We start from the raw sequence: 55,454 nt of genomic DNA, 5'->3' as shown, positions 1-55,454 counted from the left end.
CCGACATGTTGTCGAACTCCTGGCGCCTCTGGCGCTTGGACTTGCGGCCACGCGCGGGACGGCCGCCGGGGCGCCCGAAGGCTCCCGCGGTGCCACCGCCACGGCCACGACCGCCGCCACCGGGACGACCGCCGAAGCCGCCGCCACCGCCGCCGGGACCACCGGTGCCGGTGCGCTGGCCGGTGCCGCCGCCACCCGGGCGACCGGCGAAACCGCCGCCACCGCCACCGGGACGACCGCCACCGCCGCCACCACCGGGACGGCCACCGCCGCCACCGCCGGGACGACCGCCACCGCCACCGCCGCCACCGCCGGGACGGCCACCGCCGCCACCACCGGGACCGGCAGGACGACCCTGCGGCATCATCATCGGGTTGGGACGCGGGCCACCCGGACGGGGACCACCGGCGCCGGGACCCGGACGCGGGCCGCCGGGGGGCGGGCCCGGACGCGGGCCGGCCGCGCCGGTCCTGCCCTCGCCACCGCCACGACCCTGCGGCGGACGCGGCATCGCGCCGTCGCGCGGCGGACCGTCACGACGCTCACGCTGGCCGGGACCGCCACCGCCCTCGCGGTTGCCGCCCGGACGCGGCGGACGGGACTGACCCATGCCGCTGGCGTTGGAAGAGAACGGGTTGTTACCAGGACGCGGACCACGCGGGCCGGGCTTGGGACCCGGTCCGGGGCGAGCGCCACCGCCGCCACCGGGGCGCGGCGCCTGCTGGGAGCCGCCACCGGCACCCGGACCGCCCGAACGAGGCGCCGGGCCGGGCTTGGGGCCGGGACGGGGCGCGGGCCCAGGCCGCGGGCCCGGGGTCGGACGAGCGGACGCACCGCTCTCGGGACGGGTTGGCGCCCCGCTCTCGGGACGAGCGGGCGCACTCTCGGAACGAGCGGGCGCGCCGCTCTCGAAACGCGCCTGCGGAGCCCCTGAAGTCTCACCGCGCGCGGCCTCAGGCTGCTGCTGCGGCTGGTGAGGCATCGGCACCGGCGGGCGCGGCTGACCGCCACCCGCGGGGCCTGGACGCGGACCGGGCTTGGGACCCGGACGCGGTGGGGCGGGGACCGACGCCTGTCCGGCGCCGTTACCGGCCTGGCTGTCCGCCGGCCGGGGAGCAGCCCTTGGCGGCTGCGGCTTGTTGGACGGCTGACCGCCGCCTCTCGAGGGGCCACCCTTGGATGCCCCCAACGCTTCGGTGAGCCTGCGGACCACCGGCGCTTCGATGGTCGAGGACGCCGAACGGACGAACTCTCCCATCTCTTGGAGCTTGGCCATGACGACCTTGCTCTCTACGCCGAACTCCTTAGCGAGCTCGTATACCCGGACCTTCGCCACTGCACTCCCTTACTCGGCCCGGGAGGCTGGCTGTGCCGTCCGGACCGTCGCTACCTTGACGTCTTCATCGCCGCGTGCTCATCAGGCGCTCATAGCAATCTGACTCCGCCCATCAACTCGGCGTCCTACATGACATTTCGTGGTTCTCCCTCCAGGTGCGCCCGCACGGGCGACACGTCAAGCGGCCCCGGCACGCGGAACGCGCGCGGAAACGCTCGGCGCCGCTCGGCAAGCTCCAGACAGCTTATGGACGGGTGCAGCGATGCACCTCGGCCAGGAAGCCGTCCTCGCAGGTCAAGGACCACGTGGTCCTCGACCCTCACCAGGCGGAGCAGCTCGGACTTAGCCGTGCGAACCCTGCAGCCCACACAGGTGCGCTGTGGGACCGCTTGGCCACCATATTCCAGCTTACCGTGTTGACGCATCTACGGAACCGGCGGCGTCCTCGGCTTGTGTATCGGGCCGGATGTCGATCCGCCATCCTGTGAGTCTCGCGGCGAGCCGGGCATTCTGCCCCTCTTTCCCGATGGCCAGCGAGAGCTGGTAATCGGGCACGGTCACCCGGGCCACACGCCCGTCGAGATCGAGAACCTCGACATGGGAAACGCGGGCGGGCGACAGGGCATTCCCCACGAAGTCGCCGGGATCCTCCGACCAGTCGATGATGTCGATCTTCTCGCCGTGCAGCTCGGTCATCACGTTGCGCACGCGCGAGCCCATCGGCCCGATGCAGGCGCCCTTGGCGTTGACGCCGGGCTTGCGCGACCGGACCGCGATCTTCGTACGGTGGCCGGCCTCGCGCGCCACCGCCGCGATCTCCACGGTGCCGTCGGCGATCTCCGGCACCTCGAGCGCGAACAGCTTCTTCACCAGCCCGGGATGCGTGCGCGACAGGGTGACCGAGGGGCCCTTGTGGCCCTTCTTCACCTGCACCACGTAGGCGCGGATGCGCTCACCGTGCACGTATTCCTCGCCGGGGACCTGCTCGGCGTGCGGCAGCACGGCCTCGATCTTGCCGAGGTCGACCAGCACCACGCGCGGGTCCTTGCCCTGCTGGATGACGCCGGAGACCAGCTCGCCCTCGCGGCTGGCGAACTCACCGAAGTTGATCTCGTCCTCGGCGTCGCGCAGCTGCTGCAGGATGACCTGCTTGGCAGTGGTGGCGGCGATCCTGCTGAAGTTGTTAGGCGTGTCGTCGAACTCCCTGACGACCTCGCCCTCCTCGTCCAGCTCGGCCGCCCAGATCATGACGTGACCGCTGCTGCGGTCGAGCTCGGCCCGCGCCTTGGAGGCGGCGCCGTCGGTGCGGAAGTAAGCGATCAGCAGAGCGTCCTCGATCGCCTTGACGACCAGGTCGAAGGAGATGTCCTTCTCCCGCTCCAGGCTGCGCAGGACGCTCATGTCGATGTCCACGACGGCTCCCCCTTAGCCTTCGTCGCCGTCGACGTCGTCGTCGAATCGGCGGAATTCCACCTGTACCCGTCCCCGGGTCAGGTCTTCGTAATCAAGCCTGTGTGCCGCGCCCGCGACGTCGAGCTCGACGCCGCCCTCATCGGCGGCCATGATGCGGCCCTCCACCACGGTGCCGTCCCTCAGCTCCGCCTTCACCAGCCGCTTGGCCGCACGGCGCCAGTGGCGCGGCTCGGTGAGGGGACGGTCGACGCCTGGCGAGGAGACCTCGAGCGTGTAGGCACCCTGGCCCATCGAGTCGTCGTCGTCCAGGGCCGCGGAGACGGCCTGGCTCACGTCGGCCACGTCGTCGAGGCTCACGCCGCCGTCACGGTCGACGATCACGCGCAGCAGCCGTCTTTTGCCTGCCTGGGTGACCGTGATGTCCTCCAGGTCGAGGCCCTCCGCGCTGACCACGGGCTCCAGGAGCTTCATCAGGTGGTCGCGGGGTGATGCGCTGCCCATATCGACCTCCCCTATTGTCATGTCTCAGCCGGGCGGACCTCGCCACTGGCTCCCCGCCGCCTGGCCGCTCAGCCAGCGACGACAGTTGACACCCTATCCGTATGAGGGCACGGAAAGAGCGCCACTCGTCACGGTCGAATGGCGGAGCGTCGCCGGACGGTGATCCGGGGCACTGGCCGTACGATGCTACCGAGGCCCCCGACAAGGGCCGGCACCAACTGGAGGTTCGAGTCCGTGCGCCCGCGTCAGCTCTCCCGGCGAGCCCTGCTGGCGGGCGGGGCGGCCGCTCTGACCGCCTGCAGCGCGTCGGACCCGCCGCAGCCGTCCGCCCCGGCTCCCGACTCCCCGGAAACCGTCCTGCTGAAGGATCTCATCGCCGAGAAGGAACGTACGGTCGCGCTCTATTCGTCCCTGATCTCGGGCGGGGCCGGCAAGCTCGTGCCGTTCCGGGATCGGCACCAGGCCCATCTGAACGAGCTGCGCAAGCACGTGAAGGCCGGCACGGCGCCGCCGTCACCGTCCGCCGGCGCCACGGCGACCGCCAAGGCTTCGCTGGCGCGGCTGCGCACCCTGGAGCGCAAGGCCGCCGCCGAGCGGACGCGCCAGCTCGACGGCGTCTCGCCCGGGGTGGCCCAGCTCATCGCCAGCATCGGCGCCTGCGAGGCCGCCCACGCCGTCGCCCTGCCGAGGTCGCTGTGAACACCGTCCCAGCCGCCGTCCCGCCGAGGTCGTTGTGAACGCCGTCCGAGCCGTCGCCCTGCCGAGGTCGCTGTGAGTGTTGTGAGGACCGCCCGCGACAGGACCGCCGGGACCCCCGGCGACGTCGAGAAGCTGCGCAAGGCGCTGGCGGCGGAGCACGCCGCGCTGTTCGCGTACGGGCTGCTCGGGGCGCGGACGTCGGGATCGCTGCGCGACAAGGTCAGCGCGGCCTTCGACGCGCACCGGGCCAGGCGCGACCAGCTGCGCGCGTACATCACGACGCGCGGCGGCAAGCCGGCCGAGCCGGACGCCTCCTACATGCTGCCGTTCTTCCCCTCCGACGCCACGCTGGCCGCCAAGCTGGCCGTGCACCTGGAGACCGGCGTCACGGCCGCCTACCTGGAGCTGGCCGCCGCCGAGGAGGCGGCGCTGCGCCGCTACGCCGCGCTGGCCATGCAGGAGGCGGTGGCCCGCTCCTACTCCTTCCGGCCCGCCCAGCCGGCCGCCTTCCCCGGCATGCCGGTGGCGGCGGCCCCGTCGGTCTCGCCCTCAGCGGTACAGGGCGGAGGGTAGGTCGGGCCCGAGGCGCCCGACGTGCCCGAAGCGCCTGACGTGCCCGGCACCCGAGGCAGGGGTCTCGTCACCGTCACCCAGGGGTCGGGGCCGGCCCTCCCGGTCGCCTGACACCGCGCGCCACGCACGGCGCCCGGAGGGCCGTACGTGGCGCTGACGATGGGGAGAAGCAGGGTCAGCCGTTGACGGCCGCCAGGATGCGCTCGGCGGCCTCGGCGAGAGGGATCTCCGACTTCTCGCCGGACACCCGGTCCCGCAGCTCCACCACGCCCTGCGACAGCCCGCGCCCGACGACCACGATCGTCGGCAGGCCCAGCAGCTCCGCGTCCTTGAACTTCACGCCGGGCGAGACCTGCGGCCGGTCGTCCACCAGGACCCGCAGCCCGCGCGACTCCAGCTCCGCCCCGAGCTGCAGGGCGGCCTCCACCTGGTTCTCCTTGCCCGTGCCGACGATGTGCACGTCGGCGGGCGCGACCTCGCGCGGCCACACCAGCCCGAGCTCGTCGTAGGCCTGCTCGGCGATGACCGCGACCGCGCGGGAGACGCCGATGCCGTAGGAGCCCATGGTGATGCGGATGGGCTTGCCGTCGGGGCCGAGGGCGTCGAGGCCGGCGGCGTCGGCGTATTTGCGGCCGAGCTGGAAGATGTGGCCGATCTCGATGCCCCGGTCGATGGACAGCGCGGAGCCGCAGCGGGGGCAGGGGTCGCCGGCGCGCACCTCGGCGGCCTCGATCGTGCCGTCGGGGGTGAAGTCGCGGCCCGCGACCACGTTGGCGGCGTGCTTGCCGGCCTCGTTGGCGCCGGTCACCCACGACGTGCCCGTGACGACCCGGGGGTCCACGAGGTAGCGGATGCCGAGCTCGCGCAGGATCTGCGGGCCGATGTAGCCGCGTACGAGGCCGGGGTGCTTGGCGAAGTCGGCGGCCTCGAAGATGGCGGGCTCGCCGGGTGACAGCGCCGCCTCCAGGCGCTTGAAGTCGACCTCGCGGTCGCCGGGCACGCCGATGACCAGCGTCTCGGTCTTGTCGGAGCCGGGCGTGGCGACCTTGACGACGACGTTCTTGAGCGTGTCGGCGGCGGTGACGGACAGCCCGTGGTGCTCGTTGACGTAGGACACCAGCGTCTCGATGGTCGGGGTGTCGGGGGTGTCCATGACCCGCAGCGGCTCGGCGTCGTCCACGGGACGGGCGGCGGGCGCGGTGGTGACGACGGCCTCGGCGTTGGCGGCGTAGCCGCACGAGCGGCAGGCCACGAACGTGTCCTCGCCGGTGGGAGTGGGCGCCAGGAACTCCTCGGAGGCCGAGCCGCCCATCGCGCCGGACTGGGCGAAGACGATCTTGTATTCGATGCCGAGGCGGTCGAAGGTCCTGATGTACGTCTCGCGGTGCTGCTCGTAGGAGCGCTTGAGCCCGTCGTCGTCGAGGTCGAAGGAGTAGGAGTCCTTCATCAGGAACTCGCGGCCGCGCAGGATGCCGGCCCGGGGCCGCGCCTCGTCACGATATTTCGTCTGAATCTGGTAAAGGGTGACCGGATAGTCCTTGTAGGAGGCGTATTCGCCCTTGACCATGTCGGTGAAGAGCTCCTCGTGCGTGGGGCCGAGGAGGTAGTCGGCGCCCTTGCGGTCCTGGAGCCGGAACAGCGTGTCGCCGTATTCGGTCCAGCGGCCGGTCGCCTCGTAGTATTCGCGGGGCAGCAGGGCGGGGAAGAGCACTTCCTGGCCGCCCATGCGGTTCATCTCCTCGCGGACGATCCGGGCGACGTTTTCCAGCACCATCTTGCCGAGGGGCAGCCAGGAGTAGATGCCGGGGGCCACGCGGCGGACGTAGCCCGCGCGGACCAGGAGCTTGTGGCTCGGGACTTCCGCGTCTGCCGGGTCGTCCCGCAGGGTGCGAAGAAACAACGACGACATGCGCAGCAACACGGCCACTCCTTGTTCGAACCTGGATGTGAAGGACTACAGGCTATCGAGTCGGAGGAGCGCCGCGCTCGTGCTTATCAGGCACGATCAGGTGCGACCGGCGCGGGATCAGACGGCCAGCGGGATCCACCCGGACACGAAGGCGGCCAGGCCGGCCGTGAACAGGCCCGCCAGCACGGCCGACATCACCAGCGCGCGCACCCGCCCACGGGCGTTCCTGCGCAGCACGAGGACCAGCCCGATGGCCAGCAGGCCGACGGCCAGCGCGGGCACCGGCCAGAACGACCGGTCGCTGTCGATGAACCCCGGCGTCGCCCGGTCGACCACGTCGGCGATCAGCGCCGCGCCGACCGCGCCCGCCGCCACGTCGCCCCAGCGGTCTTCCCTGCGGGTGGTGTACGCGAGCAGGCCCAGGCCGACGAGCAGGACGATGGTCCAGTTGAGCCCGGCGGCGCTGCCGCCGACGATGTCGAAGGCGTCGTGGCCGCTCAGCGCGCCCGCTCCCATGGCCGCCACCAGCGTGGACACCGCCGCCAGGAACGTCGTCACGAGCGCCCACCCGAACCCCGACGCGCTGGCGCCCACCACCAGCGAAAGGGCGAGATAGGCGTAGGGGTCGTAGAACTGGCCGATCCATCCGGGGCCGTTCCCGGCGATGAACATGCCGAGCAGGCCGACGGCCAGTCCTCCTGCGAAGGCCGCCAGCAAGTGGTGTTCGATGGCGCGCTGCCGCCGGTCGTACTCGGCGAAGTCGGCGTAGTCAATGGTGGTGTTGTTCATCTCTATTCCCTGGTCAACCCCTCCCCCGGAGATGCCTGGGGATGACCACATCCAGATTATGTATTCATCCAAAAAAGGCAAATTTCGGTCATCCGCTAGCCAAAACAAGCAGCCGCTTGGTTAGCTGGACGGGTGGCACTTGCCGATGACCTCCGCGCCGTCGTCCGCGACTACCTCGCCGCCCGCCCAGGCGCGTCCTGGCGGGAGTTCGCGCGGGACGTGGGGATCGCGGGGCTGCTCGTCCCGGAGGAGTACGGGGGCGCGGGCTGCGGCCCGGCCGAGATGGCCGCCGTGGCCGAGGAGCTGGGGCGGGTCCTGTCGCCGCACCCGTTCCTGCAGTCGGCGGTGATGGCCGTCGAGGCGGCTCGGTGCTGCGGGGCGGAGCAGGTGCTCGCGGCGCTGGCCGGAGGCACGGCGAGCGCGACCGTGGTGCTGCCGGGGGACGGCGACCTCTCTCTGGAGGGGGATCGTCTCACGGGGGTCGTGCCGTACGCGCTGGAGGGGGAGCTGGTGCTCCTCTACACCGGCGGGCTGCTGGTGGAGGCGGTGCCGTCCGGGCGGGAGCCGTACCGGACGATGGACGAGAGCCGGCCGCTGCAGCGGCTCACCTTCCGCGACACCCCGGTACGGCGGCTGGGCGACGGGGGGTCGTGGGCCCGCGTCCGCGACCTCGGGATCGCCGCGCTGGCCGCCGAGCAGGTGGGCGGGGCGCAGCGGTGCCTGGAGATGGCGGTCGAGCACGCGGGGCGGCGGCACCAGTTCGGGCGGCCGATCGGGTCGTTCCAGGCGATCAAGCACAAGCTGGCCGACCTGCTCCTCCTCGTGGAGTCCGCCAGGTCGGCGGCCGGGGCGGCGGCCGGTGACGGGGTTTCGGCCGCCGTCGCGGGGTCGTACTGCACGGAGGCGTACCTGGTGGCGGCGGGGGAGAACATCCAGGTGCACGGGGGGATCGGCATCACGTGGGAGCATCCCGCGCACCGCTACCTCAAGCGGGCCACCTCCGACGCGCAGCTCTTCTGCCCGCCCCAGGCCCACCGCGCCCGCCTCGCCGATCACGTCTTCGGGACGAGCTGAGGGCCGGGCGGGGACGGGCGGAGTCAGCCGCCGAGGAGCTCTTCCCAGGGGTGGCGGGCGTTGGTGCGGCGGGTGGTGTCGAGGGCCTCGGCCAGGCGCCAGAAGCCGGGCCGGGCGCGTACGGTGGCGCGCCCCATCGGGTCGATAGCGCGCAGCTCGAACAGGACGCCCATCACGTCGAGCACGGCCGAGCCGTCGCCGCCCGGCCCCGCCCGAGTGACGAGCGAGCCGTCGAGGCCGGGGTCGCGCACCTGCTCGACGAGCAGGGAGGCCACCTCCGAGGCGTACGGCCCGTCGCGCCACTCGATGTGCCAGCTGTGGTCGGACCCGCGCCACCAGGTCAGGTCGCGGCACGACTCGATGAAGTCGGCCTCGGTCGCGAGCGCGGCCATCACCCTGCCGAACGCCTCATATCTGCGGGCGCTGGTGAGCGAGAGATCGTTGCCTTGGTCCGGGAACGTGCCGCCCTTCGGCCGCCGCAGCGCGTGCTTTCGCTTCACGAGCATCCACTCTGATCGCCGCCGCGCCCTTCCCGCAAGTCTTTGCCGCTGATACGCTCTACCAAGCGAGCGCTTGGTTTCCTACTTCGCCGGAGGCGCGATGACGTCCCTACGGATCAGCCTGGGGTATGAGCTGGAGGTCCGCGGTCGCACTCGCGCCGTCGAGCAGCAGGCGTTCCAGAACGTGATCGACCAGGTCGTGCTGGGCGACCGGCTGGGCTTCGAGGCCGCCTGGTTCGTGGAGCACCACTTCACCAGGGGCTTCTCCCACTCCTCCGCTCCCGACCTGGTCCTGGCCGCCATCTCGCAGCGCACCGAGCGCATCCATCTGGGGCTCGGGGTGGTGCTGCTGCCCTTCCAGTCGCCCATCCGCACGGCCGAGCGCGTCGCCACGCTGGACGTGCTGAGCGGCGGCCGGGTGGAGTTCGGCACGGGGCGGGGGGCCTCACCCCTGGAGTACCAGGCGTTCCAGCGGCCGTTCGAGAAGTCGCGGCAGATCTGGGAGGACTCGCTGGAGGCCACGCTGGCCATCTGGCGGGCCGACGGGGAGCCGGTCAGCCGGTCGAACGAGTTCTTCGAGATCCCCGACGTTGCCGTCTACCCGCGCCCGGTCCAGCAGCCCCATCCTCCGGTGTGGGTGGCCTCGACCTCGCTGGACGGCTATCTGGCGGCCGCCCGGCACGGGTACAACCTGCTCGGCATGACGATGCTGAAGGGCATCGACGACGTTGCCGCCGACATCGCGAAATATCGAGAGTGTCTGGCCGAGCATGGCTTCGACCCGGCCGAACGCCGCGTCGCCCTCATGATCCCCTGGTTCGTCGCCCCCACCCGCGACGAGGCCACCGCCACGGCCGCCGACCCCGTCCTGTGGTACATCCGCCGCCAGGTCAACCTCGTCACCCCGCCCGACTACTACGACGCCCGCCACGCCACCCACCGGGTGCTGGGGCAGCTCGCGGCCGGGATGCCGCCGGAGGAGTCCATGGCCACGCTGCGCGAGCACCTGATGGTGGTCGTGGACGACGTGGCGGGCTCGCGCAAGGCCCTGGCCAGGATCGCCGACGCCGGCGCCACGGATCTGATCATCCAGGCGCAGGTGGGCGGGCTGGCGCACGAGCGGGTGTGCGACGCGATGAAGCTCTTCATGACCGAGGTCGTGCGGTGATGGCGGGAGTCGCCAGGCGGTCCGGTCGGTGCACGGTTCTGGACGAGGTGGTGGTCTGATGGCGCGCTGGCTGACTCGGGACGATCTCGGGGGTGCCGCGGGCTCCGCCGCCGGGCTGCTGCTCGTCTCCCCCGACGTGTCGAGCGTCTTCCCGCTGTCACCTGACGACCGGGCGGCCGCGACCGGGCTGACCGGGGCGGCGCTGCGCGAGGCGGGGGTCGGTACGGACGACCGGGTCGTGGTGGCCCTGGCCGAGCCGGCCGGCGCCCTGTGGGCCGCGGCGGCGGCGGACGTGGCCGGGGCGGCCGCCTGCGTGGGCCCGCGCGGCCGGATGCGCCTGCACCACGCGCTGTCCGCGCTGAAGGCCACCACGCTGGTCGCCACCCCGACGGGCGCGATGGACTTCCTGGCCCGCCTGCACCTGGAGTTCCTGCTGGACCCGCTGGACCTCGGGCTCAGGAACATCGTCCTGACCGGCGAGATCGCCTCCAGGCGGACGCTGGGGCACCTGGCGGGCGAGTTCGGGGCCCGGGTCACGGAGGTGCTGGCCAGCCCGTTCGGCGGGGGCGCCCTGGCGTGGCGCACGGCGGAGGAGGAGCCGCTGAAGCCGCTCGTGGACGGCGTCCTGGGGCTGGCGGCGCTGGCCGAGGACGGCACGGCGGACCCGGCGGCCGGGCTCGCCGAGCTGGTCATCACCCCGTACGGGCACTCGACGCTCGGCGACGCGGTGCTCAGGACCGGGCTGGTGGCCAGGACGGCCGGCCCCGACATCCCGGCGCCCGCCCACACCGTCGGCGAGCACGTGCTGGTCAGGGGCGTGTGGCTGGCGCTGCCGCGCATCGGGAAGGCGCTGTCGAAGATCGACGGCGTGGCGGGGTGGGAGCTGGCCGTCAGCCGGCAGGGGACGCTGGACACGGCGGCGCTCACGGTGACGTTCGGCAGGGAGAGCCTGGTCGGCAACCCCATGTGGAAGGCGCGGATCGAGCAGGCCATACGCGCGCTGACCCCCGTCTCGATCAACGTGGAGATCGCCCAGAAGGTCTCCGAGACCCCTTCGCCCGGCACCGTGAACGACCTGCGCGGCCACCACCTCGGAAGGGACCGGGCGCTCATCACCTAGACCACCAGGGGGCAGCCCATGGGATCCATGCCGGACTGGGGGACGCTCCCCCGCATGCTGCGCGACCAGGCCGAACGGTATCCCGACGCCACGGTGGTCGCCGACGCCTCGGGCGCGCGCCTGAGCCTGTCGCAGCTGCGGGACGCGGCGTCCGGGATCGCCCGCGGCCTCATGGCGCTCGGCGTCGCCCCGGGCGACCGGGTGGCCATGTGGGGGGTGAACTCGGCGTACTGGGTGGCGCACGCGTTCGGGATCTGGGACGCGGGCGCGGTGATCGTGCCGCTGTCGTCGCGGTTCAAGGGCATCGAGGCCGCCCAGCTCATCCGGAAGACCGGCGCGGAGGTGCTGATCACCGGCGCGGGCCCGTCGGACGCCCCGCTGGCGGGCCTGCTGCCGCCGCTGCCCGGCCTGCGTCACGTCGTCGTGCCCGAGGACTCCGGGTTACCCGGCCTCGGCGCGCTGGTCTCCCGCAAGGAGGCCGAGGAGCGGGCGCTCGCCGTCCGCCCCGGGGATCTGTGCGAGATCATGTCCACCTCGGGCACCACCGGCGCGCCCAAGGGCGTCATGATCGACCACTCCCAGGTCCTGCGCGGCTACTGGGACTGGTCGGAGATCGTCACGCTGGACGAGCACGACCGCTACCCGGTGATCGCCCCGTTCAGCCACGGGTTCGGGCTGAACGCCGGGCTCGTCGCGTGCGTGCTGCGCCGGGCCACGATGTTGCCGATCCCGATCTTCGCGCCGGACGCCCTGATGTCGCTGATCTCCTCGGAGCGGATCACGGTGCTGGCCGGGCCGCCCACGCTGTTCCACCGCATCCTGGACGAGCTGGACCGGGGCTCCTCGGACGTGTCGTCGCTGCGGGTGGCCATCTGCGGGGCGGCGGCCGTGCCGGGCAGCCTGATCGAACGGCTGGTCGAGCGGGTGGGGCTGGAGCGCATGATCAACGCGTACGGGCTGATGGAGGGCACGGTCGTCTCCATGACCAGGGCGGGTGACCCCGTCGAGGTGATCGCCCGCACCACCGGCAGGCCCGTGCCCGGCATCGAGGTGCGGGTCGTGGACGACGACGGGAAGGAGGTCGCGCCCGGCGAGCGCGGCGAGATCCTGCAGCGCGGCTACGGCGTGATGCGCGGCTACTGGGACGAGCCCGCCAGGACGGCCGAGGTGATCGACGCCGACGGCTGGCTGCACACGGGCGACGTCGGCGTGCTGGACGAGGCCGGCAACCTCGCCATCGTGGACCGCAAGAAGGAGCTGTACATCGTCAACGGGTTCAACGTCTCCCCCGCCGAGGTCGAGTCGCTGCTGCTGCGCGAGGGATCGCTGGCGCAGGCCGCGGTCGTGGGCGTGCCGGATCCGGCGTCGGGCGAGGCCGGGCTGGCCTACGTCGTCCCGCGCCCGGGCGTCACGGCCGACCCCGGGGCCCTGCTCACGTGGGCGCGGGCCAACATGTCCAACTACAAGGTGCCCAAGCGGATCGTCGTGCTGGACGCCCTCCCGACGAACGTCAACGGAAAGGTGGACAAGCAGGCGTTGCGCCGGGCTCCGGGGACGGCTCAAGGCGAGTAGCGTGGAAGTGCGCCCTTCGCCCCAGGAGCTGCCATGTTGCGCCTGCTGGCTGGTGAGGCCGCACGTAGGTTCGGGGAGCGCGCGGCCGTGGTCACCGGCTCCACACAGCTGTCCTTCGCCGACCTGGACCGGCTCTCCGATCAGGTCGCCGCCGGGCTGGCCCATCGCGGGATCCGCGTCGGCGACGTCGTGGTCCTCGCCCTGCCCGACGGGCCCGAGTTCGTGATCTGCTACGTGGCGGGCGCCAAGATCGGCGCGGTCACCGCGGGCGTCGGGATCGAGCGCGCCGAGCTGCTGACCATGCTGGATCCCGCCCTGGTCATCACCGCTCCCCGCGTGCCGCCGCCGCCGGCCGGGCTCGACGTGGTGACGCTGCCCGCCGATCCGGGCGGGCGCGGGCGGGGTTACGACCCCGTACGGCTCGGCGGCCTGCGCCGGGCCGAGCCGCCACCGCCGCCGTTCCCGCCGGACCCGGCGCGGCCGGTCGTCATCACGTTCACCTCGGGCACGACGGGGCCGCCCAAGGGCGTCGTGTTCGGCAACCGCCAGCTGGAGGCGATCCGGGCCCACGGTGCCGGCGTCCGGTGGGGTACGGGGGACGCGCGGCTGGTGCCGTACCCGCTGGGCCGGCTGGGGTTCGCCACCCGGCTGCCGGTGTTCCTGCAGACCGGCAGGACCTGCCACGTCGTGCCCGAATGGAGCCCCGACGCCGCCCTGCGGGAGATGCGCGGCCACGGGATCCGGGTGCTGCAGGGCAGCCCGTACCAGCTGGCCGAGGTCCTGGCCTGCGGCGGGGACCTGCCGGCCCTGGCGCTCATCCTGTCCAGCGGCGCCCCCGCCGGTCCGGAGCTGATCAGGGCGTTGCGCCTCAGGTACGGCGTGCCCGTCTGCAACCGCTACATCTGCACCGAAGCCGGGCTGGGGCTCGGCACCCGGCCCGACGACCCCCCGGAGGACGCGGAGGTGACTGTGGGCAGGCCGCGCGGTGGTGTCGACGTGTCCATCAGGGACAGGGAGGGCCGCGTCCTGCCCGTGGAGGAGCGGGGCGAGGTGCTGCTCCGCTCGGAAGCGGTGATGAGCGGCTACGTTGGCAGGAGCCCCGATCACGCGGTATTCGCCAGGGACGGGTTCATCCGCACCGGCGACCGGGGATACATCGATCACACTGGCCGGTTGCATCTGGTGGGACGCGTGCCCTGTGTAACACAATCACCGGCATAGGGAGGCAGCGTGACGTTGCACGTGGCGGTCATCGGTTCGGGCCCTGCCGGGATCTATACGGCCGAGGCACTGGTCAAGCAGTCGGCCGAGCCTGTCGAGGTCGACGTTCTCGAACGCCTGCCCACCCCGTACGGACTCGTCAGATACGGCGTGGCGCCCGACCACACCTCCATCAAGTCGATCGCGAACTACCTGCGCAGGGTGCTGGAGCTGCCCCAGGTGCGCTTCCTCGGCGGCGTCACGCTCGGGTCGCACCTGTCGGTCCAGGACCTGCTCGGCGTCTACGACGCGGTGGTCTACTGCACGGGCGCGATGGTCGACAGGAAGCTCGGCATCCCCGGCGAGGACCTGCCCGGCAGCGTGGCGGCGACCGACTTCGTCAACTGGTACTGCGGGCATCCCGACGTCGATCCCGACCGGTTCACGCTCGACAGCTCCGAGGTCGCGGTGATCGGGGTCGGGAACGTGGCCGTGGACGTCGTGCGCGTGCTGGCCAAGACCTCCGAGGAGCTGCGCGCCACGGACGTGCCGCACGAGGTGCTCGAACGCCTCGGCGAGAGCGAGGTGAAGGCCATCCACATGGTCGGCCGCCGCGGGCCCGAGCACGCCAAGTTCACCCTGAAGGAGCTGCGCGAGCTGGGCGACCTGGCCAACGCCGACGTCTGCGTGCGGCCCGAGGAGGCCGTCGTCGCCACCGGCGTCGACTTCCCGCGCCAGGTCCAGGGCAACATCAAGGTCCTGCAGGCGTGGGCCGCCCGCGAGCCGGTGGGCCGCCCGCGCCGTCTCGACGTGCGCTTCTGGATGCGGCCCGTGGAGATCCTCGGCACCGAGCGGGTCGAGGGGCTCAAGCTCGAGCGCACCCGGCTGTCGGAGGAGGGGCGCGTGGTCGGGACGGGCGAGTTCGAGACGCTGCCCGTGGGCATGGTGCTGCGCTCGGTGGGCTACCAGAGCGTGCCGCTGCCCGGGGTGCCGTTCTCGGAGGAGACCATGACCGTGCCGAACGAGGCCGGTCGGGTGCGCGATCGCGAATACGTGGCAGGCTGGCTCAAACGCGGGCCGACCGGGGTGATCGGCACCAACAAGTCCTGCGCGGCCGACACGGTCCGCACGCTGCTGGCCGACCTGGAGGGCGGGGAGCGGGTGCCCGGCGGAGGCATCGACGCGCTGCTGGCCTCCCGTGAGGTGACGCCGGTGACGTACGAGGAGTGGCTGGGCATCGAGGCGGCGGAGGGCGAGCTCGCCCGCACGCTGGGCCGGGGCGAACGCGTCAAGCTCGTCGGTCTGGAGGCCATGCTCCGTGCCTGCCGTCCCTGAGGGCTTCGCGGAGGCGTACCGGCTGCAGCAGGCCCGCTACCCCGCGGCCGAGCCCGGCCCGCAGCCCGTCCACACCGTCTACGTCCCCGCCGACCGCTTCTCCGCGCGCACGGTCGCCGAATGGGGCGACCAGGCGCTGTCCCTGGTCAAGGCGCACCTGCCGAGCCCCGGCGAGCTGGCCGAGGTCTTCGGCGTGCCCGGGGCCCTGGGCGCGGCCGTGCACGAGAGGGTGGTGCGCAAGCTCTCCACCGAGCCCGTCGAGGACCTGCGCGTCGACTTCGAGGACGGCTACGGCGTGCGGCCGGGACCGGTCGAGGACGAGCACGTGGAGCGGGCCGTCGAGGCGATCGCCTCGATGCACGCGGCCGGGACGCTGCCGCGGCGGTGGGGCCCCAGGGTGAAGTCGTTCGCCGACGGGGACCCGGAGCGGTCGGTGCGGACGCTGGAGGGGTTCGTCACCGGGGTGGCGGCGCGGGCCGGGGAACTGCCCGCCGGGTTCACGGTGACCTTTCCCAAGGTGTTGATGGAGGCGTACCTCGGGCAGTTCGCGGCCGTGCTGGAGCGGCTGGAGGCGGGGCTCGGGACGCGGCTGCGCTTCGAGATGCAGGTGGAGGCGCCGCAGACGCTGCCGTTCCTGCGCGGTGACCTGAACGAGTCGCTGGGCGGGCGGCTGGCGGCGGCGCACTTCGGGGTCTTCGACTACACCGCCGCGATCGGGCTGCCGCCGCACGAGCAGCGGCTCGACCATCCCGCCTGCGACCACGCGCGGCACGTGATGCAGACGGCGCTCGCGGGGACGGGGGTGGAGCTGTCGGACGGGTCGCTGGCGGCCTCGCCCGCCTCCGACCGTACGACGGACGTGCACGCGTTGTGGCGGCGGCACGCCGAGCTGGTCAGGCACTCGCTGGGGCACGGCTTCCACCAGGGCTGGGACATGCACCCGTCGCACCTGGTGAGCCGGTTCGCCACCGTCTACGCCTTCCACCTGGCCCGCTACGACTCCTACCGGGAGCGGGTGCGGGCCTGGGAGGAGCGGCGCTCGGCCGGGGACGGGGTCATGGACGAGCCCGCCACGATCCGCACGCTGGCCGCCGCCCTGCGCCGCGCGGACGCGGCCCTGCCCTGACCGCGCCGGCCGCCCTGATCGTTCAGTCGCGCTCGACCAGCGCCCGCCACTGGCGGACGAGGCGCCACTCGACCGGGTCCGACCAGCTCGCCCGTACGGCGGAGCCGACGTGGAAGGCGCGGATGCCGTAGTCGAGCAGGGCCGGCACGTGGGCCGGCTTCAGGCCGCCGCCGGCCAGCACGATCGAGCCGTCGCCGGCGTCGGCCCGCGCCTTCAGCGTCGGCAGGCCCTTCCCCACCCCGGTGGGCGAGCCCGAGGTGAGCACGGTGGCCAGGTTGGGCAGCAGCCGCACGGCCCGCCAGGCCGCCTGGACGTCGGCGGCGTGGTCGACGGCCCGGTGGAAGGTCCACGGGAGGGGCGAGACGGCGTGGATGAGCGCCTCGGTGGCCGACAGGTCGACCGCTCCCGCGCCGTCCAGGAAGCCGAACACGAATCCCGCCGCACCGGCCTGCGCCAGCGCCTTGGCGTCGCGCCTGAGGCGGTCCAGCACGTCGGGGTCGGCGACGAAGTTGGCGTCGCAGCGGAGCATCACCATCTGGGGGAGGGGGCATTCCGCGGCGATCGCGGCAACCGTCTCCGGGGAGGGGGTCAGCCCGTCGGCCGCCATGTCGGCGACGACCTCCAGCCGGTCGGCGCCGCCCTGTTCGGCGGCCACGGCGTCGCGCACGTTGAGCGCGATCACCTCGAGCAGGGATCCGGTCATGGAGGAGAGGTTATATGGTGCTTTGCCGCTTTGGGCCAGAAAGTGCCGCCTGACCTCGGGCGAAGCACGTGGCGGCCCGCGATCCTTTTGCCGGTCGAGGCCCTGGCGTGCCAGCATCGGCCGATGCACGCGTCCCGATGTGAGTTGCTGCGCTGGCAGTTCGATTTCACCTGGTCCCTTTTCGACCACCACCTGGAGCGGCTGGAGCCGGAGGACTTCCTGTGGGAGCCCGCCGCGCGCTGCTGGACGGTGCGCCCGGACGCCGCGGGGGCCTGGATGCCGGACTGGGCGGACGTCGAGCCCGATCCCGTCCCCGTCCCCACGATCGCCTGGGTGAGCTGGCACATCGGCTGGTGGTGGAGCGTGACCATCGATCACGCGCGGGGGCGGGCGCCGCGAGAGCGGTCCGAGATCGCGTGGCCGGGCGACGGGAAGAGGGCCATCGCGTGGTTGCGCGGCCTCCGTGCGGACTGGCTGGCGGTGCTGGACGGTCTCACCGACCCGGACCTGGACGCCCCCGCCCCGTTCCCGTGGCCGGAGGGCTCCGAGCACACCGTCGCCCACATGGTCGCCTGGGTGAACGGGGAGCTGATGAAGAACGTCTCCGAGATCGGCCAGTTGCGCCTGCTGCGCACCGCGTCCTCGCAGTGATGTGCGGGAAGGCGGACGCGCCCGCGGGAACCGGCCCGCGGGCGCGTTCGAGATCGGCCGGTCAGTAGCGCGGGCTGATGTTGAGGTTGATCGAGGTCAGCAGGACGTGTGCCGTGGTGTGGCGGAGCAGGTTCCCCGGGGTCGCGGGCAGTTGCAGCGTGGCCTGCGCGTGCCTGGCCGCGGCGCCCACGGTCGCGGTCCCCAGCTGGGTGGCGGTCAGCGACTCGATCCGGGTCGAGGCGTTGACGCGCCGGTCACCCAGGTTCAGGTAGACCGCCAGCAGTTCGGCCCGCAGCAGGGAAGGGGGCGTCACCGGCAGCAGGAGCACCCTGCGCACCTCGGCCGCCGACAGCACCCCGTCGGGGGCGGAGCCGTCGGCGCCGTCGAAGCGGGTGTCGGTGGCCTGCACCCGGGCCAGCAGCTCGGCCGACCACTGGCCGCTGTGGACCACCCACAGCGCGGGTGGCCGGGGATCGCGGCTGGGCGGCTGCTCCGTGACCGTGGTGGTGGCCGTGGCGGTGGCGGCGGGGTAGGCGCAGCCGCCCGCTCCGCCGTACTCGGCCGCGGCCTGTACGGTGACGGCGGTCCCGCCGACGGTCAGCAGGCTGGTGCGCACCGTGAACCGCGCGGTGCCGGACGCGCCCGGCGCGACCGTACCCACCTCGTGCCGCAGCGTGCGCGGCGACACCTCGGCGGGCGCCTCCAGCGTCAGGACCACGCCCGTGGCCGGGGCGGAGCCGGTGTTGCGGTAGGCGACGGTGTACGTGAGCGCCTCGCCCGCGCCCGCGGAGCTGGTCCCCTCGACCTCCACGGCCAGGCCGGGCACGTGGGCGGTGGTGGTGGCCGTGGCGGTGTTGTCGCCCAGCATCCACTCGGGCTCGGCCCTGCCGGAGCCGTCGCGGCCGGTGACCGTCACCCGGTTGGTCAGCACCTGCCCGTCGGTGACGGTGCACGGCACGGTGGAGGTGACGCGCTGCTCCGAGCTCTGCCCGGCGGGCAGGTCGGGCAGGGCACGGGTGACGTCCGGGCCCGTGGGCGGGTTGTCGGTGATCGAGACGGCCGTCGCGGTGCCCGGCCCGGCGTTCCGCGCGGTGATCGTGTACGTGAGCTCGTCCCCGGGCACCGCGTCCCTCTTGTCCACGGTCTTGGTCACGCCGAGATCGGCCGCGGCCAGCCCCCTCAGGTCCACGGCGTCGATCTCGTCGAGGGCTGGCCCGTGCACGCCGTCGGAGAAGTAGGGGCTGTTGGTGAAGTTGTAGACCAGCCGGTCCCAGTCGGGGTTGCTGACCAGCATCTGCCCGGGCGAGGGCTGGGCGCACCCGCCGAAGTTGGTCAGGAGGTTGAGGTCGACCGCGACCGACGACTCCAGCTTGGGCGTGCCGTCGGGCAGGGTGTCCATCTTCCAGTTGAGGCGATCGTTGGCGGGGCCGTGGAACCAGAGGCCCGCGCCGTTGCCGCCCCAGATGATGCGCCGCGAGCCCGCGCCGGGCACGCCGGGCAGGCTGGTCTCGTCCAGCGCCGCCTCGTTGAGCGTCTGGACGTTGCCGAGCCGCTGGAAGTCCAGCGGGCGGGCGGGGTCGAGGTGCTGGCCGGCGGGCAGCGTCGCCACCGTGGCGAACTGCAGCGGGTAGTTCATGACGCTCAGGTAGTTGGGCTTGCAGTTGACGTGGTCCGCGGTCCCGTTGTCCCGGCGCCCGCCGTGCCCGAGCCCGAAGGTGTGTCCCAGCTCGTGCAGGAGCGTGGCCTGCTCGGCCTTGTCCCGGCCGCCGTACCTGTTCAGGTCCTCCGCCGCGGCGAGCCGGCCGAGCGAGACCACGAAGTCGTTGCCGCCGCGGTCGTCCATCTCGGCCCGGCCGGAGGTGGTGTTGGGCACCGTGGTGCCGTTCGGCCCCGGCACCGTCGCCGGGCCCAGGCCGTTGATGAAGATGCCGTAGCGGAAGTGGAGGCGCTTGAACAGCAGGATCTGGTCGCACAGCGGGCCGGCGCGGTCGGCGGGGGTGCCGAAGTGCCCGTCCTCGCCCCCGTTCGTACAGGTCCGATCGGGTCTGCCCAGTTTGAGATCGTCGAAGTCGTCGGCGGGCCCGGGGAACCGGTCGTCCTCGAACCACAGCGACTCGCCGAACGGCAGCTCCTCGTCGGCGATCAGGTGCAGCGCCAGCCCTTGTGCCCCGGTCGCCGGGTTGGTGACCTGCGCGTTGTTGAAGACGCCCTCGACCGCGGCCAGCACGCCGTCGCGGGGCTTGAGGCCGGCCATCCAGTCGATCTCGACGAACAGGTCACGCCGCCGCGGATCCGCCCACTGCTCCAGGTGCAGGTCGATGACGCCGTCGTCGTTGAAGTCCAGGCCGCGGTGCTCGGCGTAGTCGGTGAAGCTGTCACCGTCGCTGTCCTGGAAGCTGTACGGCTGGATGTTGTAGCAGACCTGCACGGGATGCCCGTCCCCGCCGCCCGTCGTGCACCCCGTCGGGTCGGTGAGGTCACCGGAGAGCGATCCGTCGACCAGGTCGAGCGTGAAGCGGGCCGCCGTGTCGCCGCTCCTGCGCGAGGCGTCGGCCACGTCGTCGCCGTTGGGGTCGGAGGGCGGATCGTCCTCCAGGATGCGGACGGCGAGCTCCACCGACGGCAGGGAGGTGGACACCGGGGCCGTCAGCGTCCAGCCCTCCGGGACGAACACCTGGGCCGTGTTCTCCACGATGGGAGTGGTCTTCGACGCCGAGCCGATGAACAGCTCCGCGAAGAAGTCGGGCTTGCCCATGCCCGTGCTCTCGATCCCGGTGGCGTCGCAGGCCGAGGCGCACTCGACCGACATGATGCGCAGGGTCACCTCCTGCGTGGCCGGGGCGCCGGCCCGCGCCTCGGCCGCCGGCGCTCCGCCGTACCCGCTCGGTAAGGCCGCCAGGCCCGCCGCCGCCAGCACGGCGGCGACCAGTGCCCTGCCCCATCGCGCCCAGTTGCCCATCTCCCGCTCCCCTGTGTCGGTGCTGTCCGGGCCTACAGGGTGCGGGGCGGGTGGGCGCGGCACATGAGTAGGGCGTACTCAGTTGCTCCGCGGCCCCGGTTCGTAGTGAGTGTGCAGGGACTCTCCGGCGTCAGCTTTCCGGAAGGCAGCACACCGCTCATCACGGCTTTTGGCAATCGTCAGCAAGCCGGTACGGGAGCGCGCGACATGGGACGGCCCGGCCGCCGGAACCGGGGCCGGGCCGTCGGAAGGGGGGTGATCAGGCGCTGATGAGCTCGGCGAGGGTCAGGTCACGGAAGACCGTGATCGGCACGTCCTCCGAGCGGCGCTGGAAGAGCGCCCCGGACGACCGGTGGGGCAGGTCCACCGTACGGACGTGGCGGAAGCCGCGAGTCCGGTAGTAGTCCTGCAGCCGGGGATTGTCCTTGGCGCAGTCCAGGCGCAGCCAGGGCAGACCCGCCGCGTAGGCCGACGCGCAGGCCCAGTCCAGGAGGGCGTCCCCGAGACCGCTGCCCGACCAGGGACGGGCGACGGCCAGCTTGTGGATGTAGAGCGCCGCCCCCGGGTCGTCGGCCGGAGTCCAGAACTCCGGGTCCGCGTGATCGTCGAGGGCTATGGTCGCCACCGGCGGGGCCGATTCGTCGGGGTCGAGATATCTGAGCTCGTCGTCCAGCAGGTACAGCACCCGCTCGTCGATGAGCGGCTCGATCCGCTCGGGACCGAAACCTCCGCGGGGCCATTGCCGCACTCCCTGCGCATAGAGCCACTCGGCGGTGTCGGCGAGCAGCGTGAGTACGCCGGGAAGGTCCGCTGGTTCCGCTCTACGGAGTGAGAGCGGATGAAGGAGGGTGTTTGTGTGCATAATACAACCCTTCGTTGCATGGGGTGTCCGCCATGCTGCATAGCGTGATGACGCAATGTCGCATAGGGGCGAATCGGGGCCTCAACCCGATATATATGGATAAATGGCGATTTAGGGGAGTATGCACGACTCCCCCAGGCCAGCGAGGCGGCTATTTCTCGCTGCGCCCGGCCGGCGGGATCACCCCTTCACCCCGAGCTCGTCAGCGGCGATCGAGCTCGTACCTGATCAGATGTTTGTCGGCTGGCAACACCGACACGGCGACACGGACTGGCATGTCGGCCCCGTCGTAACCCACTCGGACATAGACCATTACTGGCGTGCCGAGCTCGAGCTGGAGGCGCTCGGCCTCCTCCTGGTTGGGCATGCGGGCCCAGATGTCGTCCACGACGCGCACCTGGGCATGGCCCAACTCCTCCAGCACCCGGTTCGCCCCTCGCGCGATGTCACCGGGCCTGGCGATCTCGGAATCCGCGACCATGTCACGGGGAAAGTAGGAATCGTTGGTGTTGTACGGCTGGCCGTCCACGAAACGCAGACGGCGTCTCACCACCGCCAACTCCCCATCCGCCAACTCCAGCCTGCTGGCGATCTCCTCGACGGGAGACACCGTCAGCACCTCGATGTACTGGCTTGGCGCGCGGCCTTCCTGCGCCACGGCATAGGCGAAGGCTTCCCGCAGTTCCCCTCTGGGTTGCGGCTCGAGTTCCCGCTGCGGATAGATCAGCAGGGGTCTACGGTCTCTGACCACCGTTCCGCGCCGTGGCGTGCGCGTGACGAGTCCCTCGTTGACGAGTTCCCCAAGGGCCAGTCGTACGGTGTTTCTGCTCACCCCATGGTCTTCCATGAGCTGCGCCTCGGTCGGCAGCTGTGCCCCGGGGCCGAGGACACCCGAGTAGATGGCTCGTCGCAACTCCGAAGCCACCTGCTGATACAGCACCGACCTTGCCACTTTCACCCCTTTTGTTCCAACAATTTAGACGATCTGGTTCTAGCAGGCCACAACCCCTTGACCGAACCGCCTCGACCGGCCCATCATCCATTCGTTGGTACAAATCCATCTAAAGGCCGGTGAGGGGGTGAAGGCCAGTGTTGCCGGTCCGCACGGGTACGCCATACCTGCCCTGGCATGACCCATGTGAAGCAACACGTTTACTGCGTTACGTGTTGCACCACCAGGGGTCAACCCACACCTGTCAGAGCGATGGCAACGGCTTGTCCGTGCTATCGGTGTTGACTGAGCTGACCGTGCGGTGCGAAGACGGATCCTTTGTCTGGAACAAGGAGGGTGGCGCCCCCGTCACGCATCGCTTCGATGACCCGGTCGGTGCAGCTCGACGCATCACCACACGTTGCCGGCAGCAGGGACCTTCACGCTCCCCCATCGACTCCGTGTGTGAGCCAACGGTCTAGGACTCCATCCCTCGCCGGAGTCCTGGCGCCGTCACACACGGGGCAGGAAGCGCGTCCTGGCGGGTCCCCCACGCCCGCCAGGGCGCGCTTTCCTCCGAGGGACCGACCACGATCTACGCCTCCATCTCCCGATGGGGGCTTTGTTGTTTCTCCCGGCGGCGCACGGGCCGCCCGCCCCCGGATCCCGGGGCGGCTGACCCGGGTTCCGGAGCGCGACGGCCAGGGGCCGGGGCGGCAGGCAGGCAGGATCGTGTCGCGTGACCGTGTGGTCACGTTCGCCACCGAGTCCGTTTCGATCACGTCTGCCACCAAGTCCGAGCCGTCCACGCTGACGACGCCTACTGCCTCATCATCAACCCTCGGAGCCCAACGTGGGGGCAGCTTTCGGGATGGTGGGACTGGTGGGATTTTCCGGTACCAATCCAATTTCTGGAGCAAGGTCAACTTGCGGGAGGATTTTCGCCGTCCTGGAGGGAGCCGCTGGTTTCGGGCATCCAGTCGACAAGAGTCAACCCGTCTCTGACCTCGGTGTACGAGACGCGCACCCGTTCCCCGTAGACCGGATCCCGCTCCCCGCGCCAGTTGCCGTACACCAGACACCCCGGCACCGCCGCCAAACGGACCATTACCACTAGGTATGGATCGCGTGCCCCCGGGACGAACGGTTGGTGGCTGACGATCCAGCTCTCCACCGTCCCCTCGGGCGCCGCCTCGCGCCAACGCCACACCTCCGTACGGCACTCCGGGCAGAACGCCCGCGGCGGGAACCGCAGCCTGCCGCAGGTGCCGCACTCCTGCACCGCGAACTCCCGCCGGGCGACCCGCTCCCACCACGGCCGGGAGTCGCGGTCGGGCTCGGGACGGTACGCGGCCATCACGGCCTCCTCAGGATCAGGGCCGAAGTGGCGGGCAGGATGTAGCCGGGCTGGGCGGTCGACAGCGCCACCTCGGCCCCCGGCGCCTGGCGATCCCCCGCGTCGCCCCTGAGCTGGGACACCGCCTCGGCTATGTGGTTGATGCCGTGGACGTAACCCTCGGACAGGAAGCCCCCGTGCGTGTTGACCGGGAGCGCGCCGTCCAGGGAGGTGGCGCCCGAGGCCACGTACGGGCCGCCCTCCCCCTTGGCGCAGAAGCCGTAGTCCTCCAGCTGGACGATCACCGAGTACGTGAAGCAGTCGTAGAGCTCGGCCACGTCGATGTCGCCCGGCCCGAGCCCGGCCTGCGCGTACAGGCGCGGGGCCAGGGCGGCGGCCGCGGTCACCGTGGGATCGGTGGCCGGCCCCGACAGGTGGGAGCTGCCCCCGCCCCAGGCCGCGGCGGAGATGAGGACGGGCGGGCGGCGCAGCGAGCGGGCGCGCTCGGCCGTGGTGACGACGACGGCGCACGCCCCGTCGGTCTCCAGGCAGCAGTCCAGGAGGCGGAACGGCTCGGCGATCCACCGGCTGGCCAGGTAGTCGTCGAGCGTGATGGGGGCGCGCATGAGGGCGCGCGGGTTCTTGGCCGCGTTGGCGCGCTGGGTGACCGCCAGGTGGCCGAAGTGCTCCGCCTTGGTGCCGTACCGGAGCATGTGGGCGCGGGCGTACATGGCGTACTGCTGGGGCGGCGCCACGTACCCGTACGGGGCCTGGTACTGCACCTCGGGGCTGACCGGCACGCCCCGGCCCGTCCCGCCCATGCGGAACTCGGAGCGGGCGTTGATGGCCCGGTAGCAGACGACGGTCTCGGCCATCCCGGCCGCCACCGCCAGCGCGGCCTGGCCGACGACCGCATGGGAGACGCTGCCGCCGCCGAACTGGTCCAGGTGCCAGGCGAGGTCCGTCAGCCCCAGCGCCGGGCCGACCAGGGTGGGCGGGGCGGAGTCGCCCACCCGGTGCGTGGCCAGGCCGTCCACGTCGTCCGCCGTCAGGCCCGCGTCCTCAAGGGCGGCGAGCACGGCGCGGCAGGCCAGCGTCAGGGTGCTGACCCCGGAGTCCTTGGTGAAGGGGGTGTAGCCGACCCCGGCGATGGCGGTGCGGTCACGGAAATCAAGCAAGCGCTTGGGCACACTCGTCACGGTAGGCAGCCTCTTTCGCCCCTGTCAATGCAGGTCCGGAGGCTCGACTTGACAGCTTTTTCCGGTTGCGCCTACCGTCCAAGCAAGCGCTTGGTAAGATAGGCGCAGTCGGTGGACTAGGAGGCGGACCATGAGCACACACGCTGCCCGGCTCATAGCGCCGGACGGCTGTCGCGGCCTTCCGACGCCCCCACAGCGCAGGATTCGCAACGGAGCCGCCATGCCGACGGGCCCATCCCAGCACAGCCCGAACGGCCACCTCGACAGCCGCCGCTTCCGGCAGGTGCTCGGCAGGTTCGCCACCGGGGTGGTGGCGATCACGGCCGTGGACCCGGCGACCGGTCAGCCGTGCGGCCTGGCGGCCAACTCCTTCACCTCCGTCTCGCTCAACCCGCCCCTGGTCGCGTTCTGCGTGGCGCACACGAGCACGAGCTGGCCCCGGGTGCGCGGCGCCAAGGTCATCACCGTGAACGTGCTGGCCGAGAACCAGCAGGCCGTCTGCGCGCAGATGGCGAGCAAGGGCGGCGACAAGTTCGCCGGCCTGGAGTGGACCGGCTCACCCGGCGGCAACCCGGTGCTCGAAGGCGCGCTGGCCTGGCTCGACTGCGCGGTCGAGGCCGAGCACCTGGCCGGCGACCACATGATCGTGGTGGCCCGGGTGCTGCAGCTGGACACGCACGCGGACGGCGGGCCGCTGGTCTTCTTCCGCGGCGGCTACGGGGGATTCTTTGAGCCTTCGTGAGGAGGCGCGGACCTGGCTGGAGGCGAACCTCACCGGAGAGTTCGCCCACGCCAGGGGGCTCGGCGGTCCCGGTCGCGAGCACGAGGGTTACGAGCTGCGGCTGGCGTGGGAGCGCCACCTCGGCAAGAGCGGCTGGACGTGCCTGGCCTGGCCCGAGCGGTACGGCGGCCGCGCCGCCTCCCTGGAGGACCAGGTCGCCTTCCACGAGGAGTACGCCAGGGCCGACGCCCCCGCCCGGGTGGGCCACATCGGCGAGGGCCTGATCGGCCCGACCATCCTCGAATTCGGCACCGACGAGCAGAAGGACCGCTTCCTGCCCCCGATCCAGCGCGGGGAGGAGCTGTGGTGCCAGGGCTACTCCGAGCCCGAGGCCGGATCCGACCTGGCGAACGTCCAGACGCGGGCCCGGCTCGAAGACGGCGAGTGGGTGGTCACCGGCCAGAAGGTGTGGACCTCGCTGGCCCACGTGGCCGACTGGTGCTTCGTCCTGTGCCGTACGGAGGAGGGCTCCGTACGGCATCGCGGGCTGTCGTACCTGCTGGTCCCCATGGGCGGGCCCGGCGTCGAGGTCCGGCCGATCGTGCAGCTCACCGGGACCTCGGAGTTCAACGAGGTGTTCTTCGACGGGGCGCGGACGGCGGCGGGCAACATCCTCGGCGCGCCCGGCGACGGCTGGCGGGTCGCCATGGCCACGCTGGGCTACGAGCGCGGGGCGTCCACGCTGGGGCAGCAGATCGGGTTCAGGCGGGAGCTGGCCGCCGTCATCGAGACGGCGAAGCGGACGGGCGCGGCCGGCGACCCCGTGCTGCGCGACCGGATCGTGCGGGCCTGGCTGGAGCTGGAGATCATGCGGCTCAACGCCCTCAGGATGTTGCGCCCCGATCCGGGTCCCGAGGTGTCGATCGCGAAGCTGTACTGGTCGGAGTGGCACCGCAGGCTGGGCGAGCTGGCGCAGGCCGTACAGGGCCGGGCCGGGCTCGTGCACGAGCCCGGCGGGCTCAACGACCTGCAGCGGCTCTACCTGTTCAGCCGGGCCGACACGATCTATGCCGGTTCGAGCGAGATCCAGCGCAACATCATCGCGGAGCGCACCCTGGGACTCCCCCGCTGATTGGAGCAGCCCATGTCACCGCCCTACCCGAAGGCGCACGGCCTGCTCGACGGCAAGGTCACCCTGGTCACGGCGGCCGCCGGCGCGGGCATCGGCTACGCCACGGCCAAGCGCTGCGCCGAGGAGGGGGCGACCATCGTCGTCTCGGACCGGCACGAGCGCCGCCTGGCCGCCGCCGCCGACGCGCTGACCGAGCTCACGGGCGTCAAGCCGCTCGCCGTCCCGTGCGACGTGACGTCGGAGCCGCAGGTGCTGGCGCTGTTCGACGCGGTGGTGGAGGCGCACGGCCGGCTGGACGTGGTGGTCAACAACGCCGGCCTCGGCGGTACGGCCCCGCTCGCCGAGATGTCCGACGAGCAGTGGTTCGCGGTCATCGACGTCACCCTCAACGGCACCATGCGCTGCACCAGGGCCGCGCTCCAGCACATGATCGCCCAGGGCTCCGGCGTCATCGTCAACAACGCCTCCGTGATCGGCTGGCGGGCCCAGCGCGGGCAGGCGCACTACGCGGCGGCCAAGGCGGGCGTGATGGCGCTGACCAGGTGCGTCGCGCTGGAGGCGGCCGAGCACGGCGTACGCGTGAACGCGGTGGCGCCCTCGCTGGCCCTGCATCCGTTCCTGGCGAAGGTGACCAGCGAGGAGGTGCTGGCCGAGCTGGCGGCCAAGGAGGCGTTCGGGCGGTCCGCGGAGCCGTGGGAGGTGGCGAACGTGATCGTCTTCCTGGCCAGCGACTACTCCTCCTACATGACCGGCGAAGTGGTGTCGGTTTCCTCGCAGCACCCCTGACGATATCTTGCGAGACAAGATATCGTGGAAGGGTGAATATAACGGAGCCCATGTTCCTGGCGTTGACCGCGCTGGTGGACGAGCCGCGGCACGGTTACGGGATCGTCCAGGAGGTCGATCGGCTGTCCGAGGGGCGCGTGCAGCTCAAGATCGGCACGCTCTACGGCGTGCTCGACCGGCTCTCGGCCGCCGGGCTGGTGGTGCTCGACCGCGAGGAGGCGCAGCAGGGGCGGCTGCGGCGCTACTACCGGCTGACCGACGAGGGCGCCCGCGCGCTCCAGGAGGAGGCCACCCGGATGGCCGCCGCCGCCAGTGCCGCCACCGCACGCCTGCGCGCCAGAGCCGCCGGCGGCGCCGCCGCATCCCTCCTCGCGAGCATCGCCGCGTCCCTCCTTGCGAGGATCGCCGCGTCGCTTCGCCCCGGGGGTGCCGCGTGAGCCTGCTGGAGCTGCGTTACCGGTCCGTGCTGCGGCTGCTGCCCGCCTCCTACCGCGCCGGGCGCGAGGAGGAGATGGTGGACGCGTTCCTGGAGTCGGCGGGCGACCCGCCGGACGAGGCGAACGCGCGCCCCCGCTGGGGCGAGATCGCCAGCGTGCTGGCCCTGTCCGTGCGGGTGCGGCTCGGCGGCGCGGGCGCGCCCGCCCGTTTCGTGGCCTGGGGTGAGACCGTCCGGCTCGTCGCGCTGTTCGGGCTGGCCTACCAGAGCACGGGCTCCGTCTTCGTGGCGGCCGACCTGATCCGCGCGCTCGTGTTCGGCCCCGAGCTCGTCCTGATGGGCGCGCCCGGCTCGGCCGACCGGCTGCTGTCGATCGGCGTCGCCGCGGCGGCCGTCTGCTGGGCCGTCGCGTTCGTGGCGATCATGCGAGGGCACGTCCTCCTGGCGAAGGTCACGGCCCTGCTCGGCGCCGCGCCGACGGTGGCCTACTTCGTGATCCCGGCGTTCCTGGCCGGGCCCCGGCCGCCGGCGGAGGCGGCCAACCTGGTGTTCGTGGCGGTGCCGGTGATCGCGTTGCTGCTGGGCTTCCACAGCGACGTCACGCCGTGGCGGCGGCCGTGGCCGCTCGCCCTCACGCCGCCGGCCGCCGGCCTGGCGCTGCTGGGCACCGCGTGGCTGGTGGTCCGGCTGCGGCCGCAGGACGCCGAGTGGCTCTACCTGTGGCTGGACCTGGGCACGACGGTGCCGGTGTGGGCGGTGGCCTCGGTGGTCGTGCTGGCCCGGCGGCGCTCCCCGTCCTGGGCGCTCGCGCTGGCGGTCGCGGGGCTGCTGGTGCTGGCGGCCCGGCTGCCGATGCTCGTCAACCTCCCCGAGGGTCCCCAGTGGACGACGGCCGGCGCGCAGTGCGTGCTGCTCGGCGCCCTGTCCCTGGTGCTCGTCGGCGCGGGGTTGCGCGGCCTGCCGCGGGCTCGCGCGGCCTGACCGGACCCCGTCAGGGAAAGATCGGGGTATGCGGTCGGAGGATCCGGATCTAGTGTCCGGAGCATGGGCACACGCTCCTCCTTCCTGCTCGATGTCCTCATGACGGAGTTCGGCGAATCGATCAAGCGAGACCCCGCCGCTTTCAGGCGGAAGTTCCGGAAGATGGCGGCCTCGCCGTTCGCCTTCTACCGGGGCAGCGCCTGCCTGTTCTACGCGGACATGACCGCCGGCTTCGCCGACCAGTCCTACCTCGACGGGCCGACCAGCAGGGTGTGGATCCACGGCGACCTGCACGCGGAGAACTTCGGCACGTACATGAACGCCTCCGGCGTCCTGGTCTTCAACGTCAACGACTTCGACGAGGCGTACGTGGGGCCGTACGTCTGGGATCTCAAGCGGTTCGCCGGCAGCGTGGCCCTGCTCGGATACGCCAAGGCGCTGTCCGATGACTCCATCAGCATGCTCGTGACCGACTTCGCCGGCGCGTACCTGGTCGAGCTGGCCGCCATCGCCGCGGGCGGGGACGACGCCATCGGCGCGCTCACCCTCGACACCACCAGCGGCGTGCTGCACCGGGTGCTCCAGCGCGCCCGACTCAGCACCCGCGTGGCGCTGCTGGACGTGGAGACCGTGGTCGACGACTACGACCGGCGCTTCGCGCTCATGGAGGGGCGCGAGCCCGTGGACGCGGCGACCAGGCGGGCCGTGCTGGCGGCGTTCGAGGGTTACCTGGCCACGCTGCCCGTGACGGTCAACCCCGTCGAGCACGTGATCAAGGACGTGGCGCTGCGCAAGGGCGTGGGCATCGGGTCGGCCGGGCTGCCCTCCTACAACCTGCTGCTCGAAGGGCGCTCGCAGGCCCTGGAGAACGACGTCATCCTGTACATGAAGCAGGCCGCGGTGCCGGCGGTGGCCCGGCACATCACCGACGAGAAGGTGGCCTCCTACTTCCTGCACCAGGGGCACCGCACGGCCGAGTCGCAGCGGGCGCTGCAGGCCTACGCCGATCCCTGGCTGGGCTACACCGCGCTCGACGGGGTGGGGCAGCTGGTGGCCGAGGTGTCGCCGTACTCGGCCGACCTGGACTGGGACGACGTCAACGAGCCGGACGAGCTGCGCTCGATCGTGCAGGACCTGGGGCGGGCGGTGGCGCGCATGCACTCGGTCGCCGACGACGAGTCCAGCCACGACCTCGTGGACTTCTCGACGGAGGAGGCGATCGTGGCGGTGATCGGCAACGACAGGTCCGGATTTATCGGGATGCTGGTGGATTTTGCCCACCGTTATGGGGCACAGGCCCGGGAAGACCATCGAAGGTTCGTCGATCTGTTCCGCAACGGCCGTCTCCCGGGCGTGTGATCTCCCTGCGACCGCCGCGCGGGCGGTAGGCAGGAGGCACGTTGTGCGACATCTGATCGGGCTGCTGCTGGGAACGGAGGAGGACTGGCCGTCGGCGTACGAGACCCTGCTGCGCCGGCTGGGGCCGATCGAGGGGGTGGGCTCGTTCGACGTCGAGCGGCTCACGATCGAGCCGTTCGACCTGCGGGCCAAGCCGCGTCACGAGCTGGTGATCGACCGGCTGGCGTACTGGTACTACCACCCGCGCGAGTGGCTCAAGAAGATCTCCATGATGGACGACGTCTACCTGCTCAATAGCCCGTTCACGTTCCAGTCGATGGAGAAGCACACCGCGTACTGCGCGATGATGCGGCTCGGGCTCAAGGTGCCGGAGACGGTGCTGGTGCCGTACAAGAACCCGCTCGACAACGCCCGGTACGCCTACACCGCCGCCCGCTACAACGAGCCCTTCGACCTGGACGAGGTCGCCGAGGGCATCGGCTACCCGCTGTTCATGAAGCCGTACGACGGCGGGGCCTGGCGGGGCGTGTCCCTGGTGCGCGACCGGGAGGAGTTGCACCGGGCCTACGACGAGAGCGGCGAGATGCTCATGCACCTCCAGCAGGCCGTCCAGGGCTACGACGCGTTCGCCAGGTCGTTGTCCATCGGGGCGGAGACGATGGTGATGCGGTTCCGGCCCGAGGAGCCGATGCACGCCCGCTACGTCGTGGACCACGAGTTCCTGTCGCCGTCCGTCGGGGACGAGGTCGTCACGATCGGGCGGCTGGTGAACGCGTTCTTCCGGTGGGAGTTCAACTCCTGCGAGACGCTGGTCAAGGGCACGGACGTGCATCCCATCGACTACGCCAACGCCTGCCCGGACGTGGCGCTGACCAGCCTGCACTACTACTTCCCCTGGGCGATCAAGACGCTGGTGAAGTGGAGCGTGTTCTGCGTGGCCACCCGGCGGCGGCCCCGGATCGACCTGGAGACGCACGACTACTTCTCCGTCGAGGGGAGCTACGAGGAGCGGCTGGCGCGATACCGGCGGCTGGCGGACGACTACTTCGAGACCGAGCGCTACCACGACTTCTGCGCGCGGCACCTGGGGCGCCTCGACGAGCTGACGCTGGAGTGGGTGGCCGGGCCGGAGTTCGACCGGCTGCTGGTGGAGACGGTGCTCGCGACGTACCAACCGCATGAGCGGGAGATGTTCGTCGAGCACTTCAGGGGGCTGCTGCGGCTCTGGGTCAAGGACGAGGGCTTCTAGGAGTTCTGGCAACCGACCGTTCGGTATGGCATGCTCCCAGAACATGACTCTGTTCTCAGTGGAAGGCAAGACCGTCGTCGTGACCGGCGGTTCGCGGGGCATCGGGCGCATGATCGCCGCCGGGTTCATGGAGGCCGGAGCGACCGTCTACATCTCCGCCCGCAAGGCGGCCGAGGTCGAGAAGACCGCCGCCGAGCTGGGCTGCTTCGCCGTGCCGGCCGACCTGTCCACGCCCGAGGGGCTGGAGCGGCTGGTGTCGGCGGTGGACGGGCCGCTGCACGTGCTGGTGAACAACGCGGGGGCGACCTGGGGCGCGCCCCTGGAGGAGTATCCGGAGTCGGCCTTCGACAAGCTCTGGAACATCAACGTCAAAGGTGTCTTCTACCTGACCCAGAGGTTCCTGCCCCGGCTCAGGGAGGCGGCGAGCGCGGACGACCCGGCCCGGGTGATCAACGTGGGCTCGATCGACGGCATCAAGGTGCCCGCGCTGGAGAGCTACGCCTACTCCTCGACGAAGTCCGCCGTGCACATGCTGACCCGGCACCTGGCCAAGCAGCTGGCGAAGGAGCACATCACGGTCAACGCCATCGCCCCCGGGCCCTTCGACTCGAAGATGATGGCGTTCGCGCTCGACGACCCCGCCACCCGCGAGGCCATCGCCTCGAACGTCCCGCTGGGCCGCATCGGACGGCCCGAGGACATGGCGGGCGCGGCGATCTTCCTGTCGTCGCGGGCGGGGGCGTACCTCACCGGCACGGTCATCCCGGTGGACGGCGGGATCTCCTGTTGATCAGAGCAGCTCGGTCAGCGCCTTGGCGAAACTCGCCGCCGCGGACGGCTCGTGGCCCAGGAAGAGGTAGGGCTCGGTCAGCTCCAGCTCGATGACGGCGGGTGTGCCGTCGGAAAGCCGGACCAGGTCGACCCTGGCATAGAGAAGGACATGGGGTACGGCGGTGAGCACCTTCTCGGCGAGTTCGACCTGGTCCGGGGCTGGTGTGCGGAGCTGGGCCCGCGCGTTGTCGTCGATCGTCATCCCGGGGACGAGCATGGGGTTGCGGCGGACGGCGTGGCTGAGACGGCCGTTGAAGTACAGCAGCGAGGTCTCGCCCTCCGACTCGACCATGTCGAGGTACGGCTGCACCATCGGCGTGTGCCCCTTGGCCTCCAGCGCCGCGGCCAGCCTCGCCGCCTCGGCGCGGTCGGCGGTCCTGGTAGTGTCGCGGGCCCCGCCGGAGACGGTGGGCTTGACGACGTATTCGGGCCAGTCCGGCAGGTCCTGCGACGACCAGTGCGTGGGGACGGTCGGCACGCCGAGGTCCCGCAGGTAGGTCTTGTCGGTGTTGGACTCCAGCACGGCGTACGGGTTCAGCAGCCTCGTGACCGACTCCACGCCCCGTGCCCACGCGAGGAACTCCTCCCGCCTGAGGATGTAGTCCCAGACGGAGCGGACCACCACGGCGTCGTACGATCTCCAGTCGACCGCCGGGTCGTCCCAGCGCTCGACGCGCCCCTCGATGCCGGCCTCCCGCCAGGCGGCCAGCACCAGGTCACGCTCGTCGTCGCCATGAGGTTCCGCAAAAGTGGCATAAGCACAGATAGTCACCCACGGATGCTATTACGCCGCGAGCCGGGCCATATCGGACCCGGCTCGCGCACGATCCGGGGCGCGCCGCGTTCTGGCGCCGCGCGGCGCGGCCCGCCCGATCAGTCGTGCACGTCGTCGACGACCACGTCACTGCCGTTGCTGGCGGTCACCGTGTTGCCGTTGACGTTGTTGACCCCGGTCGCGCCATGGCCGCTCACGTTGGCGTTGACGACGTTGCCGAAGTTGTTGCCCGACTGCGAGGAGTCGTTGTTCGAGCTGGAGTTGCCCGCGTTGGTGTCGGCGTACGCGGGGGCCGACACCAGGGTCACACCGGCTGCGGCGGCGACGATGGCGCCGGTCACACAGAGCTTCTTGATCATGTCGAGGTCCTTTCGGAGTGCTGTTCTTCCGGACGTCAGCCGGTCAGTGGAAGATGTACGTCACCGTGATCCCGCCGTTGGTGGCGGTCGACGCGATGCCGTTGACGTTGTTGACGTTGGTGGAGTGTCCGTCGCCGCGGTTGCCGGCGAGGACGTCACCGAAGTTGTTTCCTGACTGGGACGAATCGCTGTTGCTGCTCCGGTTGGCGGACCAGTCGTCACCAGTCCACGGGCCGGCCCAGTCGTCGTCAGCGTGAGCGGGGACTGCAAGTAGTGCGCCGCCGGCGATCGCTGCCAGTACGACCGCGGCTGCGCACACCCTTCTGATCACGTCTGCTCCTTCGCCAGTGGGAAGCCCTTCAGGACGGCGGCTCGCCAGGGCCCTCGAGCGCACCACCACCCCTTTTTGACCTTCGCTGACCTCAGGGGATCAAGGTCAGCCCCACCATATAACTCTCCGTTGCTTTACGGTAGCTCTCAGTGATCAGAATATTGTTCGGAGCGGACGCTGACATGAGGTGTCAGTGACCCGGGCCTAACGTCCCTGGCATGATCTACGAGTTGCGGCGCTACACGATGCGCCCGGGACGGCGGGACACCCTGATCTCGCTGTTCGAGCGGGAGTTCATCGAGGCGCAGGAGGCCACGGGCATGCGCGTCACCGGCTCCTTCCGGGAGGCCGGCGAGCCCGACACGTTCCCCTGGCTGCGGGCCTTTCCCGACATGCCCTCCCGGCGGGCGTCACTGGAGGCCTTCTACGGCGGGCCGGTGTGGCTCACTCACCGTGACGAGGCCAACGCCACGATGATCGACTCCGACGACGTGCTGCTGCTGCACCCCGTGGGGCCGGAGCCGCCCTCCTGGGAGCGGCCGCCGGTGGGCGCCGGGGAGCCGCCGCCGTCCCTGTACGTCGCCACGATCTACCACGTCGAGGACGGCTTCGCCGGCTTCTTCGCGCGGGAGGTCGCGCCGGCGCTGGCCGAGGCCGGGGTGCCGCCGGTCGCCTGCCTGGAGACCGAGCACGCGGAGAACACCTATCCGCGGTTGCCCGTACGGACCGGGGAGAACGTGTTCGTGTGGTTCGCCCGGTTCGACACGCCGGAGGAGGAGCGGGAGGTGGAGCTGCCGATGCTGAAGTCCCGCCTCACCGCCGCCCCGGTCCGGCTCCGCCTGCGCCCCACCGCCCGCTCCGCCATGCGCTGAGGGACCCGATCGCCGACGCCCTCCGGCCGCCACCCTCCGACCACTGCCATCTGGCCGCCGCACTCCGACCGCCGCACCCCGACCCGCAACCCTCTGACCGCCGCTCTCCGGACGCGACCGTCCGGTCGCTGCCGTCACCCGGGGGGCGCGCCGTAGACCGGCTCCGGGGGTGGGGCGGTGGCCAGGAGGGTGGTGACGGCCTCGCCGACGGCCGCCGGGTCCCAGCGGGCGCCGCGGTCCACGCGCGGGCCGTGGTGCCAGCCGGTGGCCACGGAGATCGCGCCGCCCTCCACCTCGAACACCCGCCCCGTCACGTGGGCCGACTCCTCGGACCCGAGCCAGACGACGAGGGGGGCCACGTTCGCGGGGTCCATGGGGTCGAAGCCGGACTCCGGCCTGGCCATGACCGTGGTGAACACCTCCTCCGTCATGCGGGTGCGGGCGGCGGGGGCGATGGCGTTCACCGTGACGCCGTACCTGGCCAGTTCGGCGGCGGCCACCTGGGTCAGCGCGGCGATGCCCGCCTTGGCCGCCGCGTAGTTCCCCTGGCCGACGCTGCCCATCAGGCCCGCGCCGGACGAGGTGTTGATCACCCGTCCGCTGACCCGGTCGCCGGCCTTGGCCCGCTCCCGCCAGTACGCCGCCGCGTGCCGCAGCGGGAGGAAGTGGCCTTTGAGGTGGACGCGTACGACGTCGTCCCACTCCTGCTCGGTCATCGAGACCAGCATCCGGTCCCGTACGAAGCCCGCGTTGTTGACCAGCACGTCCAGCCGGCCGAACGCGCTCACGGCGGTCTTGACCAGCCGCGCGGCCCCGTCCCAGTCGGCCACGTCGTCGCTGCTGGCCACCGCCTGCCCGCCGAGCCGGTCGATCTCCTCGGCCACGGCCAGCGCGGGCCCGGCCGAGAGGCCCTCGCCGCCGGGGCCGGTGCCGAGGTCGTTCACCACCACGCGGGCGCCCTGCCGGGCGAACTCCAGGGCGTGCTCCCTGCCGATGCCGCGACCGGCACCCGTCACGACCACCACGCGGCCGGCACAGATTCCCACACAGACCTCCCGGAAGGATCAAGCAGAGATATCAGGAAATGTCGCCGGAAACTAGGTGTCGCCAGGCGGGGATCTCGCCGCCGCCGTCCACCCGTACCTCCGCGCCGGTCACGTAGCCGGGCGCGGCCAGCCACAGGCACGCCTGCGCCACGTCGGCGGGCGTGGCCATCCGGCCGGCCGGAATGGCCCTGCCGTCCAGATCCGCCCGGCCGCCGTAGTGGTCGGCGGCGTCCCGCGTGGCGGCCGGGCTCGCGCCGGAGGCGTCCTGGGTGGCGGCCAGGCCCACCACAACCGTGTTGACCCGTACCAGGGGCGCCCACTCGGCGGCCAGGCAGCGGGCCAGGTGGTGCAGGCCGGCCTTGGCGGCGCCGTAGGCGGCGGTGCCGGGCGAGGGACGGGCGCCGCTCGCGCTGCCGATCATCACGACCGCCCCGCCGACGGCGGCGAGCAGCGGGTACGCACGCTGCGAGACCAGCAGCGGCGCCGTCAGGTTGAGCTCGATGACGCGGGCGTGCAGCCGCGGCGAGGTGCCCTCCAGGGGCGCGGGCGGCGAACCGCCGGCGTTGTTGACCACCACGTCGAGCCGGTCGAACCCGGAGATCAGCCGGTCGACGTCCTCGGGAACCCGCACGTCGGCCTGCACGAACCGGTCCGGGACGGACTCGGGCCGGGTACGGGCGCAGACGGTGACCTCGGCGCCCGCCGCGCGGAAGGCGGCGGCGATCCCGGCGCCGATTCCCCTGGTGCCGCCGGTCACCAGGACGGCCTTGCCCGCGTAGTCGAAAGTCACGGTCACGGGTGCTACCGTACCAAGCAAGCGTTAGGTGGAGCGAGGAGGGTAATGGGGATCTCGCTGCTGGACGGGCCCGTCGCCGAGGTCGTCGTGGACGTGCCGCCGGTGAACGCGTTGGCCGTGCGGGACTGGGAGGAGCTGGCGCGGGCCGTGCGCGCGGCCGGGGACGACCCCGGGACCAGGGTGGTCGTGCTGCGGGCCGAGGGGCGCGGGTTCAACGCCGGCGTGGACATCAAGGAGATGCGCGACACCGAGGGTTTCACGGCACTGGTCGGGGCCAACCGGGCGTGTTACGCGGCGTTCGCGGCCGTGTACGAGTGCGCGGTGCCCGTCGTCGCGGCCGTGCACGGGCACTGCCTGGGCGGCGGGGTCGGCCTGGCCGGGAACGCGGACGTGGTGGTGGCCAGCGAGGAGGCGTACTTCGGGCTGCCCGAGGTGGACCGGGGCGCGCTGGGCGCGGCCACGCACCTGGCCCGGCTGGTGCCCCAGCATCTGCTGCGGGCCATGGTCTACACGTGCCGGAACGTCACGGCGGCGGAGCTGCACGCGTTCGGGTCGGTGCTGGAGGTGGTGCCGCGCGACAAGCTGCGGGACGCGGCGCTGGAGGTGGCCGGGCAGATCGCGGCGAAAGACCCGTACGTGATCCGGCGCGCCAAGGAGGCGCTCAACGGCATCGACCCGGTGGACGTCAACCGCAGCTACCGCTTCGAGCAGGGCTTCACCTTCGAGCTGAACCTCCTGGGCATCGGCGACCGGCACCGGGAGCGGTTCACGTGACGGCTCCGGCGAGCGTTCCGGCGGGCGGCCCTGCGGGCGTTCCGGCGAGCAAGGTGATGACGGCCGAGCAGGTGGCCGCCTCCGTGGAGAGCGGGATGACGATCGGCATCGGCGGGTGGGGCTCGCGCCGCAAGCCCATGGCCCTCGTCCGGGCCCTCCTCCGCTCCCCCGCCCGCGATCTCACCGTCGTCTCGTACGGCGGCCCGGACGTGGGCATGTTGTGCGCGGCCGGGAAGGTGCGCAGGGTCGTGGCCCCGTTCGTGACGCTGGACTCCATCCCCCTGGAGCCGCACTTCAGGAAGGCCCGGCAGGCCGGGGAGATCGAGTTCACGGAGTACGACGAGGGCATGTTCATGTTCGGGCTGCTGGCGGGCGCGCACCGGCTGCCGTTCCTGCCGACGCGGGCGGGGACGGGGTCGGACGTCATGCGGGTCAACCCGGAGCTGCGGACGGTGCGGTCGCCGTACGGGGACGGGGAGGAGCTGGTGGCGGTGCCGGCGCTGACCACCGACGTGGCGCTCGTCCACCTGAACCGGGCCGACGCCCGGGGGAACGCGCAGTACCTGGGCCCCGACCCGTACTTCGACGACCTCTACGCGAAGGCGGCCGGGCGGTGCTACGTGTCGTGCGAGCGGATCGTGGACACGGCCGACCTGCTGAAGGAGGGGCCGGTGCAGTCGTTGCTGATCAGCCGGTCGATGGTGGCCGGCGTGGTGGAGGCGCCGGGCGGGGCCGGGTTCACCTCGTGCGAGCCGGACTACGGGCGCGACGAGGCGGCGCAGCGGCGGTACGTGGAGACCCCCTGGGAGGAGTTCCGTGAGCAGGGCTGACGTTTGCGTGGTGGCGTGCGCGGAGGCGTTCAGGGGCGACGGGGAGATCCTCGCGGCCGGGATCGGCGGGGCGATCACGGTGCTGGCGGCGCGGCTGGCGCGGCTGACGTTCGAGCCGGAGCTGCTCACGCACGACGGCACCTGCCTGCTCACCGGCGACGTGCCCGGCCTTGGGGAGGCGCCGGAGGTGGTGGAGGGCTGGCTGCCGTTCCGCGAGCACCTGTGGCTGGTGCTGAACGGCCGCCGGCACGTCATGCTCGGGGCCAGCCAGATCGACCGGTACGGCAACACGAACATCTCCTGCGTCGGCGACTGGGCGCGGCCCAAGGCGCAGCTGCTGGGGGTGCGCGGGGCGCCGGGGAACACGCGGTGCGACCCGACGAGCTACTGGATCCCCCGGCACTCGACCCGGGTGTTCGTGCCCGAGGTGGACATGGTCAGCGGGCTCGGCACGGACCGGGGGGCGTACGAGCTGCGGCGGGTGGTGACGGATCTGGCCGTGCTGGACTTCGGCTCGCCTGATGGGGGCATGCGGCTGGTGTCCGTGCATCCGGGGGTGAGCGTGGACGACGTGGTGGCGGCCACAGGGTTCGAGCTGAGCGACGTTTCCGGAAATGTCGCCCAGACACGGGAGCCGACCGCCGAGGAGCTCCGCGTCCTCGACCGGCTCGACCCCGGCCGCCTGCGCGACCGCGAGGTTGCGGCGTGAGGACCGCGCTGACCGCGCTGGTGGGCTGCCGGCATCCCATCGTGCAGACCGGCATGGGATACGTCGCGGGCGCCCGGCTGGCGGCGGCCACCTCGGCGGCCGGCGGCCTGGGCGTGATCGGCGCGGCCACCATGTCGGTGCCCGAGATGACGGCGGCGATCCGGCGGGTCAAGGAGCGCACGGACGCGCCCTTCGGGGTGAACATCCGCGCCGACGCCGACGACGCGGCCGAGCGGATCGAGGTGATGGTCAGGGAGGGCGTGCGGGTGGCGTCGTTCGCGATGGCGCCGCGCCGGGAGCTGATCGCCCGGCTCAAGGACGCGGGCGTGCTGACCGTCCCGTCGGTGGGTGCGCGCCGGCACGCGGAGAAGGTGGCGGGCTGGGGCGCGGACGCGGTGATCGTGCAGGGCGGAGAGGGCGGCGGGCACACCGGCCCCGTGTCCACCACGCTGCTGCTGCCGCAGGTGGTGGACGCGGTGGACATCCCGGTGATCGCGGCCGGGGGGTTCTTCGACGGGCGCGGGCTGGTGGCGGCGCTGGCGTACGGGGCCTGCGGGATCGCCATGGGCACCCGTTTCCTGCTGACCAGCGACTCGCCGGTGCCCGACGAGGTGAAGAAGTTCTACCTGGCGGCGAGCGAGACGGTGGTGACGCCCAACGTGGACGGGGTGCCGCACCGGGTGCTGAGCACGCCGTTCGTGGCCTCGCTCGAACGGTCGCGGCTGGTCAGGGCCGTGGTGAACGGGGCCAGGTTCAAGCGGCTGTCGGGGTTGTCGTGGCGGTCGATGGTCCGCGAGGGGCGGCGCATGCGGCGGGGACGCGAGCTGACCTGGGCGCAGGTGCTCCAGGCGGCGAACACGCCGGTGCTGCTGCGGGCGGCCATGGTGGAGGGGCGGGTGGACCTGGGGGTGATGGCCTCCGGGCAGGTGGTGGGCGTGATCGACGACCTGCCGTCCTGCCGGGAGCTGATCGAGCGTGTGATCGCGGAGGCGGACTCGGCCCTGGCCCGCCTGCCCGGCCGATCACCGAGTTGACCTCAAGTCCGATTGAGGTAGCAGGCTGGTCGCGACACCGATGAGGGGAGACCAGCATGCGAGCAGTACAGGTGACGCGGTTCGGCGGGCCGGAGGTCCTGGTGGCCGCGGAGGTGCCGGATCCGGTCGCCGGGCCGGGGCAGGTCGTCGTGGGCGTCGAGGTGGCCGAGATCAACTTCGTGGAGACGCAGCTGCGGCGCGGGATCACCCCCGGGCCGCCGCTGCCGGAGCCGCCCTACGTGCCCGGCGGCGGCGTGGCCGGGCGGGTGGTCGCGGTGGGCGAGGACGTGGATCCGGACTGGAAGGGACGGCGGGTGACGGTCTCCACGGCCTCCGGTCGCGGCGGCAACGCGGAGCTGGCCGTGGCCGAGGCGGGCGGGCTCGTCGAGGTGCCGGACGGGCTGGGGTTGCCGGAGGCGGCGGCCCTGCTGCACGACGGCGGCACGGCGGTGGGGCTGGTCGACCGGGCCGGGATCCGCGCGGGCGACTGGGTGCTGGTCGAGGCCGCCGCCGGCGGGCTGGGCAGCCTGCTGGTGCAGCTCGCGCTGGGCGCCGGGGCGCGGGTGGTCGCCGCCGTGGGGAGCGGGCCGAAGGCGGAGCTGGCGCGGGAGCTGGGGGCCGAGGTGGTGGTCGACTACACCCGCGACGGCTGGACGGACCTCGTACGGCGCGGGACCGGCGGGCGGGGGCCCGACGTGGTCTTCGACGGGGTCGGCGGGCCGATCGGGCGGGCGGCGTTCGAGGTCACCGCGCGGGGCGGCACCTTCTCCGTCCACGGGGCCTCCAGCGGTTCGGCCACGACGATCGATCCGGCCGAGGCCGCGGGCCGGGGCGTGACGGTGATCGGGCTCGACCAGCTGTTCGGCCTGTCGGAGCCGGACGGGGCGCGGCTGCGTACGGAGCGGGCGCTGGCGGCCGCCACGGCGGGGCGCATCAGGCCGGTCATCGGGCGCACGTTCCCCCTGGAGCGGGCGGCCGACGCCCACGCGGCCATGGAGGCCCGGGCGGTGCCCGGCAAGACGCTGCTGACGCTCTGACGTAACAGCTAGAGAACGGTGATGCCGCGGGCGGCGAGGATGGCGTTGGCCTGCGTCTGGTTGATGATGGCGCCCGCGAACGCGCGCAGCTTGGCGTCGTCCGGCTCGCCCAGGTCCGCCCCGCGCAGGTCCGCCTTGTGGAACTTCGTCTGCAGCAGCCGCGTGCCGATGAGGCGGCAGTCGCTGAGCGTGGCCTCGGTGAAGTCGCAGCCCGACAGGTCCGCGTCGTCGAAGCGGACGCCCTCGATGACCTCCTTGCGCAGCGAGCAACCCCCCAGGTTGGCCAGGGTCAGGTTGGAGCGGGTCACCCTGAAGCCGGTGCCCCGGGAGCCGGTCAGGACGGCGCCGATCATGCGGCAGCCCGTGAACGAGGCGTCCGTCAGCAGTGCCCCGGCGAACTGGGCCGACGACAGGTCCACGTCGGTGAAGGTCGCGTCGATGAGGTCGGCGTCGTTGAACCTGGTCCGCATCCCGCCGCCGCCCGCGAACACCGCGCCGTCGAGGTCGGCCCTGCGGAAGTCGGTCTGGTCCAGCACGCAGGACTCGAAGCGGGCCCCCGCCAGCGAGGCGCCCCACAGGTCGGTCTCCGTCAGGTCGCACTCGCGCAAGACGTGCTCCTCGCCGGGCGGGAGCCGGTCGGCCAGCGCTTTGCGGGAGAGGTCCTCGCCGTCGAAGTTCACGGTCTCAGAGACTACCGGTCAGCAACTCCGCCGCCGCCTGGCCGCAGACCCTGGCCGAGCCGTACGTGGCGACGTGCAGGGCGCCCAGGTCCGAGCGGGCGGGCAGGCCCATCTCCACCACCACGGCGTCCGGCCGGGCGCTGAGCAGGTGCCGCAGGGCCTCCGACTGCCAGGCGTGGCGGTGGACGTCCCTGACCACCACGACCAGCGGGTGACCGGCGGCTCCGCCGATCAGGCGCTCCAGCTCGGAGCCCGTGGCCTGCCCGGCCGTCAGGCGGGTGACCACGGTTCCGGGGCGCAGGCGGCTCAGGGGCTCGCCGACGCCCCACGGGGTGTTCCTGTCGATGGCCAGGTTCATCTCGGGGGCCAGCTCCACCACGTGCGGCGCGGCCTCCAGCGGCAGCACGGGCGTGGCGGAGCGGCGGGTGACGCGGATCGCCCGGCGGGCCGCGGCCAGGCCGATGCCGCCGTCCGCGGGAGCCGGGCTGCCCGAGGAGGCGGCCCACGCGGCCAGCTCGCGGACCCTGCGAGCGGCGTCGGCCAGCCGTTCCTCGGGCAGCAGCCCCTCGGTCACCGCCGCCGCGATCGCGTCGCGGATCCCGGCCGCGGTGGCCTCGTCGGCCCGCTCGCCGCCGACGCAGATCGCGTCGGCGCCGGCGGCGATGGCGCGGGCGGAGGCGCCCCCGATCCCGTGGGCCTCCGACACCGCGGCCATCTCGATGCCGTCAGTGATGATCATTCCGTCGAACCCGAGCTCCTCCCGGAGCAGCCCGGTGAGCACCTTGGGGCTGAGCGTGGCGGGCCGCTCGGCGTCGTACGAGGGCACGAGGAGGTGCCCGGTCATGACCGCCTTGACCCCCTCCGCGATCGCCTCCCGGAAAGGGAGCAACGCGTCCTCGATCCCGCTCTCGGCGACGACCGGCACCCCGTGGTGGGAGTCCACCGAGGTGTCCCCGTGCCCGGGGAAGTGCTTGGCGCAGGCGGCCACCCCGGCCGACTGCAGCCCCCGGACGAACGCCCTGGTATGCCGGGCGACCAGCTCCGGCTCGGCGCCGAAGGCCCGCAGGCCGATGACCGGGTTGTCCGGGTTGGAGTTCACGTCGGCCGAAGGCGCGAAGTCGATCGTGATGCCCGCCCTGGCCAGGTCCCCGCCGAGGTCGGCGGCCAGCGACTCGGTGAGGTCCACGTCGTCCACGACGCCGAGCGCGTACCCGCCAGGGCGACTGCTGCCGGTGGCCACCTCCAGCCTGGTGACCTCGCCCGACTCCTCGTCGGTGCCGACGAGCACCGCGGGGTTCTCGGCGCGCAGCGCGGCGGTCAGCCGGGCCACCTGGGCCGGGCCGGCGATGTTGCGCGAGAACAGCACCACGCCCGCCAGCCCCTCGCCGAGCCGGCGTCGGATCCAGTCGGGGGGCGTCTGTCCCGGGAAACCGGGGAAAAGGACGGCGTCGGCGAGGCGAAGCAGGTCACCGCTCAGGGGCATGCCCCGAAATCTAATAGGAAAGTTTCCTATTTGCTAGAGGTATTTTCTGACGTCAGCCCGCTCCCCTTGGTGACGAACTCCGCCACCGTACGCACCGGAGCCCCCGGATTGTCCACGAAGTCCACCGCGCGGAACGCCACCCGCAGCTCCTCGCCACTCACCGTGCACGACAGGTAACCGCGGTGGTCGTCGAAGAACTTCAGATGCGGGTTGGCGGCCAGCACGGCGGGACCGTCGGTGGCCGGGGGCATGCTGGTGATCGACGTGCCCACGAACTCGGCCCCGACGACGGCCGAGCCCGGGTCCAGGAAGTCGGCCTTCAGCTCCCCGGCCCAGGCGTTGTGCACGTCACCGCTGAAGACGGCCAGGCCGGGCGCGTTCGCCGCCAGGATGCGCGAGCGCTGCGCCTGGTGACCGTCCCAGGAGTCGCCGCGCAGGTTCGGGGCCGGGCCGGGCACGAAGCGGCGGGCGAAGAACAGCGGCTGCACCAGCAGGCGCCACCTGACCGGGCTGGTGACCAGCCGCGAGAGCAGCCACTGCTCCTGCGCGGCGCCGAGCATGGTCGTGGCGTCGCGGTGCTGGCGCACGTCGAGCACCATGAAGTCGGCCACCGTCCCGTACGTCCGCCTGCGATACATCTGCAGGTTCCCGCCCTGCGGCCGCACCCGGATCGGCAGGTTCTCGTAGTACGCCTGGTAGGCCGCGTCCCGGCGCCTCAGGAACGCCGCCGACCCGTCCCCCCTGCCCCGGTAGTTGTCGAGCACCTCGTGGTCGTCCCAGGTCGGCACCCACGGCGCGGCGGCATGCGCGGCCTGCAGGTCGGGGTCGGTCTTGTAGCGGGCGTAGCGCTGGCGGTATTCGTGCAGCCGGCTCGTCTCACCGGGCAGCGGCCCGAGCGGTCGCACGACGCGGGCCGACTGGCGGGACTCGTAGATGTAGTCGCCGACGTGGAAGACGACGTCCGGCCGCTCGGCCGCCAGGTGCCGGTAGGCGGTGTAGAAGCCGTGCTCGTAGCGCTGGCAGCCGGCCACCGCGAACCGCACCGGCCGGGCCGACTCCGGGTCGTCGGCCGTCCTGGTGCGCCCCACGGGGCTCTGCCCGCCGCTCGTCCTGAACCGGTAGAAGTAGTCGGTGCCCGCCTTGAGCCCGGACACCCTGACGTGCACGCTGTGCGCCCAGGCCGGCAACGCCTGGGCGGTCCCCTGACGCAGGCCCTGCGTGAAGCGCTCGTCCTCGGCCAGCTGCCAGCTCACCTCGACCGCCCGCGGCGCCATGCCACCCGGCCGGGCGGGGTCGGCGCTCAGGGGGTTGACCGCCAGCCGGGTCCAGAGCACCACACCGTCGGGCAGCGGCTCGCCGGAGGCGACGCCGAGGGTGAACGGATTCGCCATACCCTCATGGTGCCGCCTGGGCGGGGGGAGCGAGGCGCTCGATGACGGTGACGTTCGCCTGTCCTCCGCCCTCGCACATGGTCAGCAGGCCGTACCTGCCTTCGGTGCGCTCCAGCTCGTGCAGGAGCTTGACCGCGAGGACGGCGCCGGTCGCGCCGAGCGGGTGGCCGAGGGCGATGGCGCCGCCGTTCGGGTTGACCTTGGCGGGGTCCGCGCCGGTCTCCTTGGTCCAGGCCAGCACCACCGAGGCGAACGCCTCGTTGATCTCGATCGCGTCGAAGTCCTCGATGGACATGCCGGTCATGCCGAGCGCGTGCACGGTGGCGGGAATCGGGGCGGAGAGCATCATGATCGGGTCGTCGCCGCGCGCCGACAGGTGGTGCACGCGGGCGCGCGGGGTGAGGCCGTGCTCGCGTACGGCGCGGGGCGAGGCGACGAGCAGGGCGGCGGCGCCGTCGGAGATCTGGGAGGCCAGGGCGGCGGTCAGCCGGCCCCCATCGGTGAGGGGCTTGAGTGCGGCCATCTTCTCGCGGGTGGTGTCCCGGCGGGGACCCTCGTCCGTGGTGGCGCCCTCGTAGGGGGCGATCTCGCGGCGGAAATGTCCGGCGTCGATGGCGTGCAGCGCCCTTCGGTGCGACTCGTACGCGTACCGCTCCATCTCCTCCCGCGAGAGGTCCCACCGGGCGGCGATCATCTCGGCGCCGGCGAACTGCGAGACCTCCTGCGTGCCGTACCGCTCGGCCCAGCCCTTGGAGCCCCCGAAGGGGGTCTCGTGCCCGAGCGGGCGGCCCGCGAGCATCGCGGAGGAGATGGGGATCATGCTCATGTTCTGCACTCCCCCGGCCACCACCAGGTCGTTCGTGCCGGACAGCACGGCCTGGGCGGCGAAGTGCAGCGCCTGCTGGGACGAGCCGCACTGGCGGTCGATCGTGACGCCCGGCACCTCCTCGGGCAGCCCGGCCGCCAGCCAGCAGGTGCGGGCGATGTCCCCGGCCTGCGGGCCGATCGTGTCCACGCAGCCGAACATCACGTCCTCGACGGCCGACGGGTCGGCATCGGCCCGGTACATCAGCTCCTTGAGCACGTGCGCGCCGAGGTCGGCGGGGTGGGCTCCGGCCAGGCCGCCGTTCCTGCGCCCCACGGGGGTGCGGACGGCGCCGACGATGTACGCCTCACTCATTACCGCATCGTAGCAAGCGCTTGGTCTAGCCGCTAATGCCGTATGAGCTGGCACAGTTAGGTGAACAAGCGATTGTCTGAGGGCTCATAATGGGGACGTGACCACGCGAAAGAACTCCGGCAGCACCACCACCCCGGCGAAGCGCCAGCGCGCCACCTCATCGGGGTCGGCGTCCGAGCGCCGTGACCACCTCGTCAAGCTCGCCGCGGAGCTCTTCGCGCGCAAGGGCTTCCAGGCCACGACAGTACGCGAGATCGCCGACGAGGCCGGCATCCTCTCAGGAAGTCTCTACCACCACTTCGACTCCAAGGAGACGATCGTCGACGAGGTGCTGTCCACCTTCCTCGACGACCTCATCGCCCGCTACCGCGCGGCCCTCGACACCAGCGCCGACGCCCGCACCGTGCTGTCGGAGATGGTCCGCATCGGCTTCGGCACGCTGGAGCCCCACCGCGCCGCCATCACGGTGATGCAGAACGACTGGAACTACCTGCGCCAGTTCGAGCGGTTCAACTACCTGGTCAAGGCCGAGGACGAGGTCGAGCAGATCTGGGTGTCGCAGATCAAGGCGGGGCAGGCCGCCGGGCTGTTCAGGTCCGACGTCGATCCGAAACTGACCTACCGGATGATCCGCGACACGATCTGGGTCGCGGTGCGCTGGTTCCGGCCCGGCGGCAGGCTCAACACGGCCGGGCTGGCCGAGCACTACATCACCGTGCTCTTCGACGGACTCGCCACGGGCGAGCGCACCACCCAAAAGGGATGAGCCTCGGCAAGGCGGTGCGCCTGGCTCTGCAGGAGGCGGCCGAGCCCGGCAAGGCCGAGGCGATGCGCGCCTACATGAAGTCCACGATGCCGTTCCTGGGTGTCCAGGCGGTGCCCAGGCGGGCGGCGCTGCGGAAGGTGTTCGCCGAGCACCGGCTCGACACCGCGCCCGAATGGCGGCGCGCGGTGCTGACGCTGTGGCGGGAGGCCGAATACCGCGAGGAGCGGTACGCGGCCATCGAGCTGTCCGGCTACCACTTCTACCGGGAGTTCCAGACCCTCTACACCGTGCCGATGTACGAGGAGATGATCGTCTCCGGGGCCTGGTGGGACCTGGTGGACGAGCTGGCCACGCACCGGGTCGGCGCGCTGCTGGCCACGTTTCCGGACTCGATGCGGCCGCTCATGCTGGAGTGGGCGCACGACGGGGACCTGTGGAAGCGGCGGACGGCAATTCTGTGCCAGAACCGGTTCAAGGGGCGTACGGATACGGCGTTGCTGTATGCGTGCATCGAGCCGAGCCTGTCGGACAACGACTTCTTCGCCCGTAAGGCTATTGGGTGGGCGTTACGTGAATACGCCAAGACGAATCCGGGCGAGGTGCTGCGCTATGTCAAGGCCAAGGGGATCTCGGGGCTGAGCCGGCGCGAGGCGCTGAAGAACGTCCCGGTCACCACCTGATCGCCCTGCGGGCTCTCGCGGCGGGCGGTCCGGGGGTGCGGGTGATCCTCAGCGGGTCCACAAAGCGTCCTGGACGGCCTGGACCAGGGCCATCAGCTCCGGGGTGACGTGCTCTCCCGACCAGGCCAGGGCGTAGGTGATGCGGAGCTCGCCCGCGTCCAGCGGCACGAACCGGACGTCGTCCCGGCGGATGCTGCGCACCAGGAGCTGCGGGATGGGCAGCAGGCCGGCACCGGCGGCCACCAGGTCGAGCGCCGCGGCGAAGTCGTCGTCGGCCACCAGGCGGGGGCGGCCCGGCAGACCCGGCCACGGGCGGTTGGCCGGGGTGAGCAGCACCTGGCCGCCCAGCTCGTCCGCAGTCACCCGGGGCCTGGACTCCAGCCGGTGCCCGACCGGGACGGCCAGGTGGTCGACGGTGACGTGGAACCTGGCCGCCGTGACGAACTGGGCGGGCGCGGGCGTGGCCAGGATCGCCGCCGACACCTCGCCGTCCGCCAGCGCCCGCACCGCGGCCCCGCGCCCGGCCGCCCGCAGCTCCACGCCGACGGACGGGGTGCGGCCCGCCAGCCGCCTGACGATGCGCGCCGCCAGCGTGCCGACGATCGGTGGATAAGCGAGGTGAATGGTCGGCCTGGCCAGCCGGGCCGCTTCGGCGGTGAACGACCGGGCCGACTCGATCACCTGCTCCGCGTACGCCAGCAGCGCCTTGCCCTCCCCCGTGAGCCGCACCTCCCGGGCGGTCCGCTCGAACAGCCTGATCCCGGCGGCGCGTTCGAGGCGGGTGATGGCCTGGCTCATGGCGGGCTGGGACATCCCCAGGTCGGCGGCGGCGGCCGAGAAGCTGAGCCGTTCGGCGACCCTGGTGAAGCAGTGGATCTCCCGGAGCATAAGCAGCATCAATACATGATGCATGACTTCCCGGGTAGTCGGCACGATTCGAGCGACCTGATCGATATCGAGGGAGCCGAAGAAGATGTCCTCATTCCCCAAGTCCACCGTGCTCGGATACCCGCGGATCGGGCCGCGGAGGGAGCTGAAGCGGGCGCTGGAGTCGTACTGGGACGGGCGGTCGACCCGGGCGGAGCTCGACCAGGTGGGCGCCGAGCTGCGGGCCCGGACCTGGCGGCGGCTGGCCGAGCTCGGGCTGGAGGGGCTGCCGTCGAACACGTTCTCGCTGTATGACCAGGTGCTGGACACCGCGGTGCTGCTCGGGGCGGTGCCGTCGCGCTATCGGGACGCCGGCGACCCCTACTTCGCGATGGCCCGGGGCACCGAAGGGCTGGCGCCGTTGCGGATGACGAAGTGGTTCGACACGAACTACCACTACATCGTGCCCGAGATCGGGCCGGAGACCGTGTTCAAGCTGGACGCGAGCAAGCCGCTGGGCGAGGTGCGGGAGGCTCGGGCCCTGGGGTACGAGACGCGGCCGGTCGTGGTGGGGCCGGTGACGTTCCTGCTGCTGGGGTCGGCGCTGGAGCGGCTGGACGAGGTGCTGGGCTGCTACGAGGAGCTGCTGTCCGCGCTGGCCGCCGAAGGGGTGGCCTGGGTGCAGCTCGACGAGCCGGCGCTGGTGGGCGACCGGACGCCGGAGGAGCTGGCCGCCGTGCGGAGCGCGTACGAGCGGCTGGGGGCGCTGAGCGCGCGGCCCGCTCTCTTCGTGGCCTCGTACTTCGGCGACCTCGGGGAGTCGCTGCCGGCGCTGGCCGGGACGCCGGTGGAGGCCCTCGGCCTCGACCTGGTCCGGGGCGCCGTGCCCGGCACCGACCTGACCGGGAAGACGGTGGTCGCGGGGGTCGTGTCGGGGCGGGACGTGTGGCGGACCTCTCCTGAGCGTGCGCTGGCCGCCCTGGGTGCCGTACGGGCCGCGCACGTCGTCGTGAGCACCTCGTGCTCGCTGCAGCACGTGCCCTACACCGTCGCGGACGAGCCCGATCTCGATCCGGAGCTGAAGGGGCGGCTGGCGTTCGCGGAGGAGAAGGTGGCCGAGGTGGTGGCGCTGGCGGGCGCCGACTTCCGGGGAACGGCGCCGGCCGGGCCGTCCGTGGCGTTGCCGGGGCCGGTGGTGCGGGAGGAGCGCGGCCCGTACGCGGTCCGGGCCGCCGCGCAGGCCGAGCACCTGCGGCTGCCCGCGCTGCCGATCACCACGATCGGCTCGTTCCCGCAGACCGGCGAGCTGCGCGCGGCCCGCGCCGCGGTGGCGGCCGGCACGCTGCCGCAGGCGGACTACGAGCGGCAGGTCGAGGCCGAGATCGAGCGGGCGATCCGGGTGCAGGAGCGCCTCGGGCTCGACGTCCTCGTGCACGGGGAGCCGGAGCGCAACGACATGGTGCAGTACTTCGCGGAGCACCTCGACGGGTTCGCGGTCACCAGGAACGGCTGGGTGCAGTCGTACGGGTCCCGCTGCACCCGCCCGCCGATCCTGCACGGCGACGTGAGCCGTCCCGAGCCGATCACAGTGCGGTGGGCGACGTACGCGCAGTCGCTCACGGACCGGCCGGTCAAGGGCATGCTCACCGGCCCCGTCACGATCGTGGCCTGGTCGTTCGTGCGGGACGACCTGCCGCTGCGCGACGTGGTGTTCCAGGTGGCCGACGCCGTCGGGGAGGAGGTACGGGACCTGGAGGCGGCCGGGGTGTCGATCATCCAGGTGGACGAGCCCGCGCTGCGCGAGCTGCTGCCGCTGCGACGGGCCGGGCAGGCCGACTACCTGGAGTGGGCGGTGGCGGCGTACCGGCGGGCCACGTCGGGGGCGAGCGACCGTACGCAGATCCACACCCACCTGTGCTATTCGGACGCCGACCAGATCCTGGCCGCCATCGACGGCCTGGACGCCGACGTCACGACGATCGAGTCGGCGCGGTCGGGGGCGCGGATCCTTTCCGCCGTGTCCACGTTCGGGCGGGGACTCGGGCCGGGCGTCTACGACATCCACTCGCCTCGCGTGCCCTCGGAGGGCGAGGTGGAAGGGCTGTTGCGCAGGACGGTGGAGGTGTTGCCGGTGGAGCGGGTCTGGGTGAATCCGGACTGCGGGCTGAAGACCCGGACGTATGAGGAGGTCGAGGCTTCGCTGGCGAACGTGGTGGCGGCCACGCGTCGGCTGCGGGCCGAGCTCGGAGCCTGATACGCCTCGGAGCGGCGGTCAGCCTGGTGGGCGTCGCCGGGCGGGCGGTCAGTCGGGGGGCGAGGACGAGGCCGCGTGGTGGTGGTGGTGGTCGGCGACGCGGGTCAGGAGCCCGACGAGTTGCTCGCGTTCGGTGGCGGTCAGGGACGCGAGCAGTTCGTCCTGGGCGCCGGAGATGAGGCGGTCGAGCTCCTCCAGGTGCCGGGTTCCCTCCGGGGTGACGGTGACGATGTTGCGCCGCCGGTCGCCGGGATCGGGACTGCGCTCGACCAGACCTCGTTCCGCCAGCTGGTTCACGGTCGCCACGATGTCGCTGCGGTCGATGCCGGTACGACGCCCCAAGGAGGCCTGGCTGGCCGGCCCGAACTCCGCCAGCGCGGCCAGCAGCGCGTAGTGGTAACGGCGTGCTCCGATGGCGGCGAGCGCCTGGTCGACGAGCCGGTTGCCCGACATGGCGACGTGACCGATCAGGCGGCTCGGCAGGCCACGCAGCCTGCTCGGAACGATCTCCTCGGCGTTCTCCACGCCCACAAACCTACCAACGGTGTTGGCGTGCCCAACAATCTGACCTATAGTTGGCCGTGCCAACATTGGCACAGCCAACAAATCGGGAAAGGCCCATGACCATGTCAGATGACCGCGGAGACATCACCCAGCTGATCTACCGGCTCTACGCCTGCATGGACGAGGGGCGCTTCGACGACCTGCGATCGGTGTTCGCCGACGAGATCACCGTCCGGACTCCCGGCGGACTCGCCGAGGGGCCGGACGCCGCGATCGCCCAGGCCGCACGCAACCACTCGACCGAGGAACGGATCCAGCACTTCGTCCACAACGCCCTCGTCGACGTGGACGCGGACGGTCGACATGCCGGCGTACGAGCGGACGTGATCGTGACCTTCAGCGCCGCCGCCGCGCCGGAGGGACAGCTGGCTCCGGAGCCTCGACGCACGCTCAGCGAGCGGTTTCGTTACGACGTGACCCGCTCGCCCGAGGGATGGCGCCTGTCGGGCGTCGACGCCACCCCCGTATGGGTCATCGAGAACCAGCCCCAGGACGCCGTCCCGGCCGGGCGCTGATCGGCGCCACGGTCGCGCCTCGTCAGGCGTAGCGCTCGGTGTACTCCTCGACCGTCAGGCCGAAGAGGAACTCGTCGTGATAGCGGCCGTTGGCGTAGTGACTCCTGCGCCGGCGGCCCTCCTCCACGAAGCCCATGCGCCGGTGCAGGGCCAGGGAGGCGTCGTTGTAGCTGTAGACCCACGCCTCGGCCTTCTGGAAGCGGCGCTCGAAGAACATGTAGCGGAGCAGCAGGACGATCGCCTCGCCGGCGTAGCCCTTGCGGTGGTGCGGGGTGCCGACGGAGATCCCGTACGCGAAGGTGCCGTGGACGCGGTCGATCTGGTGGGTGTTGATCGAGCCGACCGCGGCGTTGTCTGCCTTGGTGGCGATGACCAGGGAGAACTTGTCGGGATCGAGCTCCTCCTCGGCCTGCTCGGCCGCCGCCTTCTTCGCCCGGGCGACCGAGTTGGGCGGGGTGAGCCGCCAGCCGCTGCGTACGGCGTCGGAGTCTTCGTCGAAGACCTGGAAGGCTTCCCAGTCCTCGGGTTCTTTGGCGCGCAGGCGGACGCGATCTCCTACCCAGGCCGATGTCGTCATGGGAGGGAGCCAAGCAGATCACGGTGTGGGGTCGCCAACGCTTTTCGGCACGCGACCGGCCCACCGTGTAGCCAGTCCGCGGGTGGGGGCGGGCTTTCCGGGGACCCGGCTACTCGAAGGTCCAGGGCAGGTGGGTGAGGGCCGCGTCGGCGTAGTGGCGGGGGCCCGTGCTCAGGCCGTACGCCAGGTCCTCGATCAGCGCGCACCTCGCGTAGAACAGCACCCTCGCCCGGTCCTCCTCCGTCACGTCGAACTCGTAGTGCGACAGTGTCAGCTCGAAGATCTCCGGGCCCAGGTCCCGGTAGATGAGGGCGAAGTCGTGGGCCGGGTCCGTGATGGCGGCGTCCGTCCAGTCGATGATGCCCGTGATCGAGTTCGTCCGGGTGTCCACCAGGACGTGTTCCGCGCCCAGGTCGTTGTGGCAGAAGCGCAGCGAGCGGGGCTCGTCCGGCGGGGTGTCGCGCAGGAAGCGCTCCACCAGCGGGCGCTGGTCCTCCGGGACGTGGCGTTCGACGTCCCGGTAGTCGAGCTCGGCGTCCTGCAGGAGCGTCGGCGCGGGGTAGACGTCCAGCGGCGCGAGCTCGCGCATCCGGCCGGGGGCGGCGCCGTGGATGGCGCTGAGGAAGCCGCCGAGCGGGCCGGCCAGGCTCCTGAGGTCCAGGTCGAGGCCCAGGTCCAGAGCCACGCCGGGGCCCAGGACGCCGGCCAGGTGCTGGTTGAGGGGCTCTCCGGGGAGCTTGCGGTACGCGATCGCACCGGACTCGTCGTCGGCGAAGACGACTTCGGGAACCGGCAGCGGGGACAACTCCCTGACGGCCGCCAGGCGGGCGACCTCCTGCCGGCTCGACTCGGGGTCCACTACTTTGTTCCGCCGGATCAGCAGCTCGCCGTTGACCTCGTACACGTCGTTGTCGAGGCCGTGGCCGAGGCGGCTGATGGAACGCACCCGGTAGTCGGGTAAGTGGCGGGCCAGCAACGCGCGGATGTCGCCAGTCACACTCCGCACCCTAAGCCCGGCATGTCCGGCGTGCGACCTATTTCAGTGCTCCCGAGGTCAGACCGGACTGTATCTGGCGCTGGAAGACGGTGTAGATGATCAGCATGGGCAGGATGGCCAGGGTGAGGGCGGCGAACAGGGCCGACCAGTCCTGGTCGTATCCGGCGGCGGTGGAGATGTCGGCGATGCCCATGGTGAGGACCCACTTGTCCCGTTCCTGGAGCAGGATCAGCGGCAGCTGATACTGGTTCCACTGGCCCAGGATGTTGAAGATCGTGATGCTGATGATGCCCGGCCTGGCCATCGGCAGCATGATCTGGAAGAAGACCCTCGTGTGGGACGCCCCGTCCACCATCGCGGCCTCCCCCACCGCCGTCGGCAGCGTGCGGAAGAAGGCCGACAGGAAGAAGACGGTGAAGGGCATCGAGTACGCGATGTAGACCAGAACCAGCCCCGCGTGCGTGTTCAGGCCGATGAACGGGCCGATCACCGGGAGGTTGCCCATGTTCTGGACGACGAAGAACAGCGGGGTCAGCGCCAGGTAGACGGGGAAGGCCAGGCCCGAGACGAACAGCAGGTAGATCGCACGGTTGCCGCGAAAGGGGTAGCGGGCCAGCACGTACGCCGCCATCGACCCGATGAGCATCGTCCCGAACGTACTGAACGCCACAACGATGACGCTGTTGAGCATGTACTGCCCGATGTGCGCCTGCTCCCAGGCCCTGGCGAAGTTGTCCCACCGCAGCGAGGCCGGCAGCGACCACGCGTCGCTGAAGATCTCGTCCTCGCTCTTGACCGAGGCCAGGAACGTCCACAGGATCGGGACCATCACGAGCAGGGTCCAGATCAGCAGGGCCAGGTGGGTCAGCACGCCGAGGGGGCCGAGACGGCGTCTGCGCTCCTCGCGGGCGATCTTCCGCGAGTTCGCCGCCGTCCACGAGATCATCGTTGTCATCAGTACTCGATTCGTTCGCGCCGGGACAGACGCAGCGAGAGGATCGCGAAGCCGACGGTGAAGAAGAACATCACCACGCCCAGGGCCGAGGCGTAGCCGAAGCGGAAGTGCTCGAAGGCGCTGCGATAGATCTCGGCGGCCATGACCGTGGTCGACCGGTCGGGCCCGCCGTGCTGGAGGGTCATCACCCACACGATGGCGAACACGTCCAGGGCCAGGATGCCCAGGTAGACCCAGGCCACCTGCACGGTGTCCCAGAGGAGCGGCAGCGTGATGCGGAAGAACAGGCTGATCCGGCTCGCCCCGTCGATCTGCGCGGCCTCGAACATGTCCTTGGGGATCGAGGCCAGGCCGGCCGAGAACAGCACGACGTAGAAGCCGACCGCCTGCCAGACCATCACCGCCAGCACCGACCAGAACGCCACGTCCCGGTCGGAGAGAAAACCGATCGGCCCCATCCCGAGGGCCATCAGCGGGCCGTTCAGCATGCCGCTGCCGTCCGGCCGGAACACCTGCTGGAACAGCACCGCGACCACGGCCACGGCCAGGACCTGCGGGAAGAAGAAGATCACGCGGTAGAACTTCGACCCGCGGATCCCCGTCACGCCCTGCGGCCCGCCCACGTTGAGGAGGAAGGCGAAGAACAGGGCGATGACGATCGTGATCAGCGGCAGCAGCACGAGCAGGGCGCCGTTGTGCATGACGGCCTGCCAGAAGACGTTGTCGTTGAAGAGCCGCTGGAAGTTCTCCAGCCCGATGAACCGGGGCGTCGCCGTCACACCGCGCCAGTCGGTCAGCGCGATGTAGAACGCCTGGATGTACGGGGAGATCACGTAAACCAGGTAGAGAATCACCGGGGCTGCCAGGAACGAGGTGATGAACAGCCCACGGCGATACCTGTTGAAGATCATGTGCGCTTGTACTTCTTGATCGAGGAGTCGTTCTTGATCTCGTCGGCCTTCTTCTGGATGCGCTCGAGGTACTTGTCCGGGGTCAGGCCGCCGGACATGAGCTCACCGGTGGCGGCGATGGCCTCGTCCTTGAGCGGGCCGTACCAGTTGAACCAGCGGTAGTAGACGGTGTTCGTCCCCGCGTCGGCGACCGCCTTCGAGGCACTGGTGACGCCCGGGGAGATGTCGCGGCCCTCGGTGGCGCCCTTGACCACGGTCATGGTGCGGACGAGCGCGCTGAAGTCGCCGGCCGCCTTCTTCGACAGCATGGCCCGCAGGTATTCCATGCCGGCCTGTGGGTGGGCGCTCCGGGCCGAGACGATGAAGTTCTCGCCGGGCTGGGTGTGCAGGGTGCCGTACGGCATCTTGTCGGAGCCGGTGACGTCGGGGATCGGGAACATGCCGTACTCGAAGTCGGCCGGGGTGGTGGTCTTCTGCTCGTTCTCCAGCCAGGAGCCGGAGGGCAGCATGGCCACCTTGTACTTGTTCTGGGCGGTCTGGGTCTGCACGTGGTCGAGGCCGGTGGTGCCCTCCATGAGGTATTTGGCGCCCACCTCGGCCCAGGCCGTGGCCGCGGTCTT

General features: G+C 71.7%; 57 protein-coding genes (2 of these 57 running past the window's edge). 28 read left to right on the top strand and 29 right to left on the bottom strand.

Translation table 11 applies throughout. From position 1 onward, the window contains the following. The 4 genes from infB to rimP form a co-directional block, all read right to left on the bottom strand. A protein-coding gene (gene infB / locus ACBJ59_RS42725; protein ID WP_375115813.1) for a translation initiation factor IF-2 crosses the window boundary here: on the bottom strand, nt 1-1,336 show its start. The gene continues 1,835 nt to the left of window position 1, outside the view; only the first 1,336 of its 3,171 coding nucleotides appear in the window; the start codon lies at nt 1,334-1,336; its stop codon lies beyond the left edge, outside the window. 125 nt (nt 1,337-1,461) lie between these two features. Continuing rightward, on the bottom strand, nt 1,462-1,761 hold the full coding sequence (locus tag ACBJ59_RS42720; RefSeq protein ID WP_375115812.1) for a YlxR family protein: 300 nt from the start codon (nt 1,759-1,761) through the stop codon (nt 1,462-1,464). Further along, entirely contained in the window at nt 1,745-2,749 is a 1,005-nt protein-coding gene (gene nusA / locus ACBJ59_RS42715) for a transcription termination factor NusA (RefSeq protein WP_364130402.1), read from the bottom strand. The genes ACBJ59_RS42720 and nusA overlap by 17 nt, the downstream gene beginning before the upstream one ends. A 12-nt stretch (nt 2,750-2,761) precedes the next feature. Continuing rightward, complete coding sequence (gene rimP, locus ACBJ59_RS42710; protein WP_375115811.1) at nt 2,762-3,250, bottom strand: ribosome maturation factor RimP; 489 nt, start codon at nt 3,248-3,250, stop codon at nt 2,762-2,764. A 234-nt stretch (nt 3,251-3,484) separates the two neighbouring features. Between rimP and ACBJ59_RS42705 the strand changes: the two genes are divergently transcribed. Both ACBJ59_RS42705 and ACBJ59_RS42700 read left to right on the top strand, forming a co-directional pair. Then, nucleotides 3,485-3,949 carry a hypothetical protein gene (locus ACBJ59_RS42705; protein WP_375115810.1) on the top strand — a complete coding sequence of 155 codons (465 nt, stop codon included), beginning with the start codon at nt 3,485-3,487 and terminating at the stop codon, nt 3,947-3,949. Nucleotides 3,950-4,021: 72 nt separating this feature from the next. Then, nucleotides 4,022-4,522, top strand: coding sequence for a ferritin-like domain-containing protein (locus ACBJ59_RS42700; protein ID WP_375115809.1), 501 nt, complete (start codon nt 4,022-4,024; stop codon nt 4,520-4,522). Nucleotides 4,523-4,697: 175 nt separating this feature from the next. On the opposite strand, the gene ACBJ59_RS42695 is transcribed toward ACBJ59_RS42700, so the two are convergent. Beyond that, nucleotides 4,698-6,443: a proline--tRNA ligase gene (locus ACBJ59_RS42695; protein WP_375115808.1), complete on the bottom strand. Its 1,746-nt coding sequence runs from the start codon at nt 6,441-6,443 to the stop codon at nt 4,698-4,700. Nucleotides 6,444-6,548: 105 nt separating this feature from the next. Then, nucleotides 6,549-7,220 carry a hypothetical protein gene (locus ACBJ59_RS42690; RefSeq protein ID WP_375115807.1) on the bottom strand — a complete coding sequence of 224 codons (672 nt, stop codon included), beginning with the start codon at nt 7,218-7,220 and terminating at the stop codon, nt 6,549-6,551. Between the two features lie 132 nt (nt 7,221-7,352). On the opposite strand from ACBJ59_RS42690, the gene ACBJ59_RS42685 reads away from it, so the two are divergent. After that, entirely contained in the window at nt 7,353-8,294 is a 942-nt protein-coding gene (locus ACBJ59_RS42685; RefSeq protein WP_375115806.1) for an acyl-CoA dehydrogenase family protein, read from the top strand. A gap of 23 nt (nt 8,295-8,317) precedes the next feature. Here ACBJ59_RS42685 and ACBJ59_RS42680 read toward each other — a convergent pair whose 3' ends face one another. Then, a complete protein-coding gene (locus tag ACBJ59_RS42680) occupies nt 8,318-8,800 on the bottom strand; it encodes a hypothetical protein (protein WP_375115805.1) in 483 nt (160 codons plus the stop codon). 94 nt (nt 8,801-8,894) lie between these two features. Here ACBJ59_RS42680 and ACBJ59_RS42675 point away from each other — a divergent pair, with 94 nt between their 5' ends. The 6 genes from ACBJ59_RS42675 to ACBJ59_RS42650 are packed head-to-tail and all read left to right on the top strand — an operon-like array spanning nt 8,895 to nt 16,315. Next, the gene (locus ACBJ59_RS42675; protein ID WP_364130382.1) at nt 8,895-9,962 is read left to right on the top strand and encodes an LLM class flavin-dependent oxidoreductase; all 1,068 of its coding nucleotides are present in this window, start codon (nt 8,895-8,897) and stop codon (nt 9,960-9,962) included. A 58-nt stretch (nt 9,963-10,020) separates the two neighbouring features. Then, complete coding sequence (locus tag ACBJ59_RS42670) at nt 10,021-11,082, top strand: hypothetical protein (RefSeq protein ID WP_375115804.1); 1,062 nt, start codon at nt 10,021-10,023, stop codon at nt 11,080-11,082. An 18-nt stretch (nt 11,083-11,100) separates the two neighbouring features. Beyond that, nucleotides 11,101-12,654, top strand: coding sequence for an AMP-binding protein (locus ACBJ59_RS42665; protein WP_375115803.1), 1,554 nt, complete (start codon nt 11,101-11,103; stop codon nt 12,652-12,654). A 33-nt stretch (nt 12,655-12,687) separates the two neighbouring features. Further along, nucleotides 12,688-13,875, top strand: a complete 1,188-nt coding sequence (locus ACBJ59_RS42660) for a class I adenylate-forming enzyme family protein (RefSeq protein WP_375115802.1) — start codon at nt 12,688-12,690, stop codon at nt 13,873-13,875. Between the two features lie 9 nt (nt 13,876-13,884). Beyond that, nucleotides 13,885-15,189: an FAD-dependent oxidoreductase gene (locus ACBJ59_RS42655; protein WP_375115801.1), complete on the top strand. Its 1,305-nt coding sequence runs from the start codon at nt 13,885-13,887 to the stop codon at nt 15,187-15,189. Next, entirely contained in the window at nt 15,173-16,315 is a 1,143-nt protein-coding gene (locus tag ACBJ59_RS42650) for an aldolase (RefSeq protein ID WP_375115800.1), read from the top strand. The genes ACBJ59_RS42655 and ACBJ59_RS42650 overlap by 17 nt, the downstream gene beginning before the upstream one ends. Nucleotides 16,316-16,337: 22 nt before the next feature. Here the strand turns inward: ACBJ59_RS42650 and ACBJ59_RS42645 are convergent, their stop codons facing one another. Then, entirely contained in the window at nt 16,338-17,018 is a 681-nt protein-coding gene (locus tag ACBJ59_RS42645) for a copper homeostasis protein CutC (RefSeq protein ID WP_375115799.1), read from the bottom strand. A gap of 123 nt (nt 17,019-17,141) precedes the next feature. Here ACBJ59_RS42645 and ACBJ59_RS42640 point away from each other — a divergent pair, with 123 nt between their 5' ends. Then, nucleotides 17,142-17,669, top strand: coding sequence for a DinB family protein (locus ACBJ59_RS42640; RefSeq protein WP_375115798.1), 528 nt, complete (start codon nt 17,142-17,144; stop codon nt 17,667-17,669). 61 nt (nt 17,670-17,730) lie between these two features. Here ACBJ59_RS42640 and ACBJ59_RS42635 read toward each other — a convergent pair whose 3' ends face one another. The 5 genes from ACBJ59_RS42635 to ACBJ59_RS42615 form a co-directional block, all read right to left on the bottom strand. Beyond that, nucleotides 17,731-20,628, bottom strand: coding sequence for a hypothetical protein (locus ACBJ59_RS42635; protein WP_375115797.1), 2,898 nt, complete (start codon nt 20,626-20,628; stop codon nt 17,731-17,733). A 259-nt stretch (nt 20,629-20,887) separates the two neighbouring features. Beyond that, nucleotides 20,888-21,376 (bottom strand): GNAT family N-acetyltransferase, encoded by a 489-nt coding sequence (locus ACBJ59_RS42630; RefSeq protein WP_375115796.1) that lies wholly within the window; start codon nt 21,374-21,376, stop codon nt 20,888-20,890. A gap of 316 nt (nt 21,377-21,692) precedes the next feature. Continuing rightward, nucleotides 21,693-22,430 carry a GntR family transcriptional regulator gene (locus ACBJ59_RS42625; RefSeq protein WP_375115795.1) on the bottom strand — a complete coding sequence of 246 codons (738 nt, stop codon included), beginning with the start codon at nt 22,428-22,430 and terminating at the stop codon, nt 21,693-21,695. 913 nt (nt 22,431-23,343) lie between these two features. Then, nucleotides 23,344-23,778 (bottom strand): Zn-ribbon domain-containing OB-fold protein, encoded by a 435-nt coding sequence (locus tag ACBJ59_RS42620; RefSeq protein ID WP_375115794.1) that lies wholly within the window; start codon nt 23,776-23,778, stop codon nt 23,344-23,346. Then, complete coding sequence (locus ACBJ59_RS42615) at nt 23,778-24,947, bottom strand: acetyl-CoA acetyltransferase (protein ID WP_375115793.1); 1,170 nt, start codon at nt 24,945-24,947, stop codon at nt 23,778-23,780. The genes ACBJ59_RS42620 and ACBJ59_RS42615 overlap by 1 nt, the downstream gene beginning before the upstream one ends. Nucleotides 24,948-25,176: 229 nt before the next feature. On the opposite strand from ACBJ59_RS42615, the gene ACBJ59_RS42610 reads away from it, so the two are divergent. The 8 genes from ACBJ59_RS42610 (at nt 25,177) to ACBJ59_RS42575 (ending at nt 32,410) form a co-directional block, all read left to right on the top strand. Then, nucleotides 25,177-25,698 carry a flavin reductase family protein gene (locus ACBJ59_RS42610; RefSeq protein WP_375115792.1) on the top strand — a complete coding sequence of 174 codons (522 nt, stop codon included), beginning with the start codon at nt 25,177-25,179 and terminating at the stop codon, nt 25,696-25,698. Then, nucleotides 25,685-26,809 (top strand): acyl-CoA dehydrogenase family protein, encoded by a 1,125-nt coding sequence (locus tag ACBJ59_RS42605; protein ID WP_375115791.1) that lies wholly within the window; start codon nt 25,685-25,687, stop codon nt 26,807-26,809. The genes ACBJ59_RS42610 and ACBJ59_RS42605 overlap by 14 nt, the downstream gene beginning before the upstream one ends. A gap of 12 nt (nt 26,810-26,821) precedes the next feature. Then, complete coding sequence (locus ACBJ59_RS42600; RefSeq protein WP_375115790.1) at nt 26,822-27,595, top strand: SDR family oxidoreductase; 774 nt, start codon at nt 26,822-26,824, stop codon at nt 27,593-27,595. Between the two features lie 50 nt (nt 27,596-27,645). Then, a complete protein-coding gene (locus ACBJ59_RS42595; RefSeq protein ID WP_375115789.1) occupies nt 27,646-28,032 on the top strand; it encodes a PadR family transcriptional regulator in 387 nt (128 codons plus the stop codon). Beyond that, on the top strand, nt 28,029-29,012 hold the full coding sequence (locus tag ACBJ59_RS42590) for a L,D-transpeptidase (RefSeq protein ID WP_375115788.1): 984 nt from the start codon (nt 28,029-28,031) through the stop codon (nt 29,010-29,012). Before ACBJ59_RS42595 ends, ACBJ59_RS42590 begins: the two co-directional genes overlap by 4 nt. Before the next feature lie 63 nt (nt 29,013-29,075). Continuing rightward, nucleotides 29,076-30,371 carry a DUF2252 domain-containing protein gene (locus ACBJ59_RS42585; RefSeq protein ID WP_375115787.1) on the top strand — a complete coding sequence of 432 codons (1,296 nt, stop codon included), beginning with the start codon at nt 29,076-29,078 and terminating at the stop codon, nt 30,369-30,371. A gap of 43 nt (nt 30,372-30,414) precedes the next feature. After that, the gene (locus ACBJ59_RS42580; RefSeq protein ID WP_375115786.1) at nt 30,415-31,620 is read left to right on the top strand and encodes a hypothetical protein; all 1,206 of its coding nucleotides are present in this window, start codon (nt 30,415-30,417) and stop codon (nt 31,618-31,620) included. A gap of 43 nt (nt 31,621-31,663) precedes the next feature. Beyond that, nucleotides 31,664-32,410 carry an SDR family oxidoreductase gene (locus tag ACBJ59_RS42575; RefSeq protein WP_375115785.1) on the top strand — a complete coding sequence of 249 codons (747 nt, stop codon included), beginning with the start codon at nt 31,664-31,666 and terminating at the stop codon, nt 32,408-32,410. On the opposite strand, the gene ACBJ59_RS42570 is transcribed toward ACBJ59_RS42575, so the two are convergent. The 3 genes from ACBJ59_RS42570 to ACBJ59_RS42560 form a co-directional block, all read right to left on the bottom strand. Beyond that, nucleotides 32,411-33,223, bottom strand: a complete 813-nt coding sequence (locus ACBJ59_RS42570) for a RimK family alpha-L-glutamate ligase (RefSeq protein WP_375115784.1) — start codon at nt 33,221-33,223, stop codon at nt 32,411-32,413. It abuts the gene before it with no gap. A gap of 101 nt (nt 33,224-33,324) precedes the next feature. After that, nucleotides 33,325-33,585 carry a hypothetical protein gene (locus ACBJ59_RS42565; protein WP_375115783.1) on the bottom strand — a complete coding sequence of 87 codons (261 nt, stop codon included), beginning with the start codon at nt 33,583-33,585 and terminating at the stop codon, nt 33,325-33,327. Nucleotides 33,586-33,628: 43 nt separating this feature from the next. Continuing rightward, nucleotides 33,629-33,916 (bottom strand): hypothetical protein, encoded by a 288-nt coding sequence (locus ACBJ59_RS42560; protein WP_375115782.1) that lies wholly within the window; start codon nt 33,914-33,916, stop codon nt 33,629-33,631. A 218-nt stretch (nt 33,917-34,134) separates the two neighbouring features. Here ACBJ59_RS42560 and ACBJ59_RS42555 point away from each other — a divergent pair, with 218 nt between their 5' ends. Further along, complete coding sequence (locus ACBJ59_RS42555) at nt 34,135-34,788, top strand: NIPSNAP family protein (protein ID WP_375115781.1); 654 nt, start codon at nt 34,135-34,137, stop codon at nt 34,786-34,788. A 134-nt stretch (nt 34,789-34,922) separates the two neighbouring features. Here ACBJ59_RS42555 and ACBJ59_RS42550 read toward each other — a convergent pair whose 3' ends face one another. Both ACBJ59_RS42550 and ACBJ59_RS42545 read right to left on the bottom strand, forming a co-directional pair. After that, entirely contained in the window at nt 34,923-35,834 is a 912-nt protein-coding gene (locus tag ACBJ59_RS42550; protein ID WP_375115780.1) for an SDR family oxidoreductase, read from the bottom strand. 31 nt (nt 35,835-35,865) lie between these two features. Beyond that, entirely contained in the window at nt 35,866-36,630 is a 765-nt protein-coding gene (locus ACBJ59_RS42545) for an SDR family oxidoreductase (RefSeq protein WP_375115779.1), read from the bottom strand. A gap of 45 nt (nt 36,631-36,675) precedes the next feature. Between ACBJ59_RS42545 and ACBJ59_RS42540 the strand changes: the two genes are divergently transcribed. The 5 genes from ACBJ59_RS42540 to ACBJ59_RS42520 are packed head-to-tail and all read left to right on the top strand — an operon-like array spanning nt 36,676 to nt 41,014. Further along, on the top strand, nt 36,676-37,404 hold the full coding sequence (locus ACBJ59_RS42540) for an enoyl-CoA hydratase family protein (RefSeq protein ID WP_375115778.1): 729 nt from the start codon (nt 36,676-36,678) through the stop codon (nt 37,402-37,404). 56 nt (nt 37,405-37,460) lie between these two features. Further along, entirely contained in the window at nt 37,461-38,234 is a 774-nt protein-coding gene (locus tag ACBJ59_RS42535; RefSeq protein WP_375115777.1) for a CoA transferase subunit A, read from the top strand. Further along, nucleotides 38,221-38,943 carry a CoA-transferase subunit beta gene (locus ACBJ59_RS42530; RefSeq protein ID WP_375115776.1) on the top strand — a complete coding sequence of 241 codons (723 nt, stop codon included), beginning with the start codon at nt 38,221-38,223 and terminating at the stop codon, nt 38,941-38,943. Before ACBJ59_RS42535 ends, ACBJ59_RS42530 begins: the two co-directional genes overlap by 14 nt. Further along, nucleotides 38,940-39,977, top strand: a complete 1,038-nt coding sequence (locus ACBJ59_RS42525; RefSeq protein WP_375115775.1) for an NAD(P)H-dependent flavin oxidoreductase — start codon at nt 38,940-38,942, stop codon at nt 39,975-39,977. The genes ACBJ59_RS42530 and ACBJ59_RS42525 overlap by 4 nt, the downstream gene beginning before the upstream one ends. 56 nt (nt 39,978-40,033) lie before the next feature. Beyond that, nucleotides 40,034-41,014 carry a zinc-binding dehydrogenase gene (locus ACBJ59_RS42520; RefSeq protein ID WP_375115774.1) on the top strand — a complete coding sequence of 327 codons (981 nt, stop codon included), beginning with the start codon at nt 40,034-40,036 and terminating at the stop codon, nt 41,012-41,014. An 8-nt stretch (nt 41,015-41,022) separates the two neighbouring features. Here ACBJ59_RS42520 and ACBJ59_RS42515 read toward each other — a convergent pair whose 3' ends face one another. The 4 genes from ACBJ59_RS42515 to ACBJ59_RS42500 are packed head-to-tail and all read right to left on the bottom strand — an operon-like array spanning nt 41,023 to nt 45,748. Then, nucleotides 41,023-41,694, bottom strand: a complete 672-nt coding sequence (locus ACBJ59_RS42515; protein WP_375115773.1) for a pentapeptide repeat-containing protein — start codon at nt 41,692-41,694, stop codon at nt 41,023-41,025. Nucleotides 41,695-41,698: 4 nt separating this feature from the next. After that, nucleotides 41,699-43,177 carry a glycoside hydrolase family 3 protein gene (locus ACBJ59_RS42510; protein ID WP_375115772.1) on the bottom strand — a complete coding sequence of 493 codons (1,479 nt, stop codon included), beginning with the start codon at nt 43,175-43,177 and terminating at the stop codon, nt 41,699-41,701. Nucleotides 43,178-43,203: 26 nt separating this feature from the next. After that, a complete protein-coding gene (locus ACBJ59_RS42505) occupies nt 43,204-44,568 on the bottom strand; it encodes an alkaline phosphatase D family protein (RefSeq protein ID WP_375115771.1) in 1,365 nt (454 codons plus the stop codon). A gap of 4 nt (nt 44,569-44,572) precedes the next feature. Next, nucleotides 44,573-45,748, bottom strand: coding sequence for an acetyl-CoA C-acetyltransferase (locus ACBJ59_RS42500; RefSeq protein ID WP_375115770.1), 1,176 nt, complete (start codon nt 45,746-45,748; stop codon nt 44,573-44,575). Between the two features lie 97 nt (nt 45,749-45,845). On the opposite strand from ACBJ59_RS42500, the gene ACBJ59_RS42495 reads away from it, so the two are divergent. After that, complete coding sequence (locus tag ACBJ59_RS42495) at nt 45,846-46,514, top strand: TetR/AcrR family transcriptional regulator (protein ID WP_364130287.1); 669 nt, start codon at nt 45,846-45,848, stop codon at nt 46,512-46,514. Further along, nucleotides 46,511-47,194, top strand: a complete 684-nt coding sequence (locus tag ACBJ59_RS42490; RefSeq protein ID WP_364130284.1) for a DNA alkylation repair protein — start codon at nt 46,511-46,513, stop codon at nt 47,192-47,194. Before ACBJ59_RS42495 ends, ACBJ59_RS42490 begins: the two co-directional genes overlap by 4 nt. 48 nt (nt 47,195-47,242) lie before the next feature. On the opposite strand, the gene ACBJ59_RS42485 is transcribed toward ACBJ59_RS42490, so the two are convergent. Next, on the bottom strand, nt 47,243-48,091 hold the full coding sequence (locus tag ACBJ59_RS42485; protein ID WP_375115769.1) for a LysR family transcriptional regulator: 849 nt from the start codon (nt 48,089-48,091) through the stop codon (nt 47,243-47,245). A gap of 76 nt (nt 48,092-48,167) precedes the next feature. Here ACBJ59_RS42485 and metE point away from each other — a divergent pair, with 76 nt between their 5' ends. Then, complete coding sequence (gene metE, locus ACBJ59_RS42480; protein WP_375115768.1) at nt 48,168-50,315, top strand: 5-methyltetrahydropteroyltriglutamate--homocysteine S-methyltransferase; 2,148 nt, start codon at nt 48,168-48,170, stop codon at nt 50,313-50,315. Between the two features lie 48 nt (nt 50,316-50,363). Here the strand turns inward: metE and ACBJ59_RS42475 are convergent, their stop codons facing one another. Continuing rightward, the gene (locus tag ACBJ59_RS42475) at nt 50,364-50,840 is read right to left on the bottom strand and encodes a MarR family winged helix-turn-helix transcriptional regulator (RefSeq protein WP_375115767.1); all 477 of its coding nucleotides are present in this window, start codon (nt 50,838-50,840) and stop codon (nt 50,364-50,366) included. Nucleotides 50,841-50,935: 95 nt separating this feature from the next. Between ACBJ59_RS42475 and ACBJ59_RS42470 the strand changes: the two genes are divergently transcribed. Further along, entirely contained in the window at nt 50,936-51,394 is a 459-nt protein-coding gene (locus ACBJ59_RS42470; protein WP_375115766.1) for a nuclear transport factor 2 family protein, read from the top strand. A 22-nt stretch (nt 51,395-51,416) separates the two neighbouring features. Here the strand turns inward: ACBJ59_RS42470 and ACBJ59_RS42465 are convergent, their stop codons facing one another. From ACBJ59_RS42465 to ngcE, 5 genes are all read right to left on the bottom strand, one after another. Next, entirely contained in the window at nt 51,417-51,971 is a 555-nt protein-coding gene (locus ACBJ59_RS42465) for a GNAT family N-acetyltransferase (protein ID WP_375115765.1), read from the bottom strand. A 109-nt stretch (nt 51,972-52,080) separates the two neighbouring features. Further along, on the bottom strand, nt 52,081-52,968 hold the full coding sequence (locus tag ACBJ59_RS42460; protein WP_375115764.1) for a phosphotransferase family protein: 888 nt from the start codon (nt 52,966-52,968) through the stop codon (nt 52,081-52,083). 37 nt (nt 52,969-53,005) lie between these two features. After that, a complete protein-coding gene (locus ACBJ59_RS42455; protein ID WP_364130266.1) occupies nt 53,006-53,923 on the bottom strand; it encodes a carbohydrate ABC transporter permease in 918 nt (305 codons plus the stop codon). Then, complete coding sequence (locus tag ACBJ59_RS42450; protein WP_375115763.1) at nt 53,923-54,834, bottom strand: carbohydrate ABC transporter permease; 912 nt, start codon at nt 54,832-54,834, stop codon at nt 53,923-53,925. The genes ACBJ59_RS42455 and ACBJ59_RS42450 overlap by 1 nt, the downstream gene beginning before the upstream one ends. After that, nucleotides 54,831-55,454, bottom strand: partial view of an N-acetylglucosamine/diacetylchitobiose ABC transporter substrate-binding protein gene (gene ngcE, locus ACBJ59_RS42445; RefSeq protein ID WP_375115762.1) — the final stretch only. The gene runs 789 nt beyond the window's last position; the window shows 624 of its 1,413 coding nt (coding positions 790-1,413); the start codon falls outside the window, past its right edge; the stop codon is at nt 54,831-54,833. Before ngcE ends, ACBJ59_RS42450 begins: the two co-directional genes overlap by 4 nt.

This window comes from Nonomuraea sp. MTCD27, assembly GCF_041950495.1.
GTDB lineage: Bacteria > Actinomycetota > Actinomycetes > Streptosporangiales > Streptosporangiaceae > Nonomuraea.
This window is presented reverse-complemented; position numbering and strand designations above follow the sequence as displayed.

Excerpts from the sequence above, each read along its gene's own strand:
- ACBJ59_RS42720 (WP_375115812.1), bottom strand. The coding sequence starts at position 1,761 with ATGCGTCAACACGGTAAGCTGGAATATGGTGGCCAAGCGGTCCCACAG.
- rimP (WP_375115811.1), bottom strand. The coding sequence starts at position 3,250 with ATGGGCAGCGCATCACCCCGCGACCACCTGATGAAGCTCCTGGAGCCC.
- ACBJ59_RS42690 (WP_375115807.1), bottom strand. The coding sequence starts at position 7,220 with ATGAACAACACCACCATTGACTACGCCGACTTCGCCGAGTACGACCGG.
- ACBJ59_RS42680 (WP_375115805.1), bottom strand. The coding sequence starts at position 8,800 with ATGCTCGTGAAGCGAAAGCACGCGCTGCGGCGGCCGAAGGGCGGCACG.
- ACBJ59_RS42675 (WP_364130382.1), top strand. The coding sequence starts at position 8,895 with ATGACGTCCCTACGGATCAGCCTGGGGTATGAGCTGGAGGTCCGCGGT.
- ACBJ59_RS42670 (WP_375115804.1), top strand. The coding sequence starts at position 10,021 with ATGGCGCGCTGGCTGACTCGGGACGATCTCGGGGGTGCCGCGGGCTCC.
- ACBJ59_RS42665 (WP_375115803.1), top strand. The coding sequence starts at position 11,101 with ATGGGATCCATGCCGGACTGGGGGACGCTCCCCCGCATGCTGCGCGAC.
- ACBJ59_RS42660 (WP_375115802.1), top strand. The coding sequence starts at position 12,688 with ATGTTGCGCCTGCTGGCTGGTGAGGCCGCACGTAGGTTCGGGGAGCGC.
- ACBJ59_RS42645 (WP_375115799.1), bottom strand. The coding sequence starts at position 17,018 with ATGACCGGATCCCTGCTCGAGGTGATCGCGCTCAACGTGCGCGACGCC.
- ACBJ59_RS42640 (WP_375115798.1), top strand. The coding sequence starts at position 17,142 with ATGCACGCGTCCCGATGTGAGTTGCTGCGCTGGCAGTTCGATTTCACC.
- ACBJ59_RS42635 (WP_375115797.1), bottom strand. The coding sequence starts at position 20,628 with ATGGGCAACTGGGCGCGATGGGGCAGGGCACTGGTCGCCGCCGTGCTG.
- ACBJ59_RS42620 (WP_375115794.1), bottom strand. The coding sequence starts at position 23,778 with ATGGCCGCGTACCGTCCCGAGCCCGACCGCGACTCCCGGCCGTGGTGG.
- ACBJ59_RS42610 (WP_375115792.1), top strand. The coding sequence starts at position 25,177 with ATGCCGACGGGCCCATCCCAGCACAGCCCGAACGGCCACCTCGACAGC.
- ACBJ59_RS42600 (WP_375115790.1), top strand. The coding sequence starts at position 26,822 with ATGTCACCGCCCTACCCGAAGGCGCACGGCCTGCTCGACGGCAAGGTC.
- ACBJ59_RS42595 (WP_375115789.1), top strand. The coding sequence starts at position 27,646 with ATGTTCCTGGCGTTGACCGCGCTGGTGGACGAGCCGCGGCACGGTTAC.
- ACBJ59_RS42585 (WP_375115787.1), top strand. The coding sequence starts at position 29,076 with ATGGGCACACGCTCCTCCTTCCTGCTCGATGTCCTCATGACGGAGTTC.
- ACBJ59_RS42575 (WP_375115785.1), top strand. The coding sequence starts at position 31,664 with ATGACTCTGTTCTCAGTGGAAGGCAAGACCGTCGTCGTGACCGGCGGT.
- ACBJ59_RS42565 (WP_375115783.1), bottom strand. The coding sequence starts at position 33,585 with ATGATCAAGAAGCTCTGTGTGACCGGCGCCATCGTCGCCGCCGCAGCC.
- ACBJ59_RS42555 (WP_375115781.1), top strand. The coding sequence starts at position 34,135 with ATGATCTACGAGTTGCGGCGCTACACGATGCGCCCGGGACGGCGGGAC.
- ACBJ59_RS42540 (WP_375115778.1), top strand. The coding sequence starts at position 36,676 with ATGGGGATCTCGCTGCTGGACGGGCCCGTCGCCGAGGTCGTCGTGGAC.
- ACBJ59_RS42535 (WP_375115777.1), top strand. The coding sequence starts at position 37,461 with ATGACGGCCGAGCAGGTGGCCGCCTCCGTGGAGAGCGGGATGACGATC.
- ACBJ59_RS42520 (WP_375115774.1), top strand. The coding sequence starts at position 40,034 with ATGCGAGCAGTACAGGTGACGCGGTTCGGCGGGCCGGAGGTCCTGGTG.
- ACBJ59_RS42510 (WP_375115772.1), bottom strand. The coding sequence starts at position 43,177 with ATGCCCCTGAGCGGTGACCTGCTTCGCCTCGCCGACGCCGTCCTTTTC.
- ACBJ59_RS42505 (WP_375115771.1), bottom strand. The coding sequence starts at position 44,568 with ATGGCGAATCCGTTCACCCTCGGCGTCGCCTCCGGCGAGCCGCTGCCC.
- ACBJ59_RS42500 (WP_375115770.1), bottom strand. The coding sequence starts at position 45,748 with ATGAGTGAGGCGTACATCGTCGGCGCCGTCCGCACCCCCGTGGGGCGC.
- ACBJ59_RS42490 (WP_364130284.1), top strand. The coding sequence starts at position 46,511 with ATGAGCCTCGGCAAGGCGGTGCGCCTGGCTCTGCAGGAGGCGGCCGAG.
- ACBJ59_RS42485 (WP_375115769.1), bottom strand. The coding sequence starts at position 48,091 with ATGCTGCTTATGCTCCGGGAGATCCACTGCTTCACCAGGGTCGCCGAA.
- metE (WP_375115768.1), top strand. The coding sequence starts at position 48,168 with ATGTCCTCATTCCCCAAGTCCACCGTGCTCGGATACCCGCGGATCGGG.
- ACBJ59_RS42470 (WP_375115766.1), top strand. The coding sequence starts at position 50,936 with ATGACCATGTCAGATGACCGCGGAGACATCACCCAGCTGATCTACCGG.
- ACBJ59_RS42465 (WP_375115765.1), bottom strand. The coding sequence starts at position 51,971 with ATGACGACATCGGCCTGGGTAGGAGATCGCGTCCGCCTGCGCGCCAAA.
- ACBJ59_RS42455 (WP_364130266.1), bottom strand. The coding sequence starts at position 53,923 with ATGACAACGATGATCTCGTGGACGGCGGCGAACTCGCGGAAGATCGCC.
- ACBJ59_RS42450 (WP_375115763.1), bottom strand. The coding sequence starts at position 54,834 with ATGATCTTCAACAGGTATCGCCGTGGGCTGTTCATCACCTCGTTCCTG.